The organism is Fulvimarina pelagi HTCC2506 (assembly GCF_000153705.1).
GTDB classification, from domain to species: Bacteria; Pseudomonadota; Alphaproteobacteria; order Rhizobiales; family Rhizobiaceae; genus Fulvimarina; species Fulvimarina pelagi.
The window spans coordinates 3,126,253-3,183,923 of the sequence record NZ_DS022272.1; the positions used below are offsets into that span (position 1 = coordinate 3,126,253).

General features: G+C 61.0%; 42 protein-coding genes, 2 tRNA genes and 7 pseudogenes (2 of these 51 only partly in view). 23 read left to right on the top strand and 28 right to left on the bottom strand.

Going from position 1 to position 57,671, the window contains the following annotated elements; genetic code table 11:
• Positions 1-675, bottom strand: the beginning of a protein-coding gene (locus tag FP2506_RS14570) for a catalase (RefSeq protein ID WP_007068307.1). 888 nt of this gene lie to the left of the window's left edge; 675 of the gene's 1,563 nt are visible here — the first part of the coding sequence; its start codon is at positions 673-675; its stop codon lies beyond the left edge, outside the window.
• 132 nt (positions 676-807) lie between these two features.
• Between FP2506_RS14570 and FP2506_RS14575 the strand changes: the two genes are divergently transcribed.
• The 3 genes from FP2506_RS14575 (at position 808) to FP2506_RS14585 (ending at position 3,590) form a co-directional block, all read left to right on the top strand.
• Positions 808-1,722 (top strand): hydrogen peroxide-inducible genes activator, encoded by a 915-nt coding sequence (locus FP2506_RS14575; RefSeq protein ID WP_007068308.1) that lies wholly within the window; start codon positions 808-810, stop codon positions 1,720-1,722.
• A gap of 139 nt (positions 1,723-1,861) precedes the next feature.
• Positions 1,862-2,305: a cupin domain-containing protein gene (locus FP2506_RS14580; protein ID WP_007068309.1), complete on the top strand. Its 444-nt coding sequence runs from the start codon at positions 1,862-1,864 to the stop codon at positions 2,303-2,305.
• Between the two features lie 118 nt (positions 2,306-2,423).
• Positions 2,424-3,590: a PQQ-dependent sugar dehydrogenase gene (locus FP2506_RS14585; RefSeq protein ID WP_007068310.1), complete on the top strand. Its 1,167-nt coding sequence runs from the start codon at positions 2,424-2,426 to the stop codon at positions 3,588-3,590.
• 30 nt (positions 3,591-3,620) lie between these two features.
• Here FP2506_RS14585 and FP2506_RS14590 read toward each other — a convergent pair whose 3' ends face one another.
• Complete coding sequence (locus FP2506_RS14590; protein WP_007068311.1) at positions 3,621-4,262, bottom strand: DNA-3-methyladenine glycosylase I; 642 nt, start codon at positions 4,260-4,262, stop codon at positions 3,621-3,623.
• Between the two features lie 262 nt (positions 4,263-4,524).
• On the opposite strand from FP2506_RS14590, the gene FP2506_RS14595 reads away from it, so the two are divergent.
• Positions 4,525-4,598 (top strand) — tRNA-Gln (locus FP2506_RS14595).
• Between the two features lie 199 nt (positions 4,599-4,797).
• Here FP2506_RS14595 and FP2506_RS19245 read toward each other — a convergent pair.
• Positions 4,798-4,989: pseudogene (locus tag FP2506_RS19245) on the bottom strand (IS21 family transposase); the annotation flags it as partial.
• 84 nt (positions 4,990-5,073) lie between these two features.
• Between FP2506_RS19245 and FP2506_RS18465 the strand changes: the two are divergent.
• The 4 genes and pseudogenes from FP2506_RS18465 to FP2506_RS14625 all read left to right on the top strand — a co-directional run bounded on the left by FP2506_RS18465 (position 5,074) and on the right by FP2506_RS14625 (position 8,569).
• A pseudogene (locus tag FP2506_RS18465) lies at positions 5,074-6,176 on the top strand (IS3 family transposase).
• Between the two features lie 87 nt (positions 6,177-6,263).
• A pseudogene (locus FP2506_RS14615) lies at positions 6,264-7,211 on the top strand (IS630 family transposase).
• A 68-nt stretch (positions 7,212-7,279) separates the two neighbouring features.
• A pseudogene (locus tag FP2506_RS18470) lies at positions 7,280-7,390 on the top strand (transposase); the annotation flags it as partial.
• A gap of 954 nt (positions 7,391-8,344) precedes the next feature.
• Positions 8,345-8,569 carry a hypothetical protein gene (locus tag FP2506_RS14625; protein WP_007068318.1) on the top strand — a complete coding sequence of 75 codons (225 nt, stop codon included), beginning with the start codon at positions 8,345-8,347 and terminating at the stop codon, positions 8,567-8,569.
• A gap of 1,288 nt (positions 8,570-9,857) precedes the next feature.
• Here FP2506_RS14625 and FP2506_RS18490 read toward each other — a convergent pair.
• From FP2506_RS18490 to FP2506_RS14635, 4 genes and pseudogenes are all read right to left on the bottom strand, one after another.
• A pseudogene (locus tag FP2506_RS18490) lies at positions 9,858-10,262 on the bottom strand (IS3 family transposase); the annotation flags it as partial.
• A 966-nt stretch (positions 10,263-11,228) separates the two neighbouring features.
• Entirely contained in the window at positions 11,229-11,543 is a 315-nt protein-coding gene (locus FP2506_RS18805; RefSeq protein ID WP_148227586.1) for a hypothetical protein, read from the bottom strand.
• Between the two features lie 558 nt (positions 11,544-12,101).
• Positions 12,102-13,212: pseudogene (locus tag FP2506_RS14630) on the bottom strand (IS3 family transposase); the annotation flags it as partial.
• A 364-nt stretch (positions 13,213-13,576) separates the two neighbouring features.
• Positions 13,577-14,107, bottom strand: coding sequence for an RDD family protein (locus FP2506_RS14635; protein ID WP_007068323.1), 531 nt, complete (start codon positions 14,105-14,107; stop codon positions 13,577-13,579).
• Positions 14,108-14,743: 636 nt separating this feature from the next.
• Between FP2506_RS14635 and FP2506_RS14640 the strand changes: the two genes are divergently transcribed.
• Together FP2506_RS14640 and FP2506_RS14645 are read left to right on the top strand one after the other, a co-directional pair.
• Positions 14,744-15,862 (top strand): sensor histidine kinase, encoded by a 1,119-nt coding sequence (locus FP2506_RS14640; RefSeq protein WP_007068325.1) that lies wholly within the window; start codon positions 14,744-14,746, stop codon positions 15,860-15,862.
• On the top strand, positions 15,859-16,296 hold the full coding sequence (locus FP2506_RS14645) for a response regulator (protein ID WP_007068326.1): 438 nt from the start codon (positions 15,859-15,861) through the stop codon (positions 16,294-16,296). The genes FP2506_RS14640 and FP2506_RS14645 overlap by 4 nt, the downstream gene beginning before the upstream one ends.
• 111 nt (positions 16,297-16,407) lie before the next feature.
• Here FP2506_RS14645 and FP2506_RS18495 read toward each other — a convergent pair.
• A pseudogene (locus FP2506_RS18495) lies at positions 16,408-16,798 on the bottom strand (IS21 family transposase); the annotation flags it as partial.
• 187 nt (positions 16,799-16,985) lie between these two features.
• Here FP2506_RS18495 and FP2506_RS14655 point away from each other — a divergent pair.
• The gene (locus FP2506_RS14655) at positions 16,986-18,512 is read left to right on the top strand and encodes a GAF domain-containing protein (RefSeq protein ID WP_081448349.1); all 1,527 of its coding nucleotides are present in this window, start codon (positions 16,986-16,988) and stop codon (positions 18,510-18,512) included.
• A 1,609-nt stretch (positions 18,513-20,121) separates the two neighbouring features.
• Here FP2506_RS14655 and FP2506_RS14665 read toward each other — a convergent pair.
• From FP2506_RS14665 to FP2506_RS19080, 3 genes are read right to left on the bottom strand one after another with little or no spacing between them, the layout of a single operon-like run.
• Positions 20,122-20,865: a hypothetical protein gene (locus FP2506_RS14665; RefSeq protein ID WP_007068330.1), complete on the bottom strand. Its 744-nt coding sequence runs from the start codon at positions 20,863-20,865 to the stop codon at positions 20,122-20,124.
• Positions 20,866-20,889: 24 nt separating this feature from the next.
• Positions 20,890-21,627 carry a HupE/UreJ family protein gene (locus tag FP2506_RS14670; protein ID WP_007068331.1) on the bottom strand — a complete coding sequence of 246 codons (738 nt, stop codon included), beginning with the start codon at positions 21,625-21,627 and terminating at the stop codon, positions 20,890-20,892.
• 55 nt (positions 21,628-21,682) lie between these two features.
• Positions 21,683-22,060, bottom strand: a complete 378-nt coding sequence (locus FP2506_RS19080) for a hypothetical protein (RefSeq protein ID WP_148227587.1) — start codon at positions 22,058-22,060, stop codon at positions 21,683-21,685.
• Between the two features lie 329 nt (positions 22,061-22,389).
• On the opposite strand from FP2506_RS19080, the gene FP2506_RS14680 reads away from it, so the two are divergent.
• Both FP2506_RS14680 and chrA read left to right on the top strand, forming a co-directional pair.
• Positions 22,390-23,217 (top strand): chromate resistance protein ChrB domain-containing protein, encoded by an 828-nt coding sequence (locus FP2506_RS14680; protein WP_040490016.1) that lies wholly within the window; start codon positions 22,390-22,392, stop codon positions 23,215-23,217.
• The gene (gene chrA, locus FP2506_RS14685; RefSeq protein ID WP_081448350.1) at positions 23,210-24,601 is read left to right on the top strand and encodes a chromate efflux transporter; all 1,392 of its coding nucleotides are present in this window, start codon (positions 23,210-23,212) and stop codon (positions 24,599-24,601) included. The genes FP2506_RS14680 and chrA overlap by 8 nt, the downstream gene beginning before the upstream one ends.
• Positions 24,602-24,778: 177 nt before the next feature.
• On the opposite strand, the gene FP2506_RS14690 is transcribed toward chrA, so the two are convergent.
• The 3 genes from FP2506_RS14690 to FP2506_RS14700 all read right to left on the bottom strand — a co-directional run bounded on the left by FP2506_RS14690 (position 24,779) and on the right by FP2506_RS14700 (position 26,968).
• Entirely contained in the window at positions 24,779-25,285 is a 507-nt protein-coding gene (locus FP2506_RS14690) for a DUF427 domain-containing protein (protein WP_007068337.1), read from the bottom strand.
• A gap of 175 nt (positions 25,286-25,460) precedes the next feature.
• Positions 25,461-26,141, bottom strand: a complete 681-nt coding sequence (locus tag FP2506_RS14695; RefSeq protein ID WP_081448351.1) for a lipocalin family protein — start codon at positions 26,139-26,141, stop codon at positions 25,461-25,463.
• Positions 26,138-26,968: a sugar phosphate isomerase/epimerase family protein gene (locus FP2506_RS14700; protein ID WP_187289056.1), complete on the bottom strand. Its 831-nt coding sequence runs from the start codon at positions 26,966-26,968 to the stop codon at positions 26,138-26,140. The genes FP2506_RS14695 and FP2506_RS14700 overlap by 4 nt, the downstream gene beginning before the upstream one ends.
• 221 nt (positions 26,969-27,189) lie before the next feature.
• On the opposite strand from FP2506_RS14700, the gene FP2506_RS14705 reads away from it, so the two are divergent.
• The 5 genes from FP2506_RS14705 (at position 27,190) to FP2506_RS14725 (ending at position 35,297) form a co-directional block, all read left to right on the top strand.
• The gene (locus FP2506_RS14705; protein WP_148227588.1) at positions 27,190-29,106 is read left to right on the top strand and encodes an IucA/IucC family protein; all 1,917 of its coding nucleotides are present in this window, start codon (positions 27,190-27,192) and stop codon (positions 29,104-29,106) included.
• Complete coding sequence (locus FP2506_RS14710; RefSeq protein WP_007068341.1) at positions 29,103-30,845, top strand: IucA/IucC family protein; 1,743 nt, start codon at positions 29,103-29,105, stop codon at positions 30,843-30,845. Before FP2506_RS14705 ends, FP2506_RS14710 begins: the two co-directional genes overlap by 4 nt.
• Positions 30,842-32,092 carry an AMP-binding protein gene (locus tag FP2506_RS14715; RefSeq protein WP_007068342.1) on the top strand — a complete coding sequence of 417 codons (1,251 nt, stop codon included), beginning with the start codon at positions 30,842-30,844 and terminating at the stop codon, positions 32,090-32,092. The genes FP2506_RS14710 and FP2506_RS14715 overlap by 4 nt, the downstream gene beginning before the upstream one ends.
• 9 nt (positions 32,093-32,101) lie before the next feature.
• Positions 32,102-33,403, top strand: a complete 1,302-nt coding sequence (locus tag FP2506_RS14720; protein WP_007068343.1) for a DUF6005 family protein — start codon at positions 32,102-32,104, stop codon at positions 33,401-33,403.
• Between the two features lie 124 nt (positions 33,404-33,527).
• A complete protein-coding gene (locus FP2506_RS14725) occupies positions 33,528-35,297 on the top strand; it encodes an ABC transporter ATP-binding protein (protein ID WP_007068344.1) in 1,770 nt (589 codons plus the stop codon).
• Between the two features lie 73 nt (positions 35,298-35,370).
• On the opposite strand, the gene FP2506_RS14730 is transcribed toward FP2506_RS14725, so the two are convergent.
• From FP2506_RS14730 to FP2506_RS14765, 7 genes are all read right to left on the bottom strand, one after another.
• Complete coding sequence (locus FP2506_RS14730; RefSeq protein WP_007068345.1) at positions 35,371-35,676, bottom strand: DUF2218 domain-containing protein; 306 nt, start codon at positions 35,674-35,676, stop codon at positions 35,371-35,373.
• 61 nt (positions 35,677-35,737) lie between these two features.
• Entirely contained in the window at positions 35,738-36,490 is a 753-nt protein-coding gene (locus FP2506_RS14735; protein WP_148227589.1) for a hypothetical protein, read from the bottom strand.
• Positions 36,491-36,525: 35 nt separating this feature from the next.
• Complete coding sequence (locus FP2506_RS14740) at positions 36,526-37,608, bottom strand: energy transducer TonB family protein (protein WP_007068347.1); 1,083 nt, start codon at positions 37,606-37,608, stop codon at positions 36,526-36,528.
• Positions 37,609-37,611: 3 nt separating this feature from the next.
• Positions 37,612-38,055 carry an ExbD/TolR family protein gene (locus tag FP2506_RS14750; protein WP_007068348.1) on the bottom strand — a complete coding sequence of 148 codons (444 nt, stop codon included), beginning with the start codon at positions 38,053-38,055 and terminating at the stop codon, positions 37,612-37,614.
• Positions 38,056-38,078: 23 nt separating this feature from the next.
• Entirely contained in the window at positions 38,079-38,477 is a 399-nt protein-coding gene (locus tag FP2506_RS14755) for an ExbD/TolR family protein (protein ID WP_007068349.1), read from the bottom strand.
• Positions 38,470-39,195 (bottom strand): MotA/TolQ/ExbB proton channel family protein, encoded by a 726-nt coding sequence (locus tag FP2506_RS14760; protein WP_007068350.1) that lies wholly within the window; start codon positions 39,193-39,195, stop codon positions 38,470-38,472. Before FP2506_RS14760 ends, FP2506_RS14755 begins: the two co-directional genes overlap by 8 nt.
• A gap of 55 nt (positions 39,196-39,250) precedes the next feature.
• Positions 39,251-39,718, bottom strand: coding sequence for a hypothetical protein (locus tag FP2506_RS14765; RefSeq protein ID WP_007068351.1), 468 nt, complete (start codon positions 39,716-39,718; stop codon positions 39,251-39,253).
• Between the two features lie 361 nt (positions 39,719-40,079).
• On the opposite strand from FP2506_RS14765, the gene FP2506_RS14770 reads away from it, so the two are divergent.
• From FP2506_RS14770 to FP2506_RS14790, 5 genes are all read left to right on the top strand, one after another.
• A complete protein-coding gene (locus FP2506_RS14770) occupies positions 40,080-40,994 on the top strand; it encodes a siderophore ABC transporter substrate-binding protein (protein WP_202814210.1) in 915 nt (304 codons plus the stop codon).
• Between the two features lie 147 nt (positions 40,995-41,141).
• Complete coding sequence (locus FP2506_RS14775) at positions 41,142-42,113, top strand: ABC transporter permease (protein ID WP_007068354.1); 972 nt, start codon at positions 41,142-41,144, stop codon at positions 42,111-42,113.
• Positions 42,114-42,210: 97 nt separating this feature from the next.
• Positions 42,211-43,143, top strand: coding sequence for an iron chelate uptake ABC transporter family permease subunit (locus tag FP2506_RS14780; RefSeq protein WP_040490028.1), 933 nt, complete (start codon positions 42,211-42,213; stop codon positions 43,141-43,143).
• A complete protein-coding gene (locus tag FP2506_RS14785) occupies positions 43,140-43,898 on the top strand; it encodes an iron ABC transporter ATP-binding protein (RefSeq protein ID WP_007068356.1) in 759 nt (252 codons plus the stop codon). The genes FP2506_RS14780 and FP2506_RS14785 overlap by 4 nt, the downstream gene beginning before the upstream one ends.
• 500 nt (positions 43,899-44,398) lie before the next feature.
• Positions 44,399-44,473: transfer RNA gene (locus tag FP2506_RS14790), tRNA-Val, on the top strand.
• A gap of 164 nt (positions 44,474-44,637) precedes the next feature.
• Here FP2506_RS14790 and FP2506_RS14795 read toward each other — a convergent pair.
• The 7 genes from FP2506_RS14795 to FP2506_RS18130 all read right to left on the bottom strand — a co-directional run.
• The gene (locus tag FP2506_RS14795) at positions 44,638-45,960 is read right to left on the bottom strand and encodes an HlyD family type I secretion periplasmic adaptor subunit (protein ID WP_007068357.1); all 1,323 of its coding nucleotides are present in this window, start codon (positions 45,958-45,960) and stop codon (positions 44,638-44,640) included.
• 68 nt (positions 45,961-46,028) lie between these two features.
• Entirely contained in the window at positions 46,029-48,572 is a 2,544-nt protein-coding gene (locus tag FP2506_RS19540; RefSeq protein WP_007068358.1) for a calcium-binding protein, read from the bottom strand.
• Positions 48,573-48,584: 12 nt separating this feature from the next.
• Positions 48,585-50,354 (bottom strand): type I secretion system permease/ATPase, encoded by a 1,770-nt coding sequence (locus FP2506_RS14805; RefSeq protein WP_007068359.1) that lies wholly within the window; start codon positions 50,352-50,354, stop codon positions 48,585-48,587.
• A gap of 158 nt (positions 50,355-50,512) precedes the next feature.
• A complete protein-coding gene (locus tag FP2506_RS19545) occupies positions 50,513-51,979 on the bottom strand; it encodes a calcium-binding protein (protein WP_425277091.1) in 1,467 nt (488 codons plus the stop codon).
• Between the two features lie 124 nt (positions 51,980-52,103).
• Positions 52,104-53,003 carry a peroxidase family protein gene (locus FP2506_RS19550; RefSeq protein ID WP_007068361.1) on the bottom strand — a complete coding sequence of 300 codons (900 nt, stop codon included), beginning with the start codon at positions 53,001-53,003 and terminating at the stop codon, positions 52,104-52,106.
• Positions 52,982-54,340, bottom strand: coding sequence for a peroxidase family protein (locus FP2506_RS19555; protein ID WP_007068362.1), 1,359 nt, complete (start codon positions 54,338-54,340; stop codon positions 52,982-52,984). Before FP2506_RS19555 ends, FP2506_RS19550 begins: the two co-directional genes overlap by 22 nt.
• A 53-nt stretch (positions 54,341-54,393) precedes the next feature.
• Positions 54,394-57,671: the 3' portion of a peroxidase family protein gene (locus FP2506_RS18130; protein WP_007068363.1), read on the bottom strand. Its footprint extends 4,675 nt past the window's final position; 3,278 of the gene's 7,953 nt are visible here — the last part of the coding sequence; the start codon falls outside the window, past its right edge; its stop codon occupies positions 54,394-54,396.

The following is a 57,671-nucleotide window of genomic DNA, read 5'->3' on the forward strand; positions in this document are numbered from 1 at the left end:
GGTGTAGAAGTCGTGGCCTTGTTCGGTCTTGTAGTGGAATTTCACCCAGACCCGCTCATTCTTCTCGTTGATCAACGAGAAGGTGTGCGAACCGTAGCCGTTCATGTGCATCGGCGACTGCGGCAGACCGCGATCCGACATCAGGATCGTCACCTGATGGACCGCTTCCGGTGAAAGGCTCCAGAAGTCGAACATTGCAGTCGGCGAGCGCATGTTCGTCTTTGGATGACGTTTCTGAGTGTGGATGAAGTCGGCGAACTTGTATGGGTCGCGCACGAAGAAGATCGGCGTATTGTTGCCGACCATGTCCCAGTTGCCGTCCTCGGTGTAGAATTTCAGCGCGAAACCGCGCACGTCGCGTTCGTGATCGGCCGCACCGGATTCGCCGGCGACGGTCGAGAAGCGGGCGAGCATTGGCGTCTCGGCACCCTTCTGCAGGCACTTCGCCTTGGTGTATTTCGAGATGTCTTCCGTGATCACCAACCTGCCGTGGGCACCCCAGCCCTTAGCGTGAACGGTGCGCTCGGGGATGCGCTCGCGGTTCTGGTGCGCGAGCTTCTCGATCAGTTGGTAGTCCTGAAGGAGCAGCGGACCGCGCTCGCCGGCGGACAGCGAGTCCTGATTGTTCGGCCACGGCGCACCCGCCGAAGTTCTCAAAGTGTTTCGTTCAGCCATGATGGCCTCCCTGGTTATCGCCAGTCTTAGGTCGTGCCCGACGGCTGGAATGCTTCGGCCCGAATATGGAAAGGCTGGTCGATAAGAGCCAATCATATTTGATGAGTTGCGCGATAGGATTATCTTATCGGCATGCTCACACTGCGCCAGATCCGCTATTTCGAAACTCTCGCCCGGACATTGCATTTCGGCCGTGCGGCGGCCGCACTCAATATCAGTCAGCCCGCTTTGTCGGGGCAGATCCATCAGATGGAAGCCTTCTTCGACACCCCACTCTTCCACCGTAAATCGAACGGGGTGTCGCTGACAGCCGACGGCGAATTGGTCGAGAAACGTGTCCTGCGGATACTGGCGGACGTTCGCGAACTCGAAGGGCTCGCGGCCATAGGGGATGGCGTCCTTTCCGGTCATTTGCGGGTCGGGATGATCGCGACGGTCGCGCCCTACATCTTGCCGCGCTTGCTGCCGCTTCTTTCGGGCCGCTTTCCGAAACTCGAATGCGAGGTGCGCGAGAGCATGACCGAGCGGCTGATCGCCGACGTCAAGCGGGGCGATATCGATTGCGCGGTTGTCGCTCTGCCGCTCGGCGATGAGGACCTGCAGACACTGCAGCTTTTCGACGATCCCTTCTTCCTCGCCGCGCCGCCCGAGATCGCCGTTCGCCTGCCGAACCCCGTTCCGGCGACTATCGTCAACAGAGAACGGATCATTCTTCTCGAAGAGGGCCATTGCTTGAGGTCTCAGGCGTTGGATGTCTGCCGGCTTGCGGGCGGACCCGAACTGGGGACTCTTGGCGCGACGAGCCTGACCACCATTCTTCGGATGGTCGCCGGCGGTCTCGGCGCGACGCTCATCCCTAAGATCGCCATTGCGGACGAAACGCGCGGCGGCGGATTCGAGGTCCTTCCGTTTCAGGACCCCGTTCCTTATCGCCGGCTTGCGCTGGCGTTCCGTCCGACGACGGCGCGTTTCAGGGATTTCGAAGCGTTAGGCCGCGTCTTGCGAGAAGCGGCGGACGGCCCGCCCGAGACAGACGGGGAAACTTGAATGGATTGTCGTTCTTCCGGCCCTTTGGAATGCTGTGTCCGCCCCTCTTGCCACTTCACGAAAAAAGCGCCTCGCTACGTCCACATCCTGCTATGATCGTCGCTTGCGAACGGGCGCGCCATAGCCATTCGGGAGAACGATGATGGTCGAAGTATCCGCTTCCGAGGTCCACACGTGGCTCGGGACCACCTACCGGTCGATTCTCGCCCCGATGGCCTCCAGTGGAGCAATGTCGATCGTCGACAGCGTTTCGCCGGCCGGCAGCGGTCCGCCCCGGCACATCCATCACACCGAAGACGAGACCTTCGTCGTGCTGACCGGCCGGGTGAAGTTCTGGCTCGAAGGCGAGGAATTCGTCAAAGGTCCGGGTGAGACCGCGTTCATTTCGCGCGGCAAGGAGCATACGTTCAAGATCGTCGGTGAAGAGCCGAGCCGGCATCTGCTCATCCTGACGCCGGGCGGGTTCGAGGAATTCTTTTTCGAAATGGCAGCAGGCCAGTTCGCGATCCCGAGCGACACGCCCGCCATCCAGGCATCGGCCGAGAGGCACAACATGACTTTAACCGGCCCTCCGCTCGACTGACGCGTTCGGCCGCCCCTTCCGAAAATGTGAGGCTATCGTTATCGCCCATCGCCGGACATTCGGCAGTAACAGTCACTATCTCCTCTCGAAACAAAACCTGACCCGAGAGGCTTTCATCATGACGATCTTCCGGAAAACTCCCATCGCTTGCCTGCTAGCAGGTAGCGCTTTCATCGCCGCGGTCCCGGCGATGTCTCAGGAGACGCTGACGATTGACGGCAACGGGGGTACGACGCTGACGGGCACGCCGCTCGTGGAGTTCGACGAACCCTGGGCCATGACCTTCCTCCCGGACGGCTCGATGCTCGTGACCGAAAAGGCCGGTGCGTTGATGCATGTCACCTTGGAAGGTGAAAAGACCGAAGTCGGCGGCGTTCCGGCCGTCGCCTATGGTGGGCAGGGCGGCCTAGGCGATGTGGTTCTCCATCCGGACTTTGCCGAGAACGACATGGTCTATCTCTCCTTTGCCGAAGAAGGAGATGGCGGCTACGGCGCTGCCGTCGCGCGCGGCACGCTAGACCGGTCCGGCGAACAGCCGGCACTGCGCGATGTCGAGGTGATCTGGAGGCAGGATCCAAAGGTCGGCGGCCAGGGCCACTACTCCCACCGCATCGCCTTCGGACCGGCGGGCTCGGAGCAGGAAGGCTATATGTTCGTCACATCTGGCGACCGCCAGAAGCAGGACCCGGCCCAGGAGATGGACGTCAATCTGGGCAAGGTGCTTCGGCTGAACGAGGACGGTTCGGTGCCCGACGGCAATCCCTTCGCCGACGAAGGCGGTGTCGCGGCTCAGTTCTGGACCGTCGGCAATCGTAACCTCCTGGGGATCGACTTCGACAGCGAGGGCCGTCTTTGGGAGATCGAGATGGGACCGCGCGGCGGCGACGAACTGAACCTGATCCAGCCGGGCGAGAATTACGGCTGGCCGGAGGCCTCCAATGGCGTCAACTATTCGGGCGTCCCGATCCCCGATCACAATCCAGACGAGGACGGTTTCAATGCGCCGGAAGCCTCATGGACGCCGGTCATCTCGCCGGCGAGCCTCCTCATCTACGATGGCGACATGTTCGCCGAGTGGCAGGGCGACGCGCTTATCGGTGCGCTGTCCGGTCAGGCGCTCGTTCACGTCGCTCTCGAGGGCGACAGCGCCGAGGAGGAAGAGCGCTTCTCCTGGGGCTCACGGGTCCGCGAGATTGAGCAGGGTCCGGACGGCGCCGTCTGGGTGCTGGAGGACGGGTCCGGCGGTCGGCTGATCCAGCTGACGCCCGGCGATGAGGCTAGCTGAGCCCGTCGAATACGACCGGTTCGGGCGGATCTAGCGCGGCCGTTCGAACCGGTAGCGGTCGGCCTCGGTGGCCGACCGCACATGACATCCGGGCATATGATCGTTCACGAACCCCATCGACTGCATGAAAGCGTAGCAGGTCGTCGGCCCCACGAAACGGAAACCTTCTTTCCGCAGCGCCTTCGAGAGCCGCACCGAGGCCGGCGTCACGGGATTGTCGCGCATCCAGTTAAGCGTGACGCGATCCGGTCGCTCGTCCGCCTCCGGCTCGAAAGCCCACAGAAAGGCGGCGAGCGAGCCCTCGCGTGCAATTAGCGCTTCAGTGGCCCTCGCATTGGAGATCGCCGCCGTGATCTTTCCCCGATGCCGGATGATCCGCGCATCGCCCACGAGACGCTCGACGTCGTCTTCGCCCATCGCCGCGACCCGGCCGATTTCGAAGCCGTGAAAGACCTCGCGGAACGCTTTACGCTTCTTCAGGATCGTCAACCAGGACAGCCCCGCCTGGAAGCCCTCCAGACAGAGCTTCTCGAAAAGCTGCCGGTCGTCGCCGACGGGACGCCCCCATTCTTCGTCGTGGTAAGCCTGATAGAGTGGATCGTGACCGGCCCAAGCGCATCGCAAGAGTCCGTCATGTCCCTTGGTCAGCCCGTCCTCATTGCTATCGGCCATATGCTTCACCTGCTTTACAAGACATGAAAGTCTCGCGCTATTTCTCAGAGGTTCGTGATCGGCGTCGGGAAAAAGCTCGTGGTCGACGAAGACGACACAAGACTAACAGCGCTGAGATCGATCGCGGCGCGAGAACTGCAAATCGACGGCCTTGCAGGCAAACCTCCCGTTACCCGCACAACGCTCGTTTTTTGAACGCGATGGGTTTTCATCGCCTGAAAGAGACGATATATCCGAGCCAATGCGCCGTTCGACGGCCTATTGGGGAATAGGTTAACGGTAGACCAGCGGACTCTGACTCCGTTAGTCCTGGTTCGAATCCAGGTTCCCCAGCCAATCGATGTCTCAGTAAAATCAGCTGTTTACGCTCTATAAGGCGCCCTGATCTACATCCCCTCATGTCGCTTTTATGTCGCAACCGTTTCCCTTGATTTACAGGGGTCTCCAAATAGCACCGGCAACTCCACGCGACATGTGATGCGACATGGATCCAAGTTCCTGTCTCACCTTTTGACAAGGACTTACTGGCTGAACTCTGCCGACCCCGGTTGCCCATGCGCGCTTCAAACGCATGGCGCAGATGCTGGAAGGCTTCCAGCAGGTTCCAGTAATAAAGCGGTTCCGCCTGTTCCAGCGCATTCGATTGGGTCTCGATCAGCGCCAGGTAGTGCACCGGATCCACCACGAGGGTCCCATTACCGTAGCATTGGCGGTACCGGGCGATCTCAGAGGTGGCTTCGGATATTTGAACAGCGGGATAAGGTGATTGTCTGCCTGAAGACGGCCAGGATGGCCGCAATGAGGAGAGACGATGACGAAGAGACCCCGCCGCAATCACAGCCCGGCTTTCAAGGCAAAGGTGGCGCTTGCTGCCGTGCGAGGCGAGAAGACGCTTGCCGAGCTTTCACAGCAATATGATGTTCAGCAGAACCAGATCGGCCAGTGGCGCGCCCAGTTGCTGGAGAAGGCGGCTGATGTATTCGGTCCCGCTTCGTCATCGGCCTCCGTGCCGCCGACCGACGTGAAGACGCTTCACGCCAAGATCGGTGAGATGAGGCTGGCGAACGATTTTTTAGAGCATGCGCTCGACAAGGGCGGACGGTTGCCGAGCGCAAAGCGATGATCGACCGGTCTGACGTCCTTCCACTCGCCGCCCAAGCCCGGAAGTTGGGGATCAACCGCGGCGTGATTACTACGAGCCAGGCCCGGCGAGCGAAGCCGATCTGACGCTTTTGAGACGGATCGACGAACTGCATCTCGACTTCCCGTTCGCGGGAAGCCGGATGATGCAAAGGCTTTTGAAAGGGGAAGGCTTCGCTTCCGGTCGCCGACATGTCGCCACGCTAATGAAGTGGATGGGTAGCAAGGCGCTCTATCGAAGGCCGAACACCTCGAAGCCCGCGCCCGCACACAAGTTCTATCCCTATCTCCTTCGGAAACTGGCGGTTACTCGGCTCAAACAGGTCTGGGCGATGGATATCACCTACATCCCAATGCGGCGTAGGTTCGTGTACCTTGCCGCCTTCGTGGACTGGTTCAGCCAGAGAGATCTGGCCGGGCGGCTTTCGATCACGCTCCACGCTGATTCTGCATCGAAGCGCTCGAGGAGGCACTGGCGCGGTTCGCAAAACCGGAGATTAAGAACACGGCTCAAGGTAGCCAGTTTTCGAGCAACGACTTCATGGCAATGCTTCCGGCGCAAGACATCCGGATTTTGATGGACGGCAAGGGGGCCTGAGGCGCGACGACGTCTTCGTCGCACGGTTGTGGCGGACAATCAAATATGAGGAGGTTTACCTCAGAGCCTATTAAAGCGTCGGCAAAGTCCGAACCTCGATCGGCCGCTATCTGAGCGTTTACAATGGCCGCCGCACGTATTCCCGCCTCGGCGGGAATGCGCCGGACACCATCTAGTGCGATTTCACCGTGCTCGAAGTCGTTGGTTTGCGCTGGGCATTGAGGCGTGATTCCCTGTTCCAGATGGAATGGAAGGTTGAGGTCATGGCGCGACCGTACGGGGTCGATCTTCGCAAGCGGGTTGTCGAAGCGATCGAAGGCGCCTTGTCGACGCGGACCGCTGGCCGGCGATTTGCGATCGGGGAGTCGACTGCGTGGGCCTAGCATCGCAACTGGAAGCGAAAAGGCACATATGATCCAGATCGACAGGGTCAGCCGGAGGGCTCCCAACTCGACGCGCATGAGGCCTTCATCCTCTCGCTGATCGAGACCGACGACAAGGCCATCTCGCTGGCGGAGATCGTCGATCGTCTGGAGACCGGCAAGGGCGTCGGCACTTGTCAGTCGCTGATTTCCAAGTTCTTCAGGAAGCGTGGCATCACGTGGAAAAAAGACCGCGCACGCCGTCGAGCAGCAGCGCGAAGACGTCCTTGCCGCGAATGAGGCCTGGTTCGAAGAGCCGCCCGATCTCGATCCGCGAAAGCTCGTCTTCATCGATGAAAGCGGCCTGAACAGCAAGATGGCACGGCTGCGGGGGCGCTCCAGGGGCGGCGAGAGATGTCGCGCTGCGGTTCCGCATGGCCACTGGAAGTCCACCACCTTCACCGCCGGCATGCGGCTCGATGGCATCGTCGCGCCCTGGCTCCTCGACGGTGCAATGGATGGTGAGGCGTTCCTCGTCTACGTCCGCAAGGTGTTAGTGCCGACACTTGTCCCCGGCGATATCGTGGTGATGGACAATCTTCCGGCGCACAGAGTCACCGGGGTCAGGGAAGCGATCGCGGGCGTCGGTGCCGAACTCCGCTACCTTCCGCCCTACTCACCATACTTCAACCCGATCGAGATGCTCTTTTCCAAGATTGAGGCCCTCCTTCGAAAGGTCGCCGCTCGCACTGTTCAGGGACAGCATGACGCCATAGCCTGGCCCTCAACATCTTCGAACCAGACGAATTCCAAAACCACTTTGCCCACGCGGGGTATGACCCAGATTAAGGTCAAATTGCTCTAATTCAGTCAGCCGCTGCTCGCCGCGGCCCGAAACCCGCAGGCAATCCACTTATCTGGAGCGCCTGAACAAGGAGGAGAAGCGCAGGGCCGACGTAGTCGAAATCTTTCCGAACGAAGAGTCCATCATCCGCCTCTTCGGCGCGATTCTCTTCGAACAGAACGACTAACGGCAGACCCAGAACAGATACATGCCGCTCGAGGCCATGGCCTAGATCGACACCGTCGACGTCGATCCTATACTCGAGCTTCAGCCTGCCGCCGCATAAGACTGCCGGATTAGCCGCCTTCGAGATTACCCCTCATTGAGGAACGTGACCGCGAGCACTCAGGGATCACTAAGTGACTGTTATAGCGGGAGCAATGGCGCGCTTGCTAGAATGGAGAACACATACGTCATCGAAGTGAACTATTCGACGTTCGTCTCGGGGCGACGGATTTGTGGTTTTGCACGACGGCATGGCTTCGACGCATTATCGACTCTCCCCCGCTTTGCCGGCGGTCTGTGAACTTGACCACGCCAATCGGCGTGGGAGAGAATTGGCCGAATTACATCTTAACCACGGGGAACGCGAACTGATGAAGGGCTAATCAACGACGCGCACTTCCCCGCTTGACGCATCCAGATCGAGAAACCCTTTTCGATTAGATCAGCGGCAGTGTCGAGATCTCGAACATATATCGCATGCTCTGCCAGGTGCTTTACGTTCCCATGTGCTGGATCTGCAAGTTGATATCCACTTGTGGTGAGATGCGGTTCTTCTTGTCCCCACTGCGAGAAGTGACGCGTTCAATCCTGACAACCCTATCCATTGCTATCTCTTTATGAAGTGAACCGCGCACGGATGAAGGCACGCGGAATATAAATATTAGCAGACGCAGGCTGTCTCGCCTGGCAATAACAAGCGATTTTCGACGAAGGCGGGGGATCACGCACACATCAATGGGACGATCGGCAAGGTCGATCGACATAGTCAAAACCAACTTAAAATAGATAGAGATACATCTTCACCGAAGGCATTCTGGGGTAGTGTCTCAGTTTGAAATTTGATGCGGATTTTGCCCTTCTCGCGCCGGCCGGTTCATTCCTATATGCTTAGCGATGAGCATAGGAGAGATGCATGGAAGATGAAGAGGAGCTAACCCCGCGCTTGAAGTGTGACGTTGAGTTAGAACTGTCGGGTCCGAACGTTCCTTCGCTGAACAAGTGGGTCGCGAACGCATTGCGCAGGCTTGCCGATCGACTTGAGCGAGATGAATTCGAGGATGGTTTTACCGACGTAAATGACGGCGTCGGCAAAAAAATTGGCTCAATCTACGTCGGCTTCTCACAAGGGAATTTTTGATGCCGACCGGTCCTAAAGGCGAGAAGCGCCCCGCCGACGTAATCGGGAATGCCGTCCGCGTCATGCGGATCGCGACTGGCGACCAGTTGGTTAGTATAAGCCGAAACAACATGACCCATAAGACTAATAAAAAACTTGCGATAGATATTACCGCACCGAGACGAACCCACCGGTTCTGCCGGCTTTCGGCTCTAACGTCCTGTAAATAATCTAGTAACTCTGCATCAAGCTTGTCCCTTCTGCCCGAAGACTCAAGAAGAGCTTCGACCCTTGGCCGGGACTCGATCAAGTCGTCTAGATTTATCTCAGAGTCGGCACGCGCATCCGCCGAAAATGGATTTTCAGTGTCTGTATTGGTTTCGGTCAATGCCACGTATCTCCCGCAGCTCCGCAAAATGGTCGCGCATCAGCTTCTCGTCAATTTCAGCGTACTGCCCCTTCTTCCTAATGGTCTTATCCCATGGAGTGCCAGGTTCATGTGTACGTTGAGATAGACGAAAAGCGTGAACGGGGCCGTAGGCGTCAGTAATATCCCGAACAAAACGCCGCTCTCGTTCGTCTCGCAAAGGTGCGGCATATGGAATACCAGTAGAGCGTTCGGTGACGAACTTGTTCACAGGTTCCGAGGTGTAGCCCGACAGCGTTTTGTAGAGGCGCGGATATACAGGGCCGCACTGCCATGCCTGCGGCGATCTTCCACAAGCGGCTCATCGAGCAATTCCAGAGACCAGCCATTTACGAAATAAACAAGCTTGATCAGCTGCATTTCCGTAAGCTGAATTCCGCGTCTCTGCGCTTCCTCTAAAATCAGATTGGCAATCGCACGAGCATCATGCGCCATCAAATCACCACTTGTCAGCCTTCGCCAACCACCTTTCTCCGAACGGAAGTCAGATAGTGCATCCGACACGAAAAGTCGGGCAAGGCTCTTCCCTGCTCGGCTGGCAAACTCTAACAGGGGATTCCGTCCTCGCGAAATCGAGTGCGATCGGTCGCGGCCGTTAGCATCAAACTTCAAACTGAGACACTACCCATTCTGGAGGAGGTAGCCGCCCGGCAGGCTCGGTAGCTCGAGCCGGTCTATTCCCTCGTCCTCTTTGATGCCCCCAAGGAAAAAACAAGAAGAGGGCTTCGTCCGCAACGAGGCGATCCATATCGCTTTCGGCGTGTGTCGTACCCGCCATCATGCCCACTTCTACTCCACCCGAGTGGCTTGGTTATGATCCGTTGCTGACATGCGGAACTTCCCTCCTTCATGGGTCTGGCTTTCGACGAAGTCATAGGATCAGACGTTATTGGCATACTTCCGCCGTAGACGGACAAGATCCGTCGTTTAGCCAGAGCCGACTTTGCTTCGGCTGGTTCTGATAAACTTTTAGCTCTTCTCGCCGCCAGCTATGCCCGACGCGTTTGATGTTAACCGTCCAGCCCTCGCTTTTCACTATCGCGGCAATCCGGCGGTAGCCGTATGGGACATACTCACTGGCTAGCCGGACGATGGCCGCGGTCAGCGCTTCATCATAGGCCCGACGGGTTGGCCTCTTACGCTGTGTCGAGCGCTGCTGATCGAGAACTCGGCCCGGTATGCATTCAGATACACAACGAACTCTGGGTCGATGTAGTCGACACATCGCCGACGGCGGGAGAGAGGGCTTATTGGAGGACTAAGAATACGCTGCTTAACCGATCGATCCTACAGACGCAGAAGCCGCCAAGCGGCGTTGAGCCTGTGATCTAGCGATGGTCTGGCCCCATCCACCGATGTGACGATATTGGATGCGATCTCCAGGATGACGTCCCTTTGTTCGTAAGCCGCCCGTGCAATACGTTCAACAATGTGTCTCACGCGCGCGTCACTCTGTAGAGAAGCGATTGCAGCGGGCGACAGAAAACCTGCCAGCGCGCCGGCGCACGCGACGACACGATTGGGAATGTTGCTGTGGGCGTTGCCGGAACCATGTTCCACCACAGGTATATAGATCGTGACAATGACGAGAACGCTTTATATCCCTGCTATGAAGGAGTTTTCGAGTTCGCCCCAGCAGGAGAAAACAGTGAAACACCCCATTGGTGATGTGCCGTCATAGCGTGCATCTGCTCAGCATCGGCAACATCGCTAGCGCGATTGAGCGAGGCGCGAACAGGCGATGACCGCAGCCCAGCCAGCACCGGAGTTGCGGATCACATTACAGCAGGCGGCCGTGCTTTACCGAGCCTGTCACTTTGCATCACATGGAACTACTGCCGCACGACAGTCTTCTTCGCGGAACCCTTCAGGATCCCAGTTATGCCTCCGGGTTGCCCAGTCCTGGCGACGGAACAGGTTTGTTCCGTTTGGGCAAGATTTGGGCACTTAACACACTCTCGACCACCAGAATTGTTAACGCAGATCTCGTAGTTGTCTCCCTTGTTCGCCACGCTGCAGTCGGTGCCACGGGCGGTGCACATGCCCAATGCTTGGCTTGTTGACGTAGCCGATGATGTGGAAATCGGAGCGACCGTAAATACGATCGACACTGCCAGTACAATTGCAAGTCTATTCATCGCCGTATCCTGTTAGAATGTTAAAGTTTTGGCACATGGATGTCGGTTGCGCACTGCGTCATGTTCCAATTTGGAACCGTAGCATCGTCCCGCGAGCACCTCGGCCTCGGGTTGATCAGTTCGATTTTCGCATAAGCGTGTCACCGCGCGGAGCAACATTTTCGAGTTTGCCACCAACGGGAGAGACAACACGCCCGTCTATCGTGCAGGTCTTTGTTGTTTCCCTCCGGCAGTTGGTAATCGTATCGCCCGCGGTATCGCACTTAGTAGCCGTGCAGCTCTCGCAACTAGCTTTCTTCCCATTTATTGTTTCAGTACTTGCTGTGCATGTTGCACCAGAATCGCCGCGCTTGACTTCTGCTTGGGCTGCCGCGCCATATATGGAAACAGAAAAGATACTTAAGATCACTGCTTTTATGATGTTTTCCATTTTCGTTCTCCCGGACGGTGATTGGCTATTTTTCTTTAGCGCCAGTCATCCGTCACCAAGTACCCACGAGAGTTTTCTAATCTCTACCGCAGCGTAGCCATTAAGCGCTCAAATCGTGAGGAAAGCTAGTCGATTAAACGAGGTCACTAGCTCAATTGTTGAGGATTAAGGGTAAGCCTTCGCAGGTGCCAAACCCTCGGTTGCTACAGCAGTTGGGTTAAGGCCTTCGCGGAACTGAGGGTGCGAGAGATGGCATCGCCACGCACCTGTTCGCAGCCGAATGACTAATCTCGATGCGAATAGTGAGCAGTCCGCAGCGTCGGAAGACCTGCTCCACTGGAGGCTAGCATGTGCTCCTTGCGGATCGTCCCCATAAAGCCGCGATGCCGCTTGCGGAAGTCGAAGGACGGATCCTCAACGAACTGCTAGTGTGGGGCATGTTGATGTTGCAGGTGCTTATGGCTGCATTCATCGGGAGTGGGCATGCGTGATGAGGAACATATGCAGTGGCCTGCCTACCCGTATGGTCCGGGTTGGATTTCATTGCAGGGGCGGCCTTTACACCATTGTTGGCGTGACCGGCGACACCGGTCCGTTGAGTTTCGCCGGCCATTGGACGGCATCGGGTGCGGGTGGCCGGTAGCCAAGCGATTAGTGCGGACGCGCCGTGTTGTAGTGACGGCGCTAGCTTTCGTTTACGACCCTGGCCTCGGCCAGCGAGTAGCATATCTCTCCGTTCAACAACTCGTCGCGAAGCCGGGCGGCGAAGCTCTTGCAGCAGCTGTTCTCTGACGGGATGCCGGGCTTTATGAACGCCGTCTTCGCGCCGACCGCGACGATCCATTCCCCGACCGCCTTCGCAATGAGTTCGGGCCGTTATCCTGCAGAACATAGCCAAGCTAACCACGCAGGATATGCAAGTCCGTCAGGACATGAACGATTCCGATCGAGTTCAGCTTCCGATCGATCCGGATCGCCAGGCATTCCTGCGTGAACTCGTCGATGACATTCAGTATGCCGAACTTCCTTCCGTCGCCTATGCCGCTCGAACCGATGGCGTGGCGATGGCGACGGGCCCGGCTCTCGACAAAGTCGTAGGACAAGACGTGATCTGAATATTGCGGCCTCAGGCGGACGCACAATCAGTCGTTCAGCCAGAGCCGGCCTCTATTCGGCTGTTTCTGCAGGACTTTCATGCGGCTCGCGCAGGCGCGTGACTGCGCGAACCCGACGCCAGATCCGATCGACGCGCTTGAAGTTCACCGTGCAGCCTTAACTCTTCAGCAAAGCGGCGATCCGGCGATATCCGTTTTGGCGGCACTCGCTGACGAGCCGGAGATGTCTGAGTCCAGCGCCTCTTCATCAGCACGGCCGGTCGGCTTCTTGCGTTGTGTCGAACGATGCTGACCGAGAACCCGGCACGCCATGCGTTCCGACACGCCGAGCTTGGAGACGACGTGGTCGACGCATAGCCGACGGCGGTTCGAAGAGTCACGCGCTTCTTCGAACGGCGTCATAAATTTCCCGAGTCAGCCTTGCTGAGGATCAGCTTCTCGAGGGTGAGATCGGACACCGCCTTGCGCAGCCGCTCGCTCTCTTTTTTCAGACGCTTCAGGCGCTACATCTGGCTGCCCTTCAGGCCGCCATAGTCAATGCACCAAGGGTAATGGCCACTTTCCGGTTTGCGGAACCAGGACGTCTAACTACCGGAGCTACGCGACGATCCCTTCAAGCTTTTTTCGGCATGCTCTCATCCTCCGATGATCTCAAAACCATACTTCATGAAGGACCACTTTGATGGGGGCCTACCAAAAGACATACCTGCCAGCATCGGCGACTTCGCGCCGATAAAATACGGGTGGTCTGCCTTGCTCCACGCGATCGACCGAAGCCGGTCGATCTTCGGAAGGAGCGGCGGATGGTTCAGCGCTTACTTCGAATGCGCCTGTCAGAACGACGCAGCAGACACCGATAAAAACTTGCCGGGCCGGCGCGCCCAAGACGGAAACCATACGAAAAGAAAGCTTGTCTTTCTAATCGCGGTCGCCCCAATCGCTGGAGCTAAACCGATCGTTATCCCAGCCGGAACCCCAGCTGTCAGCTCCGTCACTTAGGTTGCTCGGCGGCTTTCTTAGCACCACCGTGCCTGCAATGTAGTCATGCCAACCCCGCTTCCTTCGATTGAACATGATCCAAAGGAAGCCAAGCCCAACGATGATCGAGGATACGACGTATCCCAGATACCGAAGAACGGAGGCCTTAACACCTAGAGGCTGGCCATCTGTAGCGGAGACGACTGTCAGACCGAGGGCCATCTTGCCTGGCGTCGCACCCCGCAATGCCCAGAACGTTATCACGTAGACTGATGTCAGGACGAGGCTGATTGCTGTCAGCTGCCCCTCGGAGAATATTTCCGCGCTGGCTACAGCGAACTGAAGTAGGCCGATTATCAGTCCATCGACAACGCACGCGATCAGGCGGACAAAGAACCCAGCGGGGACTAGCTCTTTTGCTGGCTCAGCTACGACGTTGGGTTGAATTGTACTGGTATCTACGGATGACATGCCAATGGTACCCTCGACTATGACAGACACTGCGATTTGGCATCTGGTTCGGCAGAGGAGTTGACGGCAAGTTAAAAAATGCACGGCAAACGAAGTTTCTCTTAGCCAACTGGGATTTAAATATCTTGAGGTGCTGTTTCTTTCGCACTGCGTGTGTCGGCCGAGGAGTTTTTTTATTTTGCGTTGCTACCAGAAAGTACGTCTCTGCAGGGTGCAGCGCATTCGCCTGCGCGCGTCGGCGCATTCGGAACTTCAAGCTCCTCCTTTGCTAGCAAGATCTTCCGCCGATTCAGTCGATCGAATACGTAAAAATGGAACACCTCGAGCCAGCATTACCAATGCGCTGGCGATCGAGATCAACAGCTATGCTGATCCCGTCACTTCCCAAACATGCTCGTCGAACGCTGGTTTACCATGACGGTTTTTAAGCTAGCAGTCATGGCAATCGGCTTTGCCCTCCCGATCAGCCAGTCAGCTGACGACTTTAACTTTATGCGGGAACGATCATATTCCACGCTTGTTGACAAGCGCTGAGTAGGTCTTCGATGTCGCGAAGCGGCTTTGATCCCTGCACGCTTGCCGCGTTGTTCAGAGCTTGTTCGCTGCGCCAGCCCCCTTGTGTAAGAGGTTTCATAGATGACGAACACGCAGCCGCCGCTGCAATCCACTTCCGCTGCGAGCAAACGGCTGCCAAGCATTCGGCGTGATGGAGCACAGCTGTTTGAGACTGAGCGCCGCCTCAACGCTGTGCTCAACAACGCGTCGGTTGCCATCTTCCTGATGGACGATCGTCAGCACTGCATCTACATGAACAGAGCGGCCGAGGAACTTACAGGCTGGAAGCTCGCTGAGGTGCTAGCACGCGACTGCCCGCTGCACGATATTGTCCACCATACTTATCCGGATGGCCGGCCATTTCCGCTTCACGAATGTGCAATCGATCGCGCTTTTCCAGAAAACAATCAGGAGCGCGGTGAGGAGGTCTTCGTCCATAGAGACGGTCATTTTTATCCCGTAGGCTTTACGGCGAGCCCAATCCACGATGACAATGCGAACATCATTGGCACGATCATTGAGGTTCGCGATATCAGTGAAGAGAAGGCGGCTGCTGAGCGTCAGCGCCTGCTAATAAACGAACTGAATCATCGAGTAAAAAACACCTTAGTTTCGGTGCAATCTATAGCGGCGCATACGTTCCGCGAGCGAACGGATCAGCTCATCCGCGAGACCTTCAATGCCCGCATAGCCGCCCTCTCCAATGCTCACAACGTGCTTGTCGAAGATAATTGGGAAGGTGCTGACCTGCGCGGCGTTATCGAAGGTGCGTTGGCACCTCACCGCTCGGCAGAAGCAGACGTTGAACGTGTCCAGATAAGCGGTCCAGATCTGCGGCTGCAGCCGAAACTTGCGGTAACTCTGGCGATGGCGCTGCATGAACTGATGACAAACGCCGCGAAGTATGGAGCCTTGTCGGTCCATGAGGGCGAAGTCGCAGTAACATGGGAGTTGAGTGAGTTTATCGACGGACGTGGGCAACTTCATCTTACGTGGGAGGAACGAAAGGGTCCTCCCGTCACGCCGCCGACTCATAAGGGATTTGGATCGCGGCTTATCGAGCGACAGCTGCCTATGGAATTCAAGGGCAGCGCAGAAACGCGATACCTGCCAACTGGCGTTCTCTGCGAACTTCGCGTCCCGCTAACTTCACCTCCTTGGGAGGGGCAAGCCTTCGTGCAGGAGGCCGTTGCCCTATGAACCTGCTGCAAAACCGTCGAGTTCTTCTCGTCGAGGATGAAAGCCTCGTTGCCATGATGGCCGAGGATATGCTGATGGACTTAGGCTGCGAGGTTGTCGTGGCGATGCATCTCGACCAAGCGCTGACTTACGCTCAAACTCAAAAATTCGACTTGGCGGTTCTCGACGTCAATCTTGGCGGTCCATTGAGTTATCCCGTCGCTGATTTGTTGCTTCAAAATGGGACGCCATTCCTCTTCGCGACAGGTTACGGGCAGAAGGGGATGAAGGACGATTATAAGACCGTCCCGATTCTACAAAAACCGTATCTCGAACCACAGTTGGCAGCTCTTCTCAGTCAGTTACTTGCCGAACCTTCCGAAGGAGAACACCTCAGCAAGCCGCATCGCGAAACCGTACCCAACAAGTCCGCGCAGCGCAGGCCTCTTTGTTAGGGACAATTTTAGTTGTCAGGGGGAGAGGCCAGACCGGTACGTCGGATACAAATATGCATCGCTTATGCTAAGGTTAGCAGAACTGCACGCGAGAGGGATGCCATACGTTTTTCGGCGGGCGTTGGCGACCCTTTGAAGCAAATGAGCCAGCTGCCGATTCAGATCGTCGAGATTGCGGAAGGAACGCGCCGGAATAAAGTCTTCCTGGATATAGTGGAACGGCCGCTCGACCTTGCCCTTGGTTTGAGCCCCGGTAGGGCCGGCAGGCTATGGGATGAAAGTCGTAGTGCCGTGCGAGATCGACAATGGCTCGGTTGTAGACAATCTCGCCGCTCTCGGCCTCGCCGATCACCGCCGTCTTCATCCGGTCGTAGAGGATCTCGCGCGGCGAGCCGACCAAGGCTTCGAAAGCGGCGCAGCGGTCTTCTGCAAAATACCGCTGCGCCGCTTCAACCGCCCGAAACAGCAAAATCAGACGGGGGTCAGTTCCTCGTGGCGCAAAGGCTTCAGTTCCGGATGTCGCTAGAAAGCATTCAAAGGAACATTATCGAGCCGCTGTAGTCCTGCATCTTCCAAGCTCGCGACGTAACCCGCCCGCGGCTTCCTCCTCGCAGCCGACCGACCTCTCGCGCCTCGACTTGTCCCCCCGATGACGATACGCGTTCGTAGCGCAATACTGGAGGAATGCAGTGGAGCATTTGGGGTCTCTGTTTGACCGTGCTCTCGATGCTGTCGTTGGAATGGACGACGCAGGACGGGTGATCGCATGGAACAAGGCGGCCGAAGAAATGTTCGGCTGGTCTCAATCTGAGGCGTTGAAAGCTTCGATGGGTGAACTCATCGTGCCTCCACAGCACCGCGATCGTCATGCGCGGGGATTGGATCACTACAATCGTACGGGTGAAGGACCGGTTCTCGAACAGAAGGTCAAAATCACGGCTTTGCGTCGAGATAGAAGTGAATTCCCAATCGAACTGTCAATCTTCCCAATGGACAATGCGGACGGCACGCAAAGCTTTTACGCGTTCATCAGAAGCATGGCTGCAGAAGAAGCAGCGTTGCGTGCTCATGAACTTCGCGCACGTGAGGGCGAAGCGCTTTTGGCAGTCGCGCAGATGTTGTTGGAGGACGTCTCGCTTGAGGAGTTCACACAGTTTTGCCTCGATAAAGTGTGCACGGTTTCGGGCATGGAGGCTGGACACTTTCTGGTTGTCCGGGGCCGTGGTATTCTAAGCCGCTTGCATCCAACCGGCATCTGGCACCTTTCAGACCCGCGCTTCCAGCCGGTCGTAGACGCGACAAACTCTCTTCGCTTTTCTATCGGCGAAGGACTTCCGGGACGAGCCTGGCAGTCAGGTGAGCTGCAGGCGCTAAATGATCTTGCCAATTCGTGCCAGTTTGTTCGCCGAGAGATTTTTGCGGAGGTGGGATTTAGCCGCGCCACAGCTTTACCGGTGCGTATTGGAGGGAAGATCCAGGGTGTGCTGGAGTTCTTCGGGACATCGAAGGCGCGATTAGACGAAGAAGTATTGCGGATGCTGCAGACGGTGGGCAAACAGATCGGTGTCGCAATCCGACGCAAAGAGGTTGCTGAATACCGGGAGACCCTGCGGCGTGAAATGAGCCACCGGGTTGGCAACAGTCTTACGGTGCTGGCCTCGATCTATCGCAGTTGCTCTCGGAAAGCGGCAACCAAAGACGAACTGGACGAAGTCTTTCTGGGACGCCTCGTGGCCGTGGGCCGCGCGAACCGAATGGCCGTTGAGGCGCCAAGCAAGGGAATAGCCCTCGCGGCATTGATCCATGACGCCATCAGTATTCTTCCGCAGTGTGAAACGGTTCCTATTAAAGCACTTCAAATGGATATCCAAAGCGACTGCGTAATGCCTCTCGCGCTCATTCTGAACGAACTTGCCACGAATGCGCTGAAACATGGAGGAGCATGCGAGGACAATCGCATAACAATCAAAGCTGCGAGAGATGATTCGCGGAACCATATTGTCTTAGAATGGCACGAAGCACGTTCGGTCCCTATGCGCTTGCCGCCGCCAGTGGGAGGACGCACTGGGTTCGGAACAAAACTTCTGCAAGCAATGGTTGAGGGGCAGTTGGGCGGAAGTTTCGAGCGCAAGCTCGACGAAACCAGCTTCCGGATGGTCGTGCGGATACCGCGAGATCGAGTTGAGTTTTACCAAGATGAACTCGTCGAATGTTGATCGGCACACTCTATAGACCATCGGATGCAGTATGGAACAATGTCTGCAAGTATAGGTAGAATTTCTGACGACCTCGGCGGTCTGTGGATTTTCGCCATTCACTGTTGGCACACGCAAAAACTGTAGGCTGCGGACGCGGAATCGCTTGGCGCACATGCCTTTCGCTGATGGGTGGCATCCAGTTCATCTTAGCGTCATGACGAAAGATGGGACCTTCAAGGTAACACCATCCCTGGCAAATCGTCCCCCGAGCGGCGAATATTCAGTATCCAGTTCGTCATCGTAAATCATGATCGGCTAGCTATTCGGTAAATCGTTTCGGCGCGATATGCGTTTCACTTTCTTTCGGAGACATACAAACTGCTTCCAGACCGTACTAATCTCGAAGCGTCGTCCCCCAGAAGAGCCAACTTTCTGGCAATTCGACCACTAAGTCATACCGAGTGGGGCAATGATGCACCCTGGCCAGAAATTGCGTTTGAGTTCGAACGGTCCCAGCCTCACCTTAGCCACTATTGGCGCCGTCGCCGTCGCCGTTTGGGCTATGACGTGAACCGGCAGCGAAAGATGCTATACTTTCGTCCGACGAAAGCATTCGGTGGATCGTCAACCGGATAGAGACCAGGTTTCGAGACGGATTTGGCTGGCAGAGCCTCGAACGAGATGGCTATCGCCGAATGCAGCAGCAGAACGAGAGTGGCTGTAGGCTGAACAAGACGAGGCGTCATCGCTGCAGTACCCTATTACTGGGCGGTGCACTTCCCGTTGACGCCAAAGATCGAGCAGAAGGACGAATAACGTTTGAAGCGACAACCCGGCATACGTGAGGTCCCCGCGCCAACGGGCTCCATTTCGGTCGTGCGCCGCATCCGTCAACGCGATCAATTTACAGTTCGGAAATCTCTTTAGCCCCATAGTCAGGGCTACTTAGCTATCATCAAACTGCTCGAAAGGCTCAGAGAATGCTTTGGCGCGAGGTCGCTTTTTGGCTCGCTATTCCAGTACTCGTGGCGCTGTCATACACCTTTGTCCAACTGGTGTTTTCACTGAACCCTTGGGTCGACTCGATCTTCCGAACCCTCGCGCTCATTGCGAGGTTCTGAGAGACCCGTGCATAACTGCTTTCCCGAGAATGGCCAAAGACGTTCAGGGAGACGTGCTGTGGTTTGATATACTCGCCTGATCGGACTTACCGTCATCGCTGTTCTAGCAACACCCACCGCTGCTAGCGGGCTATCTCTTTCCGATTGGTCGCCTGTCTTCTGAGCGGCGGCTCTATCCATTCCGGTTTGCTTAGGCGGTGATCGCGCACAGCGTCGCGCAACATGCCTCGTCGATGGCGGCACCAAATGGCAGGATGGGTTAAATTGGCGGCGGGTCATTCTCGGAAGCCGGCCAGCCAATCTCGATGATTATCAATGATCGTTGAAGGCGCTCGCCAGGGGCCGAACGTCTTAACGTTAGGAAGAAGCGCCGAGTGCAGGCAGCGTGAGAAGGGTCGGTCCATGCCCCCGGCGCTCAACGCCGAGAGAAACCGTTTTGCCTTCCCAAGTCCAAACCCATACGACACCTTGGTTCTGTACTCTCATGCTGCTTGCCTCGACGAAATTTAAATGAGCCGGTCTATCGCCGAATAGGTGCCGTTCGTACGGACAGTCAGCGAGATCGGCTCGCTTCCGCGATTGCGCCAGAACCAGCCGTGGTTCCCGTCGAAAGCCGCTGTGATCTGGCCGTCGTCTGAGGATACGCCGCGCACCTTCTCGTAGGAGATGCTCTGGCCGCCACCGTCGCCGTGCACGTCGACATTGACCGTCGATCCTTCGGACGCCGCCCAGGCATAGGCCGCCACGTCGCCCTTCTTCATCGTCAGCTTGATCTCCGCCCCTTCGCCGGGATCGAGTGTGATCGTCATCTCGTCCTGGCGCAGTTCCTGCGCCGCCGCGGGGGTGACGATGAGCGCGCCGATTGTGCCGCCGATGGTACCCAGGATGCTCGACTGGCGTTCGGGTGCCGGGGGAGCCGGAGGTGCAGGCGGTGCCGGCGGAGCGACGACGCTCGGCACGGCGCCCGTCGACTGCACCGGCTCAGCCTCGACGGCTGCGGGCGTCGGCGCCTGTCCGGAAGCGGCAAGCGCAGCATCGGCAGCGGCCTCCTCGGCAAGCTGGGTCTTGATCTCGCCCATTTCGGTAAGGTTCAGGGCCGAGCCGACGCCGGTCGGATCGATACCATATTCTGAAGGCATCACGATCGTGACGAGGATGCCGACGGCCGCGACGGCCGCGATGGCAGTGGAGCGCAGAAGCTGCTTGCTCGTAGGTAGCTCGGCGCGAGAAGGCATATCGGTGTTGTACATCTTGTAGTCCTTTAAGTTCAGGTGTCAGGAAGAGACGGCGAGGCCGGTCAGCTGGTAGCCGATGAGGACGAAGCCGGCGCACATCATGGCGACGTTCGCCGTGTAGGCGTGGCGGACGAAGCTTGGAGAGCGACGCCAGAAGCCCATAACGATGAGGATCGCAGACAGCGCGAGAAGCTGGCCGATTTCGACGCCGACATTGAATGCGAGGAGGTTCGGCACGAGGCCGTCCGGCGCGATGTTGTATTCGAGGATCTTCGTCGACAGGCCGAAGCCATGGAAGAAGCCGAAGATCAGGGTAGCGGCCTTTGTATTCGGCTGGAAACCGAACCAGCGCTGATAGGCCCCGAGGTTGTCGAGAGCCTTGTAGACCACCGACAGACCGATGATCGCGTCGATGATGTAGCTGTTGATCCCGACGTTGAAGTAGACGCCGAGTAGCATCGTCGTCGAATGCCCGATGGCGAACAGGGTCACGTAGATGCCGATGTGCTTCATCTGGTAGAAGAAGAAGATCACACCGAGCAGGAACAGGATGTGGTCGTAGCCCGTCACCATGTGCTTGGCGCCGAGATAGACGAACGGGATGAGGTTCACCCCGGAGATTTCCTGGATGTAGCCCTGATCGCCCGCCGTGACTGCATGGGCAAGGGCCTGATGGCTCCAGGCGAGCGCCAGGATAAGCGCGAGGAGAGCCGTCGAGAGCGCCGGCCACGGCGCGGATCGCGCGTGGGATCGGCCCCTCGATGAAGGGTCGTGCATGTTTGATTTTCCGATTGTCCGAATACTGGTCGGCCGCCATTCCCGGCGGCAGCGGTCAGGCGATGTCGGACGGTCTCGGCGGGCGCTCCAGCCCGAATGTCACACCAGTGGCTCCCGCTTCGTCTCGAACGACGAACGCCATCCGCTTCAGGCGGAGCGTCGAAGCCTCAAAACGCGGAAGGTCACCGGCATTGTCGTGGCTGTGATCGGCCGGATTATGCTTATGATGGTCTTCGAAATCGGCGGCGGCAATGTCGTGGTCCGGCTCGTCGAAGTCGTGCGAGTGACCATGGTGCTCCTCCGCGAGGTCAGCATGTCCGATCGCGGCGGCTTCGTGGAACGCCGATGAACCGACTGGCGCGCACAGGATGGCAATAGCGAGCAGGAGCGTGCTCACCAGTCTCGCCAGCCATGTCGTCGTTCCGAAACGCATCACCCCTCGCACCGTCGAATTCGTCGACTATGATCGACTTCTGCGGTGCAGAGCTTGTGAACGATGACGATGGCACAAGCAAGACGGCTACGATCTGACAGCATCGTAAAGTGCATCCGCCATCCGTCTCCTTGCGGTTGAGGGAAACTGGTTGACATGCCCCTTTGACCGATGGCGGGTGACGGCAGCGGGGCCAAGGTCTTCCGCGGATCGATGTTGACATTGGCCCGTTCTGCATCTGTAGTCGGCGGATGGGGAAAGCGATCTCCCCACGAGGCTCCGGCTGAAGTATCGCGTCCTTTTCATCCATTCTCATGGACGGACGCGGCATGCCCTCTTCGATCACCATCACGCACGACAAACTCGCTCGTCTCGTGGGGACGCCCAATTGTCCGCTCATCGTCGATGTGCGCACCGAGGAGGACTTCTCTAAAGATCCACGCATCATCCCGGGTAGCCTGCGACGACGTTATGCCGAGGTGTCGAGCTGGGCTGCAGATCTGATTGACCGAAAAGTCGTCGTAGTTTGCCACAAGGGCGCAAAGCTCAGCCATGGCGTTGCAGCATGGCTTCGCTACGAAGGCGTGACAGCCGAGGTCCTGGAAGGCGGCTACGTGGCATGGATGACTACAGGCTTGCCGCTGGTCCCGGAGGCAAAGTTGCCGAAACGGGACAACGAGGGGCGCACAATCTGGGTGTCCAGGGCCCGGCCAAAGGTCGATCGGATCGCCTGTCCCTGGCTGATCCGCCGGTTCATTGATCCATTTGCCGTCTTCCTGTTCGTTCAGCCTTCCGAGATTGAGGCGGTAGGCGAGCGCTTCGGAGCCGCGCCCCTCGACGTCGAGGGTGTCTTCTGGAGCCATCGCGGCGAGCGCTGCACGTTCGACACGATGGTGGAGGAACTTGGTCTCGGCTCGCCGGCGATGCTGCGCCTCGCCACCTTGGTCCGGGGTGCCGATACTGCGCGGCTGGACCTCGCGCCAGAGGCAGCCGGTCTTCTAGCAGCTTCCCTCGGTCTATCGCGTATGTTCTCGGACGATCTGGAACAGCTGGAAGCGGGACTCCTCCTTTACGACGCATTCTATCGCTGGTGCCAGGACGCGACAGACGAGACGCACAGTTGGCCCAGTCGAAAGGTTGGAGCTCGAGATGGATGACCCTGCCACATGTCGCCCTACTGCTGTCCATCCGAGCTATTCTCGTGACCATGGCATCGCTTTCAGTGAGGCGGTGCGGGTGTGGGCAAAGATCGCCTGCCTTTCTTTCGGAGGACCGGCCGGGCAGATCGCCCTCATGCACCGCATCCTCGTCGAAGAAAAGCGCTGGATCGGCGAGGAGCGTTTCCTTCATGCGTTGAACTACTGCATGCTGCTCCCCGGGCCGGAGGCTCAGCAGCTCGCGACCTATGTCGGGTGGCTGCTGCACAGAACCCGCGGGGGCATTGTCGCCGGCGCACTTTTCGTCCTTCCCGGCCTTGTCACGATCATGATCCTAAGTTGGGTCTACGTCGCCTTCGGCGATGTCGGCCTCGTCACGGGCCTCTTCTTCGGCCTGAAGGCCGCCGTCCTCGCGATTGTACTCGAGGCGATAAATCGAATCGGGAGACGGGCTCTGCGCAACCGGGTCATGGTCGCCATCTCTGCTGCCGCGTTCGCTGCGATCTTTCTCTTCAACGTCCCGTTCCCACTGATCATCCTCGCTGCCAGCATCTTCGGTTATCTCGGCGCCCGTTCGGGTTCGGCGGCCTTCTCAGGAGGTGGCAGCCATGGCCCCGCTACTGGCTTTGTCCTTGCAGACGCGGATTCTGCGCTCGGAGAAGGTGTGCCTGAACATGCCCGACCAAACCTTGGATGGGCGCTGCGTCTTTCGGCAGTCCTTCTTGCCCTATGGCTGGTTCCTGTCATGGGTCTTCTTCTCACTTTCGGAACCGGCGATGTCTTCGCCGATATCGCTGTGTTCTTCAGCAAGATGGCCGTGGTCACCTTCGGCGGAGCCTATGCCGTCCTCGCCTATGTCGCTCAGCAGGCCGTCGAGCATTATCGATGGCTGGAGCCGGGCGAAATGCTGAATGGTCTCGGGCTGGCCGAGACGACGCCCGGACCGTTGATCATGGTCACTCAGTTCGTTGGGTTCCTTGCGGCGTTTCGCGTGCCCGGCAGTCTCAACCCCTACATAGCAGGGACCCTTGGCGGCCTGCTCACGACCTGGGTCACCTTCGTGCCCTGCTTTCTCTGGATCTTCCTTGGAGCGCCATTCATCGAAAGGCTACGAGGAAACCGAGCCCTCCTGGGAGCGCTTTCCGCAATCACGGCGGCAATCCTCAACCTCGCTGTCTGGTTCGGTCTCCACGTGCTCTTCGCCGAGGTCGATGAGGTGCAAGCAGGACCGCTTTCTCTTGACATCCCGCAGATCACGACCCTCGACCCGGCAGCGCTTGTTCTTTTCGCAATCTCGCTACTCGCCCTCTTTCAGTGGCGTGTCGGCGTCGTTCCAACCCTTTTCGGGGCGGCGGGTTTGGGAGCGCTTTGGCAGCTTGTTTGAGATGGTCGCTCCGAACCATAAGATCCGCAACCGCGAAGGTCGATGTGGATCACAAGATCGAACAGCGCTCATTCAGAGCGACAGCTTTCGAGACTATGCAATTCTTATTTCAATGACCGCAATGGGCGCCATGCCGACCGTCGAATTTTGGAAGGACTGAGCCGGGAGCGGTCGCAGCTACCAGCCAGCTGTTCCTGGCGACCCTTTGAACGGACCAGCGACCGTCGAGGTGATCCATCCCCCATAGAACTCGCCTTCCTGCGGGACGACTCGCTCGCCGTCAACGAAGCAGGCGTCAACGCGTGCCGGATAGAAGGCGAAGTAGCCGGCGATCGGCGCAAAATCCGTCACTGGCTCAGGATAGGACCACGCCGCATCCTTTGAGAATTGCGATCCCGCGACGAGATCGAAATATGCGGCGCCGCCTTTCCATTCGCAAAGCGTTCGTTTGGAGGCCGATTTGAGAAGGCTGCGGTCGACGTCCGAAGGCGGGAAGTAATATGACGGTGGATGGCTCGTCTCGATCGCCCGGTAGCCGTTCAACGTCTCCGCGACGATGCGGCCGGCAAACTCGACTTTCAGGCGAGAGGAGATTGGTTCGATCCGGGCCGGACGCGGGAAATCCCAGACGCTCTCCTGGCCGGGAGCGATCGGATCACGCGTAGGTGTGAATAGGCGTCTCATGATTTTGCTTCGTTCGTACCGTTCGTTTCTAGGGATATACGAGAGATATTCCTGCGGAGCGAATGACGGCGAGTGTCACGCCGACCCTCGTAATTCTATTCGGGAAAGCCATGGGCGGACGGTTCGTTACTCGCTGGGATAGCAGCAAATCGGAGGCCGACGGCAAGACAAGAGATCACATATCGAGATCGCCCGCATATCCCGTCAGTTCCAGATAGCCGCGGCCTCCGGTGGTTTCGATCGCTCCTTCCCAATAGACCGGCATCCCACTAGTGCGCCCGTCGAGCTCCTGATCCTCGAACATCGGTTTCAGAGGAAAGCTTACTTCGCCGGACGGCAGATCGACGGTCAGCACTTGTTCGACCGGATAGACGGCATCGGTCTGCGGAGACGTCCAACTCCGCACGGTTTCAAACGAAACCTGGTCTGGCTTGAACCGGGTGATCTCACCGTCTGGACCGCGGTAGGAGCCACCCGCCCAGACCGTTTCGCCATTCGCCCCCCGAATGCGGAAGGCGACGAGCGCACCGCCATCATCGAAATTGAGCCCAGTCCAGTCCCAGCCGACCGCGCCGGGGGTGAGTAAATTGGAGGACCATTCGCGGTCGAGCCAGGCTTTGCCGGTCACCCCCGTTTCGACACCGTCCCGACCAAGCGTTCCGGAAATGCCAAGATGTGGTAGCGAATAGTATATGCTCGCGTCTCCGGTTTCCGGTCCTTTCCGGCTGTAGCCGTTCTCGCCCTGTGCGAACACGCCCTGCGTCGGGTCGAAAGCGAGCGACAGGGAGAAATCGGGCGTTTGGACTTCGATCGTGAAAGTCCCGTCGTCGCGGGAGTCGACGGACTGTAACGTCAGGCGACGCTACGCCAGGTCGTGTCCCTCGCTTGTCTCGCTGTAGATAAAAGAGCGGCAAGCGCTTGGTAGCCATCGGTCGCGACGACGTTCGGGTGCTTTGTCTTGAGAACATCGCTGAAAATCTCGAGAGAGAACGATCCGGAGTAGCCCGTCGCGAGAACCGCCTCGACAAATGAGGCAAGAGCGAAATCGCCTTCACCGGGAAGACTCCGGGAATGTCGACTCCACTTGAGATAGTCGATGTTCAGTCGTGGCGCGTCGGCGATCTGGACGAAGGCTATCTTGTCACCCGGAATAGACCTGAGCGAGTCAATAGGGATCTGGCGGGCCAGGGTATGAAAGCTGTCCAGCACGATGCCCACGCCCGGATGGTTAGCCCGGCGCACGACCTCCCATGCGCTTCTATGATCGAAGACATGGCTGCCCCAGGCAAGCGCTTCGTATCCGATGACGAGACCGCGGCGGGCCGCACGCTCGGCGAGCTCGTGAATGTCGGCTGCGGCCCGATCGAGGTCAGGCGCGGTCAGAGGCGAGACGTTCGAGCACACGAGCAATCTTTTCGCACCCAGTTCGCCCATGACATCGAAGGCGCGCTCCGCCCTGCAAAAGCCTTCCGACCTTTGCGGCTCCGGCATCGCCTCGAACTCCCGGAAGGGCTGGAACATAACGATCTCAAGATCGAGAACCCGCGCCATTCGGCCGGCTTCACCCGGTCCTCCGGCTAAGCCTGCGAGATCGTCTTCGAAGAACTCGACGCGAGAAAATCCCGCCTCCGCCATTGCCTCGAATTTCTGCTGCAGCGTTCCGCTCAAGGTTACGGTTGCCATGCCCAGGGGCTCCATGACGGGGTCTCCTTTGCTTGAAATCCGAAAGCACATCGACCGCCCTCGGGCATCCGAATTGCCGGCCATCTGCCTGATATCGTGACCGAATGCAAATAACATGATTTTTTTTGTCATATTTATTGTGCCATCGTTCGAGAAGGTCTAGGCAACGCCCGCCGCTGGCGTTGCGAGCGGCTCAATATCCGATCCCGGAGGATCCGAACGTGCCTTCTCAGTCCGGTAGGGTTTCCGAGGCGGTCGTCCCGAACGTGCCGTCCAATCAAACTCTGTCTCGATCGTCATCGCTCGAAGCGATGGTAGGTCCGATTCCATCGAAAGCCGAAGCTAGCGGCGCTCGATCAGGCAGCCTCGAAGCGACCGACTGGGCCGAAGCCGAACAGATCGCATTCCGTGCTTTCGCCAACTGCTACAGCCGGGAGATCGACGGAGGACGGATCGTACGCGGAAATCCGACGGGTGTATCTGCCATCGAATGGCAGTTGCCGTCTGTCGGCCGGATCGTACGAGCAGGTATCGCCTATCGCTCGCTCTGCGGCGCGCACCGGTTCTCCGACGTCCAAGGGGTCGCGGAAGACGGGCTCGGATTTCGGCCGATTGACCGGTTGACCGCCATCCAATGGATGATCACCGAGGCCGGCCGGCGAACCGACGGAGGAGCGGTCGATACCCTGAAATCCGCCGAGCTCTTCATGCAGGTGATCGCCAGCACGCGTGCGGTCGCGCTCAATATCGCCCGGCTGACGACCCCGGCCGTCGCGCATCCGAGCGTACCGTCCTTCGTCGAGACCGAGCAGTCCGTTCTCGGCGGGCACTGGCTGCATCCGACCCCGAAGAGCATGGACGGCATCGCCGGCTGGCAGCGCGAGGTCTACGGGCCCGAGACCGGTCGCTCCTTCCGCCTTGCAGCATTCGCCGTACGGCAAGATCTGGTGCGCGAGAGCGCCGCTTACGGCCCGTTGCCGAGCGCCTTGGCGGTCGCAATCGCGGGCGAGACCTTCGCAAGAGAGCGATTGCGCGACGACGAGGCTCTTCTCCTGATGCACCCGCTTCAGGCTCAGCATCTGCTTCTGACGCCGGCCGTCGAGGCTATGGGCGAGGATGGGTTGTTGCGCCCCCTCGGCGAGTCTGGCCCTTGCTTCTACGCGACCTCTTCCATGCGCACGGTCTACGCGCCGCACGCCTCGCATATGCTCAAATTCTCGCTTCCCGTGCAGATCACCAATTCTGTCCGGCGCAACCGGATCGAGGAGATGAAGGCGGGCGCCGCCATGGCTGCCTGGCTTTCGCTCACCGGACGCGCCGGCCCACGCGAACCGCTCACCATCCTGCCCGATCCGGCCTGGATCACGGTGACCATGCCTGGCTTCTCAGAGAGCGGCTTCGAGACGATCTACCGCCAGACGATCGGACCAGACAGCCACGGCGACTATCCGACCATGATCGCCGCGCTCGTCGCATGCGCGCCGCGAGGTGGTGACAGTCTCCTCAAGCGGTGGATCGCTCGGCTTGCAGGAGGCGCCGGTCACGCCGAACTGGCACGAACGGCCGCGGCCTGGTTCGAGGCCTATCTCGCCGCGAGCCTCGATCCGGTCGTCTTCTTCTTCGATCGCACAGGGATCGCCCTCGAAGCCCATCAGCAGAACGCGCTCCTGAAGTCGCATCGCGGCTGGCCCTCGGGGCTACTCTACCGGGACAATCAGGGTTTCTATCTTTCGCGGGAGCGGCGCGGTGAGATCACAGCAGATTTTCCGGAGGCGATCGGCATCGACGGGCTATTCTTCGACGAGGCCGAGATTGTCGGGCGCATGTCCTACTACCTCTTGGTCAATCAGGTCTTCGCCGTCGTCGCCTGCCTCGGCGAGGACGGGCTGATGGCAGAAGAGCAAGGCTTGGCACGCCTGCGGGCGCGGCTCGAAGGGCTGCATTCCCAGACAAAGTCCAGCGGCCGGCACTTCTGCGAACTCGTGCTAGATGCGCCGGAACTCGTGCTGAAGGCCAATCTCGGCTTGCGGCTTGCGGCGATCGACGAACTCGCGACCGGCCACGGCGCTGGCGTCTACACGCGGATCGCCAATCCGGTCGCACATATCGGCATACCCAATGCAAGGCTTGCCTCGTGACGCTCGTGCTCGACCGTCCCGGCCCCCAGGGGGCGGCGTCGCGCGTCCTCGCCCAGCTCGTTTCTGCGGCGCTCTACGAAAGGCTGGTGACGTTGGAAGCTTTGGGTCGACGCGGAAAGGACGGCGCGGTCCAAGTTCGCTTTTCCGTCGGAAGACATCTCGTTGAAGCAGATGTGTTCGACGGCGCGTTCGGACGTCGAAGGGTCGTGCCCGCAAGCGTCAGGATCGACGGCCGATTACCCGGACCGGACGCCGTCCTCGACATCCTGGACAGCCTCTCGCCGGAGCCCGATCGTCGCGAAAGTCTCCACGCCGAATTTTCACGCACGACGACCGGGCTCGCGGTTGCCATGGAACAGGCGCCTGAGAACCGACGGTCGCTGCCGCTCGACGAACTGGACGCGGCGATCTACGAGGGCCATCCCTATCACCCCGCCTTTCGGGGACGTCTCGGCTTTACCGCGGAAGACGACCGATGTTTCGGACCGGAGGCCGGCGCCGATTTCCGCCTTCGCTGGCTCCTCGTCGCCAAGAACCGGATGACCGAAACGGGCGACGTCGCGGACGAGCCGTCCAGTTGGGCGGAATTCGCCGGAGCAGGAGTCGCAAAGGCGGCAGAGGCGCGGGCGGGCCGCCTTGCCAAGCAATGGCGACTGCTTCCCGTCCACCCCTGGCAGTGGGAGCACAATCTACGCGAGCTTGTCGCACCCGGCATCGCCCTCGGCGAGATTGTCGACCTCGGCGAGATCGGCGAGCGATATCGGGCGAGCCAGTCCCTTCGCACGCTCTTCAACGCGGATCGCCGGAACGCACCGCATCTCAAGCTCCCGCTCGACGTCGTGAACACTTCTGTCGCCAGAACCCTCGACGCTCACTGGGCGCTCGCCGCGCCAGCGATTTCCGACTGGCTAGAGCGACTGGTGCTCTCCGACGACTGGCTGTCCGGCTCCGGAAGGCTCGTGATCCTCAGGGAATTCTCCGCCTCGATCCTCGACCGGCATCGCGAGAGCGCGGAACATACGGGCATGATCCGGCGCGAAAATCCGGCCAAGGCGCTCGAACCGGGCGAGACTGCGGTGCCGCTCAATGCGCTGATGACGATCGAGGCCGATGGCGAACACTTCGTGCAGCCATGGATCGACCGGTACGGCGTCGAAGCCTATGCGGACCGCCTGATCGAGGTCGTCTTCCTGCCCTTGGCGCATCTCCTGATAGCGCACGGGGTGGCCGCCGAGGCACACGGCCAGAACGTCATTCTGGTGCACCGTGACGGCTGGCCGGTGCGGATCGCCTTGCGCGACCTGTCCGACAATCTCGAATGGGTGCCTGGCTTCCTGCGCGACGTGCCGCCGCTGCCGGACTTCGCCGCAATCGATCCGACCTTCGCCGACGCTACGCCGAACCGCTTCTACTGGATGGAAAGCGTCGAGGATCTGCGCTGGCTGTTCATGGATGCGGTCCTGATCTTCTCCATGAGCGAAATCTCGTTCCTCTTCGAGAGTCGCTACGGCTTTGCCGAAGCGACGTTCTACGACCGCGTCGCGCGCGCGATCCGCGATCACGTCCGAGGCTTCGGCCTCGAAGCCCGCTTCGCGCAGCTTGGTTTCGACGCGCCGCAGATCGTGACCGATACGCTGCTCTCGGCCAAACTCGGCCGGATGCCCGATGAGCCGCTCCGCGTGCCCAATCCGCTCAGCCGCTGCCTCGCAGCGCGTCCCGTCACGGGAGCCCTCGCATGATTCGCTTCGACGATCGCCGTCTCGATGCCGGCGAACTCTTCTCGCTCGCCTCGCAGATGAGGACGGAGGGGCGTCTTGGCGCGGACCTCGCGAGGGCTCACGCGCTCCGCCTCGCCGATCCGGCAGAGATGATCGCGGCCTTCCTCCTGATCAGGGCGGAAGGCGGCAGCGTCATGCCCCTCCACGCCTCGACGCCCGAGCCGGCTGCTCGGCGCGTGGCGCTGGCCGCCGGCTGCGAAAGCCTAACGTTCGGCAGGGGACCGGCGACGACCCTCGAGCCGAAGACACGGCGCCCGGCGGGCGATCACAGCTTGATCCAGACGAGTTCTGGCACGACCGGCGAGGCGAAGATTATCGCTCGCTCCTTCGCGGATATCGAGACCGAGATCGCATCCTATACCGACTTCTTCGCGGCGGCCCGCGACCTGACGCCGGTTGTCGCCTGTCCGGTCAGCCATTCCTACGGGCTCATTTGCGGCCTGCTCGCCGGGCTCGTGCGGGGTGCCGAGCCACTGGTGATCGCGCCGGACAATCCGAAATACGTGCTGGCCAAGCTCACCGAGATCGAGCGTCCGGTCCTCTATGCCGCCCCAGCTCTGCTTCACGTGGCGGCGCGCTTCCTCAAACCCGGCGAGACGATCCACGCGGCGATGACGTCGGGCACCGTCCTGCCCGCGCCCTGGTTCGAGACGATCCGCGCGCGGACCGGGCTCCTGTTCCAGCAATACGGCTGTTCGGAAGCCGGCGTCGTCGCGCTCAACCAGGATCTTCGGGAAACGCAGGCCATGGGGCGCCCCTTGCCGCACCTTAAGGTCGAGGCTGGAACGCCGGAGAAGCCGGCCCCAATTCTCGTCGAGACCGCCTCAGGTACGGTCGACACCCAGGATCTCGGTCATTTCGCACCGGACGGCACACTGAACTTCGATGCCCGTCTCGACGATACGATCATCGTCTCGGGCCTCAACGTCTATCCGCGCGAGGTGGAGGATGTGGCACTGACGATGCCGGGCGTGGCCGACGCCGTCGTCTTCGGTCTCGACGATCACCTCGCCGGAGGGCGGGTCGTCCTCCTCTTCGATGGCGCGAAGAGCGTCGAGGAAACCGAACTCGCCGCCTGGTGCGGCGAGCGGCTCGCTGCCCACCAGCGCCCGCGCGAAATCCGCCGCGTTTCCGAAATCCCGCGAGGACCCACCGGCAAGATCAGCCGGCGGGAGGTCCGGGCGCGTGTTCTATCCGAAAATCTCTAGAGGACCACCATGGACACAGTGACCGCGCCCTCTCTCATCGACACGATCCGCCTCGTCCTTGCCGAGGAAATCCGCCATCCGAACATGGAACGTTTTGCCATAGCCGCGCGGCTGCGCGAGGACCTCGGCATCGATTCGGTCGTTCTCATGGAGCTCTTCGTCCGGCTGGAGACGGGCCACGGCTTCGAGGTGCCGAAGACCGCGCTCGACGGCGCGCGGCTGATCACGGTCGGGGACCTCATCCTGCAATTAAGTGCGGATGTCGCCGCGATCGATCTGTCGCCGCGCGCCGCGCCGCCGGTCGATGTCGAAGCCGGCCTCGACGAGGCGCTCGCCGCGGGTGGGGTCCACGGCGAAATGCCGATGGATATCAAGGTTCACTGCTTCGCGAGTTGCCTCTGCGACGGCTTGAAGAAGCGCGCCATCGACCAGCGGCCGTTCTACGCTGCGATTCCAGATGCCGAGATCGCCGTCGACGACCTGCACCGCCTGCGCTACCACGCTGGTTTCATGGATCATCGCCATTTTCGGATCGGTTTCGAGACGCTCTATGGCGGCAAGGTGACGACCGTCGTCGACCCTATGAACCTGATTGCCCATCTCGAAAGGCGGATGCCCGCTATCGACGTCATGGCCATGGTCGATCTCCACCGCCTGCCCGAACGGGAAAACTCCTTCGACCGCGATCCCTTTCCTCACTATGTCCTCATCGAGACGACCGAAGACCCCATGACGATTTTGATGCGGGACGTCGACTTCCGCTGGGAAGGCCCGATCGCGAAGGTCCGTCTCCTGAACGCGATGGAGAGCCCTGCGGTCTCGGGCGGGTTTCTGATTGACCATACGAATTCGCGCGAGCCGTCACCCTCTGAAGTCGCGTCATTCATGGGAGAGATCCTCGCCAAGGATGGGATGCCGCTCGTCGCCGCGCTTCGCTCGACCCTCGACCGGCATATCGAACAAGATCGGCTTTCGGAGCTCGGCGAAGCGGTGGCTGAATTGCCGATCCTCATCATCCGCAAATATGCCTATGAGCACGTCTTCGCCTATCTCTGGCGCGCGCTTCGCCGCGATACGGCGAGCTTCGACGTCTGGGCCGACAAGATCGAGCGTCTCGTCCAGGGCTATCGGATGGTCCATCTCGAAATGGAGAAGCTCGGCGCGGAAGGGAAGCCGGAGATGGCGACGAGGATCCGCGAGATTCTCGACCGGTTGCACGATATCGAGGCGGCCATCCGGCACGAGATCCGCATATCCGCCACAATGCTGGCACCGGACGAGGCAGGTGAGAAGATAAACCTGAGCGCCTGACGATGAGGGGTGTCATGCGGCGTCGGTCCCGATCAACCGTTCGCAGGCCGGCCAACCTCGCTTACAACCTCTTGAGACCGAACGGTTCGCTTGCCGGCCCGTCGAGATGGGTTCAAATTACTGCATGCTCCGACGCTTCTTTGCCTATTACCGGCCCTACAAGGGGCTGTTCATGCTCGATTTCGGCTGCGCTGTGCTGGCCGGCCTACTCGAACTCGGCTTCCCGATTGCGGTGAAGGTGTTCGTCGACGACCTCCTGCCGGGCGGAAACTGGCCGTGGATCATCGCCGCGACCGTTGGCCTCCTCGCGATCTATCTCCTCAACACCGGGTTGATGGCGATCGTGACCTATTGGGGGCACATGCTCGGCATCAATATCGAAACCGAAATGCGCAAGCGCGCCTTCGATCATCTCCAGAAGCTCTCCTTCGGATATTTCGACAACGTCAAGACCGGCCATCTCGTCGGCCGCCTCACCAAGGACCTCGAAGAGATCGGCGAGATCGCCCATCACGGGCCGGAAGACCTCTTCATCGCCGTGATGACGTTTATCGGCGCCTTTGTCCTCATGCTCTTCGTCCATGTGGAACTGGCGCTGATCACCGGCGTCATCGTGCCGGTCGGCGCTTGGCTGACGACGCGCTATGGCGCGCGCATGACCGCGACCTGGCGGGCGATCTACGCTTCGGTCGGCGATTTTAACGCGCGGATCGAGGAGAATGTCGGCGGCATCCGCGTCGTGCAGGCCTTCGGCAACGAGCGTCACGAGCGTCGGCTGTTCTCGCGGAACAATGCCGAATATCGCCGCCGCAAGCTCGACGCCTACAAGATCATGTCCTGGTCCCAGTCGCTCAACTATTTCTCCATGCGCCTCACCCAGGTGATCGTCATGGTGGCAGGCACCTGGTTCGTCATCGCCGGGGACCTGACGAATGGCGGCTTCGTCGGCTTTCTGCTCCTCGTCGGGGTTTTCTTCCGGCCGGTCGAAAAGATCGCGGCGGTGCTGGAGACCTATCCGAAGGGGATCGCCGGCTTCCGGCGCTATTGCGAGTTCCTCGACACCGAACCGGAAATCGAGGATCGGGCGGGAGCGATTGCGGTCTCGAAGGTCGAGGGCGCGGTTTCGTTCGACCACGTGCGCTTTGCCTATGGCAACGGCCTGCCCGTTCTTAAGGATGTGAGTTTTGCGGCAAAACCCGGCGAGACGATCGCCTTCGTCGGCCCGTCCGGTGCTGGAAAGACGACGATCTGCGCCCTCCTTCCGCGCTTCTACGATGTCTCGGGCGGCGCGATCCGGATCGACGGCACCGACATCCGCGAGATGACGCTCGCTTCGCTCAGAAACCATGTTGGCGTCGTCCAGCAGGACGTCTTCCTGTTCGGCGGCACGGTACGCGAAAACATCGCCTACGGCCGCCTCGACGCTCCGGAGGACGAGATCGTCGAGGCGATGCGGCGCGCTTCTCTAACAGAAACGGTTGCAGCGCTCCCGAACGGCCTCGACACCATCGTCGGCGAGCGCGGCGTGAAGCTCTCGGGCGGCCAGAAGCAGCGCCTGTCGATCGCGCGCGTGTTTTTGAAGGACCCGGCGATCCTCATTCTCGACGAGGCCACCTCGGCGCTCGACACGGCGACCGAACGCCAGATCCAAGCTGCGCTCGCGGAGCTTTCCAAAGGCCGCACCAGCCTCGTCATCGCCCACCGGCTCTCGACCATCCGCCACGCGGACCGCATCTGTTTCGTCGAGGCCGGACGGATCGTCGAAACCGGCTCTCACGCCGAACTCATGACGAGAGGAGGCGCCTATGCCCGCCTCGTCGAGGCCCAATCCGGACTTGGACCTTCGCCCGAACGCATCTTCGAAGCGCGGAACGAGCGTTTCCGCATGGCCTGATACGGGTCGTCCCGGCGCCGAGACGTCAGGCTTCGAAGAACGGCTGCAGGCACGCCGACCGAAACCGGAAGGCTCAGCCCTCTTCGCCGGCTTCCGCGCGCTGCCAGTGGAGCTTCGGGAACTCCTCGCGAAAGGCGAACCGCTCAAGATGGCGCTCGAGGACGTCCTCGATCGTTGCGAGGTCGTCCGCGCTCGCAGAACTGGCCGTGAGCGCGAGCCCGTCCCCGGTGATCGCGATCGTGCCCGAACCGATCTCGAAACCGAGGACCGCGGCACTCTCGGTCTCCTCGACCGGGATCTTGTGGCCGAAATGCTTTGCCATCGCCTGTTTGTACCGGGTGGCATTCTCGGTCTGAAACGTCGTCGAAGAGGCTGGCATGGCATCTAACTTTTGTTTCAAGGGCTTGTTTTACGGTCGTCCGGATCTGGTCTCGCCGGTCTTATTCCCGCTTCGGACAGGTGCCACAGAAGCTGCGCGACCCGCAGGTATATTTGAGACAGCAGCTCTGCCGGACCGGTCTCGGCGCTGGCGTCCGGGCCGCCTCGTCAACCGCAGTGTTAGGGCTGGGCTGCCAAGCGATCGCATCAGCGAGTTCGGGCGCGGCACGCTCCATGAAACGCGTCAATTTCGCACGAACGTCGCAATTCGCTGCGCCGTGACGCCTGAGAAGGAAGAAGGGTGCTGCAACGCCGATCGCGCAATTGCTTCGGCGCAGTGACGGAGCGACCGTCGCTTTCGAAACGCTGATCTGGAGAAGGGATTGCGAGATATCTGTGATCGCGGCGCGAAGATCGGCGGCCGTCCCCGGACCGACGGGCGCGAAACCTGCGACCGGTCGCCGAATGTCTCGCGCCCGCTCCATGAGCCTTACGGTTTCATCGGCCGTACCAACGGGGACGAGCCCTCTAAGCAGCCAGAGCGACGAGAGCGTCCACAGGATGGAACGGGACAGCGCACGATGAATTTGCGCATGGGCGATCTTGTTGGAGGGCGCACCGAGCGCCCGCTGCTTCATGCAGGCCTTGGTCAGCGCGGATCGGAAGAGCCGGGCTCCGAGACCGTCCCCGATGTCTGCGGCCTCATCCGCTCTTTCGAGCAGAAGGTCGAGTTCTTCGCGGGCCGAAGGGCGCGCGGCAGCAAGGAGGCTTGCGAAATCGTCTTGAGACGGGTCACCTCCCAGCCTGTCCGCCATTGTGGCCCCACCATTCCTCGCGAAGAGAATGCCCATCAGCGGAGCTGGAAGCGGATCGGAACCGAAAAGCTCATCGAGTTCCGGCCAGCTTCACGCGGGATCGGCGGAAAGGGTGACGCGCGTCGCACGGTATCGACCGCGGCCCGGTCGATCAGCGCGTTGCCCGAGGAGCGGACGAGGCGGATGCCCGAAGCGCCTCCGCGCGCCGTGACGGTAAAGGAGACGGATGCCGTGCCTTGTGCGCGCTGACGCCGCGCCGCCGTCGGATAACGCTGGGCGCCGCGAATACGAGCGAGAACCTGTCCGGAATAGTTCGACTGCGCCTGAGAAGCGCTGACACCGGAGCGACCGCCGCCTGACCTCGCCGCCCTTCCGCTCTCGCGCGACCCGCGCTGGGCGTTGGCCTGGTTGCGTCCTCGGCTGCCGCTGGCCGCCTGCGTGCGCTCGGCGCGCTCAGCCTGTGCCTGGCGTCGCTGCTGTTGGGCCCGCTCACGGCGCGGTTCCTCGCGGCGCGGTTGCGCGCGCTCCGGCGGGTCTTCCGCGACGCGGCGGGGCGGCGGGTTCGGACGCCGGGTCGGACGCGGCACGTTGTCGGGCTGCGGGTCCATCGCCTCGACCGTTTCCGTGACCGTCGCAGCGCTTGGCGCTTCAGGCTCGATTGCGGCGACCTCGGCCTGTTCGCTCGAAGGCACCGTTTCGACCTCGCTCTCCGTAACCGCCTCCGTCGGCGCTTCCGTCATGATCTCGGATTGCGTACCTGAAGTTGTCTCGCTCGGTTCGGGTTGTGCCTCGGGAGTCGCTTCCGCGACCATGGTCTCGGGCGGCTGTGCATCTTCGACCGTTTCTTCGGTTTCGCGAGGTTCGGCCGTCTCCGTCGTTTCCGCTTCCACCGTCTCCGTCGTTTCAGCCGCCGTCGCGGTCTCGGCCTCGCTGGTCTCCTCGCCCTCGGCCAGCGCGTCAAAGGGGTCTCCGGCAACCGCCATTTCGAGACCAGGCCCGCCCTCCATCATCGCCGGCTCTTCCTCGCTGGAGGCCGCGGTGAACCAGAGCGCGACGCCGCCGTGGATCGCGAATGAGACGATGAGCGCCGAAATCAAGGCGCGGCGGGAAAGAGCCATGGCTTAGAGGCTCCCGCCCGACCGGGTGACGATGCGCGTGTCGAAACCCGCCTCGCGCATGTTGCGCAGGAAGGCGATCAGATCGGCGGCCGGAAGGGCCTGATCGGCGGTGATGGAGACCGGTTCGCCAGCCTTAAGTGCTTCGGCCGGCTCGCCTTCGCCTGCCGTTATCGGCGCAGCCGTAGTCTCGCCGAGCGCTGCGATCAAAGCCTCCTCGCTGACCGTCTCGCCGCCATAAAGCAGGTCACCGCCCGCGGTGATGCCGACTGGCCCGGCGGGCGGTCGCATGCGTTCGGCCTCGCTCGTGCGGATCAGTTCGATATCGCCGTCGCTCGTCGCCGCGACCGTGCCCGCGAGCAGGAAGAAGATCAGCATCAGGAAGACGATGTTGATCAGTGCGATCGTCGGGTCCTGGCCGCGACGTTTGACCGGTCTGTCGAGTTTCATGGCGTCTATCCGAAATCTGAAGGTCAGTCGGCGACGGAAATCGCGGCGAAGCCGGCGCGGCGGGCCGCCTCCACGGCGCCGACCAGGGTCTGGCTGTCCGCCCCCTCGTCCGCCTTGACGAGGAGCTTCTCGCCGCCGGCCTCGCGCAGGCCCGTGAGGTGGGCGACAAGACCCGCCGTCTCGATAGCCTCGCCGTTGATCGCGATGACCCCGTCGGGTCGAGCACGCATCATGACGTCCGGCTGAGTGCCTCCGCTCGCGCCTTCCGCCGCGGGCGCTGCGATCTCGACCGCCTGGTGACGAATGAAGGTCGAGGTCAGCATGAAGAAGAGCAGCAGGAGGAAGATGACGTCGATCAGCGACGTCATCGACAGCCCGGCGCGCCGTGCCCGTTTCGCCCCGATCCGCATGGCGTCACTCACCAGGCGCGAGACGCGCCTCAGCCGGAGAGGAAGCGGTGCGATCCGCGTTCTCGCTCGCCGCTCTCGTTCCAATGGCGCGGTCGGTGACGCTTCTCGTGAAGATCGCGGCGATCGCGGTTTCCATCGCGACACGCTCGTTCTCGATGCGCCCGTCGAACCAAGTGGTCAGAAGCTGCGAAGGCATGGCGACGGCAAGACCGACGGCGGTCGTCAGAAGCGCGACCCAGATGCCGCCTGCAAGCTGGGAAGGATCGACGTCCGACCCGGCGTTCTGCATCGCCTGGAAAGCTTCGATCATGCCGAGCACCGTGCCGAACAGGCCGAGGAGCGGCGCGATCTGCGCGATCGCTTCGAGGAGGCGCAGGCCGGATCCCAGCGAATGGAGCCGCTCTGTCGCAATACGTTGGACGTCCTCCTCGATGGTCTGCCTTGCGAGAGAGCGTGTCATCGCGCCGCGGATGGCCGAGGCGACGACGCCCGCCACCGGGCCGCGCCCGCCCTCGGCGGCCTTCAGGGCTTTTGCGGTGTCGCCGCGCACCCAGGCATCGACCGCCTGCCGGCTCGCGCGGCGCTTGCCGACGCCCTCGCGCGAGAACTGCCACAGCTTGAGAAGGACAACGGCGAAGGCGACGACGGAGAGGGCCGCAAGAATCACAACGACAAAGCCGCCGAGTTCATAAATCTGCAGGACCGGTTGAATGAGAAGGGAGGCATTCATGGAAAGCGACGCTCACGAAAAGTTACTGCGCGGCGCTCGCAAGCGAGCGACGAATTCAAAGGCCGAGGCTGATGTCGCCGCGCGACGATGCGGTCAGCGCCGAAGCGCAGACCTCGTTAGTCACACCTTCGCCCTCGCAAGCGGAAACGTCATTGACGAGAACCCGGTCGATCGTCTCGCAGGACGAGCCCGACAGATTGAACTCGCGCACCTTGGTTCGGCCCTCCGCCATCACACCAAAATCGAGAACGAGCAGCCGCTCGATCAGGCCTTCCGGGTTGAAGAGAACGATCTCGAAGGCTGCTTTCGAGAGGTCAGACCCAAGCTTGTTCGTTGTGACGAAGCCCAGGCGGCATCCATCGTCGGTCGGCACCGCACGGTTGAGTTCGATGGAGAAGGCCGGCCCGCCCGCGCGGGGTGCGGGTTCGTCGTTCCGATCCTGCGCGGCGGACGGACCGGACAGGACGAGCGAGGCAAACATTGTGAGGGCGGCGGCGAACCGCATACGAGTCGGGATCGGCATTCTTGTTCCTGAGATCCGGATGGCGTTTGCTACGCCCTACATAAATCAGATTATTAGAGTCAAGTTATTGATCAAGGCCATACCTGGCTTCGCGACGCCACGACTGCGAATGCCGCCAAAATCACCTCGATTTGACCTTAGAATCTGTCTAATTCTGTTTCTTTGAAAGTATTCTAATGTAGAGAAGGAGTATTATCCCGCGAGCCTCACCAGCCTGTGAAGCGCGAAGACCCGCGTAATGTTGACATAAACAATCTTCTTCATGCAATCCTGCGTCGGCATGCGCCCACGGGCGCTCACCCGATAAGGAAACTGCATGACCTTCTTCCCGTCGAGCGCCGCCGCTCTTCCGCGCGCGTTGATGGCAGCCCTCGTATTCATCGGCGCTTTCGGCCTAGCTGCGCCAGCCTTCGCTCAGGGCGCCGAAGACGCCGAAACGCTGACGGTCGAGACCTATCGGGGTGATGTGACCGTGCCGCGAACGCCGGAAACCGTCGTCGTCTACGACCTATCGGCCCTCGATACGCTGGATGCGCTCGGCATCGAGATCGACGGGGTGCCCGACGCGCCATATCCGGACAGGCTCTCGAGATTCGGGAAGGGTGGTCCAACCAAGGTCGGCACACTGTTCGAGCCTGATCTCGAAGCCGTCAATGCGCTTCAGCCGGACCTCATCGTGACCGGCGGCCGCTCCAGCGACAAGACCGACACCCTTTCGGGCATTGCGCCGACCATCGACATGACCGTCGACGAGGGCGACTATCTGGAAAGCGCCATCGACCGCACCGAGGCCCTTGCGGCGATTTTCGGCAAGAGCGAAGAGGCCGGCGAAGCCATCGCCAAGCTCCGGGCTTCGATAGAAGATCTGCGCAGCAGAGCGCAGGACGCCGGTACGGGACTCATCCTCCTCACAACCGGCAACAAGGTGAGTGCTTTCGGCCCCGGCTCCCGCTTCGGGATCCTCCACGACGCCTACGGCATCGCGCCTGCGGACAGCGGATTCGGCGAAGGCAATCACGGCGAGGCGGTGTCGTTCGAATACATCGCTGAGACAAATCCCGACTGGCTCTTCGCCATCGATCGGGACGCGGCGATCGGACAGGGTTCGGCCGCCGCTCTTCTAGACAACGAACTCGTGCGCGGCACCACCGCCTGGTCGACGGGCCAGGTCGTCGATCTCGATCCGGGCGACTGGTATCTCGCCGCCTCCGGCCTGCGTGCGATGCAGAGCGCCGTCGACCAGGTGAGCAAGGCCCTTTCTCAAGAAGGCTCTTAGGAGTGCGGCAGTCACAGCGCGGGTGAGGCGCCGTAACGAGGTGTGCGGTAGGGACCGCATGCCTCGTTCGATTTCGTACTTCTGGGTTCGTGTGTACGGCGAACCGCGCGACGCCCCCCCACTTCGATCCCGACTGGCCAAAAACAAATGTCCCATCGTTCGATCCTCACGACGGCCGGCGTCCTGCTCTTTCTTCTCGCCATTACGAGTCTCGCCGTCGGGGCCGGCGATCTGGGTTTCCCTGCTCTTCTGTCGGGTGAACTGTCGGTGGATCAACTCCAGCTTCTCTTCGTCAGCCGGTTCCCGCGCACCTTCGCGGTACTCCTTGCGGGGGCTGGCCTCGCAGTCGCCGGACTCATCATGCAGATGCTGAGCTCCAACCGCTTCGTGGAACCCTCGACCGTCGGCGTCACGGAATCGGCGAGCCTCGGCATGCTGGCGATCACGCTCCTTGCCCCGGCGACGCCCGTCTTCGGCAAGATGCTTGTCGCCGCTGGCTTCGGTCTTCTCGGCGCGGGGCTCTTCATGGCGATCCTCGCCCGGCTGAAGCTGCACTCCGGCCTTCTCGTGCCGCTTGTCGGCCTGATCCTCGCCGGGATCATCGGCGCAGGCGCCCAGTTCATCGCTTATCGCTTCGACCTGATGCAGTCGCTCGGGGCGTTGATGCTCGGCGACTTCTCCATGGTGCTTGCGGGACGCTACGAACTCCTCTGGATCGCCCTCGGCCTCGTTGCGCTGGCGATCCTCTTCGCCGACCGCTTCACGCTCGCCGGCATGGGGCGGGACGTCGCCGTCGGTCTCGGACTCTCCTACGGCCAGACCGTCTTTATCGGCCTCGTTCTCGTCTCCCTTGTCTCCGCGGTCACCATGGTCTCGGTCGGGGCGATCCCCTTCGTCGGGCTCGTCGTGCCGAACCTCGTCTCGATGGCCGTAGGCGACAACGGCCGAAAGACCGTGCCCTATGTCGCGCTCGGCGGCGCCGGGCTCGTCTGCCTCTGCGACATTATCGGTCGCGTGGTACGCGCGCCCTACGAGATCCCCGTCGGGACGACCATGGGCGTGGTCGGCGCCGTTATCTTCCTCGCGCTCCTCTTCGGACGGAGAACGGCGCATGGCTGAAGCGAGCACCCTCGTGGACCGTGCGATCGGCAGAGTACACGATCGGAACGTACAGCCGACATGCACGAGCGATGGCGGCTTTGCCGAGAACCGCACGATGCTCCTCGCCCTTACCGCTCTCGCACTTCTTGCAATTGGTCTTTTCATGACCCTCGGCGCTCGCGGCTCCTGGGCGTTCGTCCTCTCCTATCGCGGCACCAAGCTCGCCGCCATAGTCCTCGTCGGCCACGCGATCGCGGTCTCGACGGTCCTTTTCCAGACGATCTCGGCGAACCGCATCCTCACGCCCTCGATCATGGGCTTCGACTGGCTCTACCGGCTTCTCCAGACGGCCCTTGTCTTCTCCGCAGGGGCGGCCTTCACCGTGACGATCGATTCGGTCCTGCTCTTCGCGGTGGAGACGGCGATCCTCGTCGGCTTCGCCTGCCTTCTCTACGGCACGCTGCTCTCGAGCCACGCGCGCGACATCCACCGCCTCCTTCTCATCGGCTTCGTCCTCGGCGTTCTATTCCGCTCGCTCGCCGAGCTCATGCAGCGATTGATCGATCCGAACGATTTCGTCGTCCTTCAGGACCTGATGTTTGCAAGCTTCAACACCGTCGACGTGTCCCTCCTCGGAGTCGCGGCCTTGGTGATCGGGGCCGCAACGCTCGCGACGGCGCGCCTTCTGCCTACGCTGGACGTTCTGGCGCTCGGCCGCGACACCGCCATCTCGCTGGGAATCGCCCATCGCCGGACGACGCTTCTGGTGCTCGCGCTCTGCGCGCTCTTCGTCGCCGTCTCCACCGCGCTCGTCGGACCGGTCACCTTCTTCGGCCTCCTCGTCGCAAGCCTTGCCCGAAGCCTCGTCGGCTCGCGCCGACACGCCGTCATGCTTCTCGCCGCCAGCCTTTGCGCGGTGATCGCCCTTGTCGGCGGACAGACGATCCTCGAGCGCGGCCTCGGCTACAATTCGGCCCTCGGCATGGTGGTCGAATTCGCGGGCGGCATCGTGTTCCTCGCGCTTCTCCTCAAGAAAGGCACCGCATGATCGAGGCCGCCGGCATCTCCAAACGCTATGGCCGCTCACTCGTCGTCGACGACGTCGACCTCGAGCTGCCCGCTTCGGGCCTCACCGCGATCATCGGTCCGAACGGCGCGGGAAAATCCACTCTTCTTTCGATGATCGCGCGGCTCCTGCCGATGGATGCAGGGCAGGCGCGCGTGGCCGGGCTCGACGTGGCGAAGGCGCCAAGCGACGAACTCGCCCGCCGTCTCGCGATCCTGCGCCAGGAGAACGTCGTTGTCTCACGCCTTACGGTCCGCGACCTCGTCGGCTTCGGCCGCTTTCCCCATTCGAGGGGACGGATGTCGGCGGCCGACCGGGAGAAGGTCGAGGAGGCGATCGGCTTTCTCGGACTTCACGAATTCGCAGAACGCTTTCTCGACGAGATGTCGGGCGGCCAGCGCCAGCGTGCCTTCGTCGCCATGGCCCTCGCGCAGGACACCGACGTCATCCTCCTCGACGAACCGCTCAACAATCTCGACATCCGCCACGCGGTGGAGATCATGCGCCTGATGCGCCGCGCCGCCGACGAGCGCGGCAAGACGGTGGTCGTCGTGATTCACGACATCAACTTCGCGGCCGCTTATGCCGACCGCATCGTCGCCATGAAGAACGGCCGCATCGCCTGTCAGGGCCCGGTGCGCGAGGTGGTGACCGAGCCTATCATCGGCGAGATCTTCGGCCTCGCGGTGATTGTTCGCGAGATCGACGGCCAGGTGACCTGCCTTTTCCAAAAGTGAACCCGGTCTGCTGAACGGGGAGGGACAACCCAAACCGTAGAAACTGACGCCATCCCGCTCGTAAGTACGACTTCCGCGAATAACCACGAGGCCTACACTGAGGCGATGATGTATTGTTCTAGTTCAACGCAAATGCCGAAACGAAGACAGGCGTTATACGCAGTCGCTGACCGATCGGGAATGGCCTGCACCGGGTTTCTGACTGAAACTTCTACGAGGACGCGTTGCGTATGAAGACCGTTGCCGGCTCTGCCGTTTTAGGCATGAACCGGCATATCGACGAGTAAGTTCGACGCCTTTCGCAGCGCTAGGGGTTGATCGAATGCGAGCGAGAAACCGCGAACTGAGATAAGGGATTCTCCAAACCCGTTATCGCAGTTATCGAGCTCAATTACTTCGCTGGGCATCCGTGAAGCTCTGCTTGACGCTCGTCGCCCTGCACGCTTATAGACGGCTGGTCCGAAGACTCCGTTTCACTTGGCGGAACTGCAGTCTCACAGGGGCGCGTAGCTCAGCGGGAGAGCACCTCGTTCACACCGAGGGGGTCACTGGTTCGATCCCAGTCGTGCCCACCACGTGGCCTCATCAACGTTTTCCGTCTTCAAGTCGGCTCACGATCAAGTGGTCGTTTCAGTCTCGACTGAAGCCCTGTTGCGCGAGCATCCATCGCTTGCGATGCCTACATAGGCAGGCTCAACCCACTTCGTGACCCTTGTTCCTGCCAATCTGGCTGTAGCTCTCATTCCTCTCTGAGCGCCCGTTGCATCTGATCGGTGAAGGGTTTGACGAGATAGGAAAGCGCGGTTCGCTCCTTGGTTTGGAGGAAAACTTCCACCGGCATGCCGGGGACGAGAGACCTGCGGCTGATTACGGTATCGTCCGGGATCCCAATGGTTGCCAGATAGTAGGCTTGGCCTGTTGCCTGATCGAGGCTCGCCGCCGCGCCGACGATCTCCACGGTTCCGGCGATTTCCGGAGTGGTGTGCTGGTTGAAGGCTGAGAAGCGCAATTTCGCGGTTTGGCCTGGCTCGACCTGATCGATATCGACGGGCGAGAGGCGTGCTTCGACCACAAGCTCCTCACCCTCTGGCACGATCGTCATGACCGTTTCGGCGGACGCGATGACGCCCCCGATGGTGTGCACCCGCACTTCGTTCACAATGCCGCTGATTGGCGCCCGCAGATCCATCCGGTCCATCCGGTCGAGCGCTGCGACCGCCCTTTCCCGAAGCTCAGCAATTTTGCCCTCCACATCGCGCAATTCTCGCTGGGCATCGGTACGAACCTGCTGGTCGAGCTCAATTATCTTCAGTTCCGACTCACTGATCTGTCCCCGGACCCGAGCAATGTTCGCGGCGATCTCGCCGGTCAGACCGTCCAGGCGAGCAATGTCGCGCTCCAGCGTTCGAGTTCGACTGGCTTCGACCACCTGCCTGCGAACGAGCGGCATCAGGCGATCGAGATCGTCGGCGACGAGCGCGCGTTCGGCAGCGTTCGATTGCTGCTGGGCTTCCAGCGCCCGTATTTGTTCCGCAAACTGATCGATCTGCGCCTGCAACTGCTTGCGCTGTGCGTCCCGCGTCGCGCGGTTGTCACCGAACAGCCGCTGCTCGCCCTTAAGAATTGTTTCTGAAATCGTGTTTCCTTCGGCATCCCGTTCGACCACGACCTCAGCCGCACCGTCACGTTCGGCGATCAGACGCGCCTTGCGACCGCGAAGCTCTGCAAGCTGCGAGCGCAGCACTCCAAGTTCGGCCCTCGTCTGGGTTTCGTCGAGGCGCAGCAACACATCTCCGGCTTCGATCGTCGATCCCGGTTCGACGAGGATTTCCTTGATGATCCCGCCGTCGCGATGCTGGACTTCCTTTACCTGGGTCCGGACGGTGACCTGGCCCTGCGCGATGACAGCCCCGGACAGTTTTGCCTGGACGGACCAACCACCGCAGCCAACGACCAGCAAAATCGCGAAGGTGCTTGCGAGAAAGACCCGCGAGCCGATTCCGAAACTCTTGTCGCGAGGACGTCGGACTGCCGGAGCCGTGTTGTTGGCGGATTTGGTCATTGTCGTGTCCTCCTAGATGCCGGGACGTTCCTCAGCGGGTCACGCCGCCTCTCCGGCCCGGTGTCGTGTCAGGTCTGGTTCTCGAAGTTGCGTTCGGCCAGGATGAAGTCGGCAGCAGTCAGTTCATGCCGGCCGTCCAGAACGATCTCCGCGTCTGCTTCCGGATCGGAATCCAGTTGCGCGATGATGACCGTCTGTTCTCGCCCGTCGTCGAGCAGCCGATGTCTGAATGTCAGGGATCCGATGTCTTCGATGCTCTCGGTACACGCGCCGGCGAAGAAGAGCTTGCGGCTGCCGAAGTCGTCGCTTTCGATGTCGATACGCGAGAGGTCGATCCGATCACCGGGCCCGAAGTCGCGAATACGGTCGCTCGGTCCGCCATCATTGCTGAGGGCCTCGATCTTGCGGAAGACGAAGATATCATCGCCGCCATTCCCGACCATCACGTTGACGTCGGCGTCCGCGACCAGGCGGTCGTGACCGCGGCCGCCGACAACATTTTCGATCTCGAAGAATTGCGCCTCTTCCTGATCGGCGATCCAGAGGGTGCCATTCGGAAGATCGATCAGCGAATCGAGGATCAGATCCCCGAGATCGAGGGTATCCGAACCTTCGCCCCCTCGATATTCGTCGACGACGCCGTCGGAGATCGCATAGAAGTGGTCGTCGCCCTCACCGCCGTACAGGTAGTCGATCCCCGCGTCGTCACACAGAGCATCATTGCCTTCGCCGCCATGCAGAACGTCGTCGCCAACGCCTCCTTCGAGGATGTCGTCGCCTCCACCGCCGTAGAGCCGGTCATTGCCGGCGCCGCCGTCGAGTTCGTCGTCGTTGGCGCCGCCATAAAGCGTATCGGTGCCGTCTCCACCATCGAGAATGTCGTCGCCTCCACCGCCGTACAAATGGTCGTCGCCTTCGTCGCCGTCGAGTTCGTCGTCGCCGGTGCCGCCATACAGGGTGTCGTTGCCAACGCCCCCTTCGAGGATGTCGTCGCCCTCATCACCGTAGAGCCGGTCATTGCCGCTGCCGCCGTCGATTTCGTCGTCGTTGGCGCCTCCATGAAGCGTATCGGTACCGTCTCCACCATCGAGAATGTCTTGGCCTTCGTCGCCGTAGAGATGGTCGTCGCCGTCGTCGCCACGAAGACGATCGTTTCCACTGCCTGCGAGGAGGACATCATTGCCGAGGCCGCCGTGAAGCGAGTCTTCGCCTGTGCCCCCCTCTAGGACGTCATCGCCGGCATCGCCGTAGAGTGCGTCGTCACCGCTGCCACCGTCGAGCGCGTCGTTGCCGGCGCCCCCATACAGGGTGTCGTTGCCAGCGCCGCCGTCGAGCACGTCGTCACCCTCTTCGCCATAGAGGATGTCATCGCCGTCTTCGCCGAACAGAACGTCATTCCCTGAACCGCCGAAAAGGATATCGTTGCCAGCGCCACCGTAGATTGTGTCGTCGCCATCTCCTCCGATCAGACGATCGTTGCCGCTGCCGCCGTAAATGACATCGTTGCTTTCGCGCCCGTAGATGATGTCGTCGCCGCCGCGACCGTCCATCACATCGACAAGAGGAGTGCCAAGCAGAATGTCATCGCCATCGGTGCCGACGATCTCATTGTCCGTGCCGGGAAGTATGCGCAAATGCGCAATTTGCTGGACCGCTTCGGTTCCATCGGAGACGTCGTAGCGGAAGACGATCGGTGCCACCGAGTTCTCGTCCGGTGTGAATAGCCAACGCTCGAGCCCGACCCGGACCAATTCCCCTCCATCCGCAACCAGGTTTCGGACGATGAGCGTGTCTCCGTCAGCGTCGCTCGCCCCCAGCAGAAGCATCGACATCGTGATGGTGACCGAGACATTCATCCGACCGTCGTTCAGGTAGACAGGCCCCAACAGAACCGGACGACGGTTCGTGCGCCCCGGAGGCGTGAGGATGTCGTCCTCGTCATCTTCCTCCGGATCGCTCGTTCCTCCGCCACCGTTTGCGGGTGGGTTGCTGGGATGGGTCGGTTGCGGCTCGGTGGGCCCGACCTCTACCGGGGGAGGGAAAGGAATCCCATTCTGACCCCCGTCCGAAGGTACGGGTGAGCCAGATGGATTGCCACTCGAAGGGGCCGAAATTCCGTTCGGAATGTTAGAGGACAATGACGGCGGCAGATCGCCGCTCTCCGACACGCCATTGACGGCACTTCTTGCGCTCTGGTTCAGGAATGTATTGGAACCGAGAGCATTGTCCGAAGACAGAAACGAGAGCGCCGCGCTCGAACCATTCACAGGAGACGCAGTCGCGCGCCCGGACAGAGAATCGAGATAATCGATGATCCGGACTACGTTCTGCGCTGTCGCCTCGTCGGATCCATCGACCGAAGGCGCAGTGACAGCTTGCTCCGGGGTTGGCTCCTGTTGCGGATCTGGCGAGCCGTTCGGCGTCTCCTCGTCAGCAACAGTTTCCTCGCGGTCGCTGAAGATCTTGCCGAGGATCCAGAAGAAACCACCCATGATGAAGGGGAGCACCGATATCGATCGAAACTTCGTCGTCGGTTCGTTGGCCTCGAACCGGGTCTTCGGTGCTTCTGCCTCGTCGCCCCGAGGTATACCGATCCGAAGGGGTTGTTCCATCTCGACCTCCCATCACTTCGAAGGTGAGGCCACGGCGCGGGCGGCATTGGCGGCAGCGCCGCCGTGAATAGACGGGAAGGGGGTTGGTCTCGCGGCGGCTCCAAGAATATCATTCTTGGGCCCGAACGCTGTCAGCTTACCGTTCTGAACGACTGCGACGAGATCCACCGCAGCCAACGCACTCGGACGATGCGCAATGACGACCGCCAAGCCGCCTCGTTCGCGCACGGCCTTGATGGCCTCGGTGAGCGCTGCTTCCCCTTCTGCATCGAGATTGGAATTCGGCTCGTCGAGAACAAGGAGAAACGGATTGCCGTAGAGCGCACGAGCCAGGCCGATCCGCTGCCTTTGTCCGGCGGAGAGAGAGGTGCCGTTCGGACCGAGTTCGGTTTGGTAGCCTGCAGGCAAGCGCACAATCATCTCGTGGACACCCGCTACCCTGGCGGCCGAGATGATGGAGCCCGGATCGGCCTCGGGATCGAACCGCGCGATGTTTTCGGCAATAGTGCCGTCGAGCAGCGCGACGTCTTGGGGCAGATATCCAATGCTCTGGCCCAGTACGTCGGGGCGCCATTGATCGAGATCGGCATCGTCAAGGCGCACATGGCCCCTGAGAAGCGGCCAGACCCCGACGAGCCCCTTCGCCAGTGACGTCTTGCCACCACCGCTCGGGCCGATCAGTCCGAGGGCCTGACCTGCCTTGACCTCGAAGGAGACGTCGCTGACGAGGATCGCGCCAGTTGCCGGGGCAACTATTGTGATGTTCTCGACCTTTATCGACTTTGTCGGGGCGGGAAGCTCGAGAAACTTACTGTCGTCGTCCATGGCTTCTATAGTCTCCTGAAGACGATCGAAGCTGCGCCGTGCCGACACCATGTTCTTCCATTGGCCAAGGATCACGTCGATTGGCGCAAGTGCCCTGGCAGAAGCCACCGAACAAGCGATGATCGCACCGGCCGACAGGTCACCTTGGATCGTGAGATATGCGCCGAGACCCAGAAGCGCCGACTGCAGCATCATGCGCAGGACCTTCGACAGCCCGGCGAAGGAGCCCGAGATGTCGCTCGTGCGAGTCTGAAGCTGCAGATGCTTCTCGTTCGCCGCCTCGAAGCGCGCCACCGCGCGTCCTGCAAAGCCCATGGCGCGCAGGATATCTGCGTTCCGGGCGTGGCAGTCGGCCAGATTTCCGCGCTGGACGGCGGCCTTCTGCACTTCGGCGGCCGAGTTCTTCGTCAACGCTCCGGTCAGAGTTGTCAGTGCGATCAAGACGAGAGCGCCCGCGCAGGTCAGAAGGCCCAGAAGCGGGTGGAGCATGAACACGAAGATAAGAAACAAAGGCATCCACGGCAGATCGAAGAGCGCGCCGGGTGCCGGGCTCGCCACGAAATTGCGCACTGTGTCGACATCGCGGCCGCGCTCCAGCGCTTCCGTGGTCGAGTAGCCGTAGCGGGGCATCTCAACGACCACCTCATGGGCGAGAGGGGCTAGACGCGCATCCATCCGCGCGCCGAAGCGGATCAGGATTTGTGATCTCAGGACATCGAAGAAGCCTTGGAAGAGATAAAGGCCGATGGCCAGGACCGAGATCGCGACAAGCGTCGGTACACTACCGCTCGTCAGAGCTCGGTCATAGATCTGAAGCATGTAGAACGCGCCGGTGAGCGCCAGCACGTTGATGACCCCTGAAAGGAGAAGGAGGAAGATCGCAAGGCCCCGGTAGCGACCGATCTTCTCGGTCATGAGGGCCTTTCCGCTCTTCAGTTTTTTGCGCTTCTTCGCCATGGCACCGGTGTCCCACCCAAGAAGTCCCCGCCCAATCTTTCACAAACCGGCACATACGCATCGCGCGAAGTCTTCGGCCGTGCTGGCGCTGGGCGCCGGACATGTTTCCTGAAGATCGGGGGCGACGTCGCGACGCCCCCGAAAGGTTCGTCGCCTCGTCAGCTGACGCCGTTGAAGTCGGAGGCTGTCAGATTGTGCCGGCCCGTCAACGCGATGCTGAAGTCGTCGGCGCTATCGTCACTCAAATGCGCGGTCACGACCGTGTACTCGCCATCGTCACGCGTCTCATGCGTCACCATGACCTGGCCGATAGCCGTGAAGCCACCGCTCACCAGCGAGAAGCTTTGATCCCCTGCCTCCCCGGTGTTGGCGTCGATGCCGGAAAGGTCGATCGTGTCGCCCGGTTGGAAGCCGACGATCGTGTCACCGTTTGCGGCCGCGGCGGAGTTGAAGACGAATGTGTCATTCCCACCGCCGCCATCCATGACGTTCACAACGTTCGATGCGATGATCGTATCGTCGCCGGATCCGGCGACCACGTTCTCGAAGCCGAAGATCGTGTCCGTACCGCTGGCCGCACTTGCAACGCTACCATGCTGCATGACGCCACTGCCCAGGTCGACGGACAGACCGCCGATGATCGCGGCGAGATCGAGGGTATCCACACCCGCTTCGCCCCAGTAGACATCGTCGCCGTCGTTCATCTTCGCGATGACCCGGTCGTCGCCGGCTCCGAGATAGACGGTGTCGGACCCGGCGCCGCCCTCCGCGACGTCATTGCCCTCTCCGGCGAAGATCCGGTCGTCGCCGCCGTCGCCGAAGATCATGTCATCTCCGCCGTCGCCGAACAGATCATCAGCTCCGGCACCGCCGAAGATGACGTCTTTGCCGTCACCGCCCTTCACGAGGTCGTTGCCGTCGCCGCCCAGGAGCGTGTCATCACCTGCTTGGCCGAGGATCAAGTCGTCACCCTCGAGCCCGGACAAGACGTCGGCCCCGGCCTCCCCGACCAGAAGGTCGGCACCTGTCGTTCCCAGCCTGCCGGTCTCGCCCGAAGAAGCTGGCGGCGGGTTGGTCGTGCCGTCGCCGTCTCCGCCATCGTCCGTGCCGGTGCCGTCGTCGTCTCCATCGTCGTCCGTACCGGTGCCGGTGCCGTCGTCGTCTCCGTCGTCGTCCGTACCGGTGTCGACGTCGTCGTCATCTTCATCGTTGTCGTGGTCGTCGTCGTCGTCCCGATCCTCATCGTCGTCGAGGTCGGCAACGAATATATCCTCGGGAAGACCTGTCAGGCCGGTGTTCCGCGCCACGATGTCGGAGAAGTCCTGACCGTCCACGAAGGTCTCGTAGAAGTCGAAGTTGTCGAAGCGGTCGAGATAATAGAACCGGTCACCTTCCTGCAGCCGGTCGAACTGCTCGTGCAGCACCACCCAGAAGGTCTGGCCGACTATTCCGTCCATCACGTGCTTCTCGGCGAGACCACCGACCCACAGATCCACACGGTCGATGCCGCTGACGATCTTGCTGCCGTTCGGCCCGTCCATAAGAGCGATGTCGGGGTTGACCGCGACGAAGGCGGCGATCTCTTCCGGCGTCGACAGGACGAGGTCCGGATAGGCTTCCATCATCTGCGCGATGATGTCGTCACTCAAGCCATTGCGTACCTGGAAGTCTTCCCAGGACGTATAGGGGTCGAGGTTGCCGGCGAGTTCCACCGCCTCCTTGATATAGGGATCGTTGGAAGCCTTCAGATCAGCGCGGACCTGGTTCAGCGTGCCCAGCCCGATGTCCCAGCCGCGAGCGACGTTGAAGGAGAACAGGTCGGCATTGATCCGAACGAGGTCGTTGCGGATCGCATCGACGATGTTGAAGTCCACCTCCTCGGCCGGCTGAATGGCGGTACCGCTCAGATCGCGCCCACACCAAGCTGTGCGTAGCCCGGCTGCGGCACGTAGCCCGGAGGCAGCGGACCCGTGAAGGCACCCGCCTCGTTGGTCGGATTGAGGACGCGTCGAAGAGGGCGACCTCTCGCGGCTGCCCGTCCGGGCCAATGACGGTCATGGTCTGGCCGACCAGCGAATGGCCCACGCGGTAGACCGCGGCTGCGAACTCGTGGGAGATGCGGGCATCGACGTCGGGGTTGTACTCGTCGTGGCCGTGGCTGCCGCTGCCTCGGATGCCGCCGATCAGGAAGTCGGCGAATTCATCGAAGACGACGCGCTGGTACTCCGCCTCATTGAGCATCTTGGCGGCCTGGAAGAACTCTTCCGACGTGCCCTCGAAGCCAGCCTCCATGAGCGTTTCGACGTGGAAGTTATGGTTGCGCGCCCACACTGTGTGCATCGAGGTGAGTGCGAAGTTCTCGTTCGCCCGCCCGTCGCCGGCGATGTAGTGGTCGAGGAGATTGATGAACGGGTTGGTGTCGAGGAGCAGCGGATAGCCTCCGCCCATGAAGTCCGACACCAGATGGTTCACGACGTCCGGATCGTAAGCGCCCGTTGCCTCGTCGAAGAGGTTGCCGGTGACGCCTTCCGAGATCGGGAAGTCGGTGAAGTATTCCCGGAAGCTGATCGCCCCGTTCGGCAGCGAAGGATCCCGGAAGATCGTGTTCGCTTCCCAATGATGCTCGATCAGCTCACGCAGCGTCGGCAAGAGCCGGATTCGGGATTGGACGGGTCGTCGGCACCGGCCAGCAGCCGCATGCCGAAGCCCTGAGCACCGTCGCTCTCCCTGAGGAACTGGCCGACGAGCTCGTTCGAACCGTATGCCTGGTTCTGATCGACGAAGGGCGAAGCCTTGTTGAGATGCTGCGGGATCCCGTTTTCGTCGATCACATGCACCTTGCCGCGTGTGAGGTCGGCCGGATTGTCGACGCCTGGGGCGCGGGCCGAACCGGGCCCGCCGATCTCGATCACTCCGTTCAGAGAGTCTTTGGGCAAGAAGTCGAGGCCGTGGTCGAAGTACTGGCCGAACGCCATGAAGAAGGTGTTTGCGCCCGACTTCGCTGGCGCCAGATCAGCTTCCTGAACGCCGAGGATGTTGCTGATCTCGCGTGGGTCGAGCCCAGCGAAGATCGGGTTGACGGCCCGGTTGTTGATCGTTGCGTCGTATTCGCCGTAGCGGGCCTCGGTCAGGCGAATGAAGACTTCGTCCGCCGAGCCGAATTCCGGGTTGTTCTCGTTGTTGTTGCGGCCGAGCAGTTCGCGTACCCCGGCAGCGCCTTCGGTGTCGTCGTCACCCTCAAAGGCCGGACGACCATTGACCAGATTCTTCAGTCCTTCAAGGTCGCGGGCAGTCAAGGTGAAAGCGCCGCGGTCGTCCGTGCCGTCGCCGTCTCCGCCATCGTCCGTGCCGGTGCCGTCGTCGTCTCCATCGTCGTCCGTGCCGGTGCCGGTGCCGTCTCCATCGTCGTCCGTACCGGTGCCGGTGCCGTCGTCGTCTCCGTCGTCGTCCGTACCGGTGTCGACGTCGTCGTCATCTTCATCGTTGTCGTGGTCGTCGTCGTCGTCCCGATCCTCATCGTCGTCGAGGTCGGCAACGAATATATCCTCGGGAAGACCTGTCAGGCCGGTGTTCCGCGCCACGATGTCGGAGAAGTCCTGACCGTCCACGAAGGTCTCGTAGAAGTCGAAGTTGTCGAAGCGGTCGAGATAATAGAACCGGTCACCTTCCTGCAGCCGGTCGAACTGCTCGTGCAGCACCACCCAGAAGGTCTGGCCGACTATTCCGTCCATCACGTGCTTCTCGGCGAGACCACCGACCCACAGATCCACACGGTCGATGCCGCTGACGATCTTGCTGCCGTTCGGCCCGTCCATAAGAGCGATGTCGGGGTTGACCGCGACGAAGGCGGCGATCTCTTCCGGCGTCGACAGGACGAGGTCCGGATAGGCTTCCATCATCTGCGCGATGATGTCGTCACTCAAGCCATTGCGTACCTGGAAGTCTTCCCAGGACGTATAGGGGTCGAGGTTGCCGGCGAGTTCCACCGCCTCCTTGATATAGGGATCGTTGGAAGCCTTCAGATCAGCGCGGACCTGGTTCAGCGTGCCCAGCCCGATGTCCCAGCCGCGAGCGACGTTGAAGGAGAACAGGTCGGCATTGATCCGAACGAGGTCGTGCGGATCGCATCGACGATGTTGAAGTCCACCTCCTCGGCCGGCTGAATGGCGGTACCGCTCAGGATCGCGCCCACACCAAGCTGTGCGTAGCCCGGCTGCGGCACGTAGCCCGGAGGCAGCGGACCCGTGAAGGCACCCGCCTCGTTGGTCGGATTGAGGAAGGCGTCGAAGAGGGCGACCTCTCGCGGCTGCCCGTCCGGGCCAATGACGGTCATGGTCTGGCCGACCAGCGAATGGCCCACGCGGTAGACCGCGGCTGCGAACTCGTGGGAGATGCGGGCATCGACGTCGGGGTTGTACTCGTCGTGGCCGTGGCTGCCGCTGCCTCGGATGCCGCCGATCAGGAAGTCGGCGAATTCATCGAAGACGACGCGCTGGTACTCCGCCTCATTGAGCATCTTGGCGGCCTGGAAGAACTCTTCCGACGTGCCCTCGAAGCCAGCCTCCATGAGCGTTTCGACGTGGAAGTTATGGTTGCGCGCCCACACTGTGTGCATCGAGGTGAGTGCGAAGTTCTCGTTCGCCCGCCCGTCGCCGGCGATGTAGTGGTCGAGGAGATTGATGAACGGGTTGGTGTCGAGGAGCAGCGGATAGCCTCCGCCCATGAAGTCCGACACCAGATGGTTCACGACGTCCGGATCGTAAGCGCCCGTTGCCTCGTCGAAGAGGTTGCCGGTGACGCCTTCCGAGATCGGGAAGTCGGTGAAGTATTCCCGGAAGCTGATCGCCCCGTTCGGCAGCGAAGGATCCCGGAAGATCGTGTTCGCTTCCCAATGATGCTCGATCAGCTCACGCAGCGTCGGCAAGAGCCGGAATTCGGGATTGGACGGGTCGTCGGCACCGGCCAGCAGCCGCATGCCGAAGCCCTGAGCACCGTCGCTCTCCCTGAGGAACTGGCCGACGAGCTCGTTCGAACCGTATGCCTGGTTCTGATCGACGAAGGGCGAAGCCTTGTTGAGATGCTGCGGGATCCCGTTTTCGTCGATCACATGCACCTTGCCGCGTGTGAGGTCGGCCGGATTGTCGACGCCTGGGGCGCGGGCCGAACCGGGCCCGCCGATCTCGATCACTCCGTTCAGAGAGTCTTTGGGCAAGAAGTCGAGGCCGTGGTCGAAGTACTGGCCGAACGCCATGAAGAAGGTGTTTGCGCCCGACTTCGCTGGCGCCAGATCAGCTTCCTGAACGCCGAGGATGTTGCTGATCTCGCGTGGGTCGAGCCCAGCGAAGATCGGGTTGACGGCCCGGTTGTTGATCGTTGCGTCGTATTCGCCGTAGCGGGCCTCGGTCAGGCGAATGAAGACTTCGTCCGCCGAGCCGAATTCCGGGTTGTTCTCGTTGTTGTTGCGGCCGAGCAGTTCGCGTACCCCGGCAGCGCCTTCGGTGTCGTCGTCACCCTCAAAGGCCGGACGACCATTGACCAGATTCTTCAGTCCTTCAAGGTCGCGGGCAGTCAAGGTGAAAGCGCCGCGGGTGGCCTCGAGGCCGACAACCTCGCCGGTTGCCAACTTGAACGTTGGGATGCCATTCGAAGGGAAGCTCACCGTATGGCGCCCGTTCGACAGGGTGGTCATTCCATCTTTTTCAATCAAAGCGTAGTCCGACATCTCGGACCCTGGAGCCAGTTCGATTACGTCCTGCGGGCGTAGTGTCCCGATAACCGTGTCCTTGCCTCCATTGGATTTGAACACGATGCGGTGCGCTGACTGCAGGTTCGTGATGTCGACCGTGTCATCGCCGGCCTGGCCATCGATCGTGATCGTGTTGAGCGCCAGCGAGGTCGTGCTGAAGTCGCCGAAAATCTGGACCGCATCGCCGCGGGCCTCGCCCGCACCGCCGATCGGCCGCGTATTGATCTCCAGCTCTTCGACATTCCTGACCAGAGCAATTCGATCTGCGTTTGTGTCAGCTGCACCGTTGATCGTGCGTGTGATGACGATTTCGGTGGCTGCGCCTCCGGGGTTCAGGCCTGCCGCAATCGCAGCATCGCGAGTGTAGATGCGGAATGTCTCCGCGAGTGCCTCATCACCGTTCACCGACAAGGCGTCAGTCCCGCCGCCGCCGTTGACCACGTCGCGGCCGTCGCCGGTAAACCAGAACACGGTGTCGTCTCCCGCGCCGCCGTTTACGGTGTCGTTACCGCGTCCACCTGCGAGGGTATCATCGTCCCCGTTACCGTTCAGGAGATCGGCACCGCCGTCGCCAAGGAGCAAGTCTCTCCCGCCGCCGCCGCGGATGGTGTCGGCTCCCCCGAGACCACGGATCGTATCGTCGGCTGCTGTGCCATCGAGCTCGTTGTCCTGTCCGTTGCCCCGCTGGAAGTCGGCGATGCGGTTTTCGGCCTGCCGGATGGTCAGCTCCTCACCGTCGTCGAACCGGATGCGCTCGATGTCGATGAACTCGTCCTCGATTGCGCCGATCGCCGTTTCAAGGCTGCCGGTCGGCGTCAGGAAGAACTCCGCATCCGCCGCGTTGTAGTCCACGACTGCCGTGTCGACCCCGTCGCCCCCTTCGAAGACGTTGTTCCCGCCGCCTCCGATAAGAGTGTCGTCGCCGCCCTGACCCGCAAGCAGGTCGTCGCCGGCGCCGCCGTCGAGCGTGTCTTCGCCCGAGAGGCCGACGATGACGTCGTCACCGGGGGTTCCGACGATATTGTCCATGCCGTCCGAGCCGACGAAGGCCGTCACGAAGCCTGCGTTTACGGGGTCGCTCATGTCGATCGCATGCGATCCAACAAAGAGCAGGTCGCCGTTGGCGTCCGTCAGATCCGTCGCCGGATCGAGCGGCTCCGAAGGTTCGGTCACGACTGTCGTCCGCCGGCCCGCGCCATCGGTATAGGTGATCGCCGCGCGGACCCGCTCGCCGTCCAGCCCGATGACAGGGTCGCCATCGGGGGTGAACGTCACACCGGCCGCCAAAGCGTCGACGAAGACGCCGCTGCCCGCGGGATCCTCGATCTGCCATGCCACAGTGAAGTTGGTGATCGCACCGCCATTCTCGTTGTCTGAGTCGGTGACACCGGCAAGCGAGCCATCGGCATTGGTCGCCACTCGGATCGGCAGACCCGCCTGGAAGACCAGTTCGCCGTCGACATTGGTCAGCGCCTGAAGCGTCGGCGTGCCCTCCGGCAGGTTATCGAGCCCGGCCTCGCGGTCGATGGTGGCATCGGCGAACTCAAGACGCTCGATCCCCCTCAGATAGT

What these genes read in the sequence shown, in the direction of transcription:
- FP2506_RS14575 (WP_007068308.1), top strand. Translation starts at nt 808, where the DNA reads ATGCTCACACTGCGCCAGATCCGCTATTTCGAAACTCTCGCCCGGACA.
- FP2506_RS14580 (WP_007068309.1), top strand. Translation starts at nt 1,862, where the DNA reads ATGATGGTCGAAGTATCCGCTTCCGAGGTCCACACGTGGCTCGGGACC.
- FP2506_RS14585 (WP_007068310.1), top strand. Translation starts at nt 2,424, where the DNA reads ATGACGATCTTCCGGAAAACTCCCATCGCTTGCCTGCTAGCAGGTAGC.
- FP2506_RS14590 (WP_007068311.1), bottom strand. Translation starts at nt 4,262, where the DNA reads ATGGCCGATAGCAATGAGGACGGGCTGACCAAGGGACATGACGGACTC.
- FP2506_RS14625 (WP_007068318.1), top strand. Translation starts at nt 8,345, where the DNA reads ATGGAAGATGAAGAGGAGCTAACCCCGCGCTTGAAGTGTGACGTTGAG.
- FP2506_RS18805 (WP_148227586.1), bottom strand. Translation starts at nt 11,543, where the DNA reads ATGGAAAACATCATAAAAGCAGTGATCTTAAGTATCTTTTCTGTTTCC.
- FP2506_RS14635 (WP_007068323.1), bottom strand. Translation starts at nt 14,107, where the DNA reads ATGTCATCCGTAGATACCAGTACAATTCAACCCAACGTCGTAGCTGAG.
- FP2506_RS14640 (WP_007068325.1), top strand. Translation starts at nt 14,744, where the DNA reads ATGACGAACACGCAGCCGCCGCTGCAATCCACTTCCGCTGCGAGCAAA.
- FP2506_RS14645 (WP_007068326.1), top strand. Translation starts at nt 15,859, where the DNA reads ATGAACCTGCTGCAAAACCGTCGAGTTCTTCTCGTCGAGGATGAAAGC.
- FP2506_RS14665 (WP_007068330.1), bottom strand. Translation starts at nt 20,865, where the DNA reads ATGTACAACACCGATATGCCTTCTCGCGCCGAGCTACCTACGAGCAAG.
- FP2506_RS14670 (WP_007068331.1), bottom strand. Translation starts at nt 21,627, where the DNA reads ATGCACGACCCTTCATCGAGGGGCCGATCCCACGCGCGATCCGCGCCG.
- FP2506_RS19080 (WP_148227587.1), bottom strand. Translation starts at nt 22,060, where the DNA reads ATGCGTTTCGGAACGACGACATGGCTGGCGAGACTGGTGAGCACGCTC.
- FP2506_RS14680 (WP_040490016.1), top strand. Translation starts at nt 22,390, where the DNA reads ATGCCCTCTTCGATCACCATCACGCACGACAAACTCGCTCGTCTCGTG.
- chrA (WP_081448350.1), top strand. Translation starts at nt 23,210, where the DNA reads ATGGATGACCCTGCCACATGTCGCCCTACTGCTGTCCATCCGAGCTAT.
- FP2506_RS14690 (WP_007068337.1), bottom strand. Translation starts at nt 25,285, where the DNA reads ATGAGACGCCTATTCACACCTACGCGTGATCCGATCGCTCCCGGCCAG.
- FP2506_RS14700 (WP_187289056.1), bottom strand. Translation starts at nt 26,968, where the DNA reads ATGGCAACCGTAACCTTGAGCGGAACGCTGCAGCAGAAATTCGAGGCA.
- FP2506_RS14715 (WP_007068342.1), top strand. Translation starts at nt 30,842, where the DNA reads ATGATTCGCTTCGACGATCGCCGTCTCGATGCCGGCGAACTCTTCTCG.
- FP2506_RS14720 (WP_007068343.1), top strand. Translation starts at nt 32,102, where the DNA reads ATGGACACAGTGACCGCGCCCTCTCTCATCGACACGATCCGCCTCGTC.
- FP2506_RS14725 (WP_007068344.1), top strand. Translation starts at nt 33,528, where the DNA reads ATGCTCCGACGCTTCTTTGCCTATTACCGGCCCTACAAGGGGCTGTTC.
- FP2506_RS14730 (WP_007068345.1), bottom strand. Translation starts at nt 35,676, where the DNA reads ATGCCAGCCTCTTCGACGACGTTTCAGACCGAGAATGCCACCCGGTAC.
- FP2506_RS14735 (WP_148227589.1), bottom strand. Translation starts at nt 36,490, where the DNA reads ATGGCGGACAGGCTGGGAGGTGACCCGTCTCAAGACGATTTCGCAAGC.
- FP2506_RS14740 (WP_007068347.1), bottom strand. Translation starts at nt 37,608, where the DNA reads ATGGCTCTTTCCCGCCGCGCCTTGATTTCGGCGCTCATCGTCTCATTC.
- FP2506_RS14750 (WP_007068348.1), bottom strand. Translation starts at nt 38,055, where the DNA reads ATGAAACTCGACAGACCGGTCAAACGTCGCGGCCAGGACCCGACGATC.
- FP2506_RS14760 (WP_007068350.1), bottom strand. Translation starts at nt 39,195, where the DNA reads ATGAATGCCTCCCTTCTCATTCAACCGGTCCTGCAGATTTATGAACTC.
- FP2506_RS14765 (WP_007068351.1), bottom strand. Translation starts at nt 39,718, where the DNA reads ATGCCGATCCCGACTCGTATGCGGTTCGCCGCCGCCCTCACAATGTTT.
- FP2506_RS14770 (WP_202814210.1), top strand. Translation starts at nt 40,080, where the DNA reads ATGGCAGCCCTCGTATTCATCGGCGCTTTCGGCCTAGCTGCGCCAGCC.
- FP2506_RS14775 (WP_007068354.1), top strand. Translation starts at nt 41,142, where the DNA reads ATGTCCCATCGTTCGATCCTCACGACGGCCGGCGTCCTGCTCTTTCTT.
- FP2506_RS14780 (WP_040490028.1), top strand. Translation starts at nt 42,211, where the DNA reads ATGCTCCTCGCCCTTACCGCTCTCGCACTTCTTGCAATTGGTCTTTTC.
- FP2506_RS14785 (WP_007068356.1), top strand. Translation starts at nt 43,140, where the DNA reads ATGATCGAGGCCGCCGGCATCTCCAAACGCTATGGCCGCTCACTCGTC.
- FP2506_RS14795 (WP_007068357.1), bottom strand. Translation starts at nt 45,960, where the DNA reads ATGACCAAATCCGCCAACAACACGGCTCCGGCAGTCCGACGTCCTCGC.
- FP2506_RS19540 (WP_007068358.1), bottom strand. Translation starts at nt 48,572, where the DNA reads ATGGAACAACCCCTTCGGATCGGTATACCTCGGGGCGACGAGGCAGAA.
- FP2506_RS14805 (WP_007068359.1), bottom strand. Translation starts at nt 50,354, where the DNA reads ATGGCGAAGAAGCGCAAAAAACTGAAGAGCGGAAAGGCCCTCATGACC.
- FP2506_RS19545 (WP_425277091.1), bottom strand. Translation starts at nt 51,979, where the DNA reads ATGATGGAAGCCTATCCGGACCTCGTCCTGTCGACGCCGGAAGAGATC.